General features: G+C 61.8%; 60 protein-coding genes and 1 tRNA gene (2 of these 61 cut by a window edge). 13 read left to right on the forward strand and 48 right to left on the reverse strand.

Going from position 1 to position 55,222, the window contains the following annotated elements; translation table 11 throughout:
* From D9M09_RS18100 to D9M09_RS18120, 5 genes are all read left to right on the forward strand, one after another.
* Nucleotides 1-187 carry the 3' end of a DoxX family protein gene (locus tag D9M09_RS18100; protein ID WP_070311373.1) on the forward strand. The gene continues 200 nt to the left of window position 1, outside the view, so 187 of the gene's 387 nt are visible here — the last part of the coding sequence; its start codon lies beyond the left edge, outside the window; it ends in the stop codon at nt 185-187.
* Nucleotides 188-351: 164 nt separating this feature from the next.
* The gene (locus tag D9M09_RS18105) at nt 352-2,595 is read left to right on the forward strand and encodes a PhoX family protein (protein ID WP_121670061.1); all 2,244 of its coding nucleotides are present in this window, start codon (nt 352-354) and stop codon (nt 2,593-2,595) included.
* 220 nt (nt 2,596-2,815) lie between these two features.
* On the forward strand, nt 2,816-3,469 hold the full coding sequence (ribA, locus tag D9M09_RS18110) for a GTP cyclohydrolase II (protein ID WP_070224093.1): 654 nt from the start codon (nt 2,816-2,818) through the stop codon (nt 3,467-3,469).
* Nucleotides 3,470-3,541: 72 nt separating this feature from the next.
* Nucleotides 3,542-4,939 (forward strand): S1 family peptidase, encoded by a 1,398-nt coding sequence (locus D9M09_RS18115; protein WP_121670062.1) that lies wholly within the window; start codon nt 3,542-3,544, stop codon nt 4,937-4,939.
* A complete protein-coding gene (locus tag D9M09_RS18120) occupies nt 4,936-5,916 on the forward strand; it encodes an FHA domain-containing protein (RefSeq protein WP_121670063.1) in 981 nt (326 codons plus the stop codon). Before D9M09_RS18115 ends, D9M09_RS18120 begins: the two co-directional genes overlap by 4 nt.
* A gap of 93 nt (nt 5,917-6,009) precedes the next feature.
* Here the strand turns inward: D9M09_RS18120 and D9M09_RS18125 are convergent, their stop codons facing one another.
* Nucleotides 6,010-6,666, reverse strand: coding sequence for a CCXG family PEP-CTERM protein (locus D9M09_RS18125; protein WP_070224184.1), 657 nt, complete (start codon nt 6,664-6,666; stop codon nt 6,010-6,012).
* 515 nt (nt 6,667-7,181) lie between these two features.
* Here D9M09_RS18125 and D9M09_RS18130 point away from each other — a divergent pair.
* Nucleotides 7,182-7,520 (forward strand): MmcQ/YjbR family DNA-binding protein, encoded by a 339-nt coding sequence (locus D9M09_RS18130; RefSeq protein WP_046683867.1) that lies wholly within the window; start codon nt 7,182-7,184, stop codon nt 7,518-7,520.
* Between the two features lie 173 nt (nt 7,521-7,693).
* On the opposite strand, the gene D9M09_RS18135 is transcribed toward D9M09_RS18130, so the two are convergent.
* A complete protein-coding gene (locus tag D9M09_RS18135; RefSeq protein ID WP_070224096.1) occupies nt 7,694-8,314 on the reverse strand; it encodes a TetR/AcrR family transcriptional regulator in 621 nt (206 codons plus the stop codon).
* Nucleotides 8,315-8,404: 90 nt separating this feature from the next.
* Between D9M09_RS18135 and D9M09_RS18140 the strand changes: the two genes are divergently transcribed.
* Nucleotides 8,405-9,619, forward strand: a complete 1,215-nt coding sequence (locus tag D9M09_RS18140; RefSeq protein WP_121670064.1) for an MFS transporter — start codon at nt 8,405-8,407, stop codon at nt 9,617-9,619.
* A gap of 10 nt (nt 9,620-9,629) precedes the next feature.
* Here D9M09_RS18140 and D9M09_RS18145 read toward each other — a convergent pair whose 3' ends face one another.
* From D9M09_RS18145 to rpsO, 33 genes are all read right to left on the reverse strand, one after another.
* On the reverse strand, nt 9,630-9,932 hold the full coding sequence (locus D9M09_RS18145) for a hypothetical protein (RefSeq protein WP_070288747.1): 303 nt from the start codon (nt 9,930-9,932) through the stop codon (nt 9,630-9,632).
* 57 nt (nt 9,933-9,989) lie between these two features.
* Nucleotides 9,990-11,153, reverse strand: coding sequence for a PQQ-dependent sugar dehydrogenase (locus D9M09_RS18150; RefSeq protein ID WP_070288748.1), 1,164 nt, complete (start codon nt 11,151-11,153; stop codon nt 9,990-9,992).
* Nucleotides 11,154-11,190: 37 nt separating this feature from the next.
* Nucleotides 11,191-11,691 carry a 2-C-methyl-D-erythritol 2,4-cyclodiphosphate synthase gene (gene ispF, locus D9M09_RS18155; protein WP_070224100.1) on the reverse strand — a complete coding sequence of 167 codons (501 nt, stop codon included), beginning with the start codon at nt 11,689-11,691 and terminating at the stop codon, nt 11,191-11,193.
* A 16-nt stretch (nt 11,692-11,707) separates the two neighbouring features.
* Nucleotides 11,708-12,421: a 2-C-methyl-D-erythritol 4-phosphate cytidylyltransferase gene (ispD, locus tag D9M09_RS18160; protein ID WP_121670065.1), complete on the reverse strand. Its 714-nt coding sequence runs from the start codon at nt 12,419-12,421 to the stop codon at nt 11,708-11,710.
* A gap of 12 nt (nt 12,422-12,433) precedes the next feature.
* On the reverse strand, nt 12,434-13,129 hold the full coding sequence (locus D9M09_RS18165) for a hypothetical protein (RefSeq protein WP_070311359.1): 696 nt from the start codon (nt 13,127-13,129) through the stop codon (nt 12,434-12,436).
* Between the two features lie 8 nt (nt 13,130-13,137).
* The gene (locus tag D9M09_RS18170; RefSeq protein ID WP_070311357.1) at nt 13,138-13,710 is read right to left on the reverse strand and encodes an NUDIX domain-containing protein; all 573 of its coding nucleotides are present in this window, start codon (nt 13,708-13,710) and stop codon (nt 13,138-13,140) included.
* 59 nt (nt 13,711-13,769) lie between these two features.
* A complete protein-coding gene (locus D9M09_RS18175; RefSeq protein ID WP_070311355.1) occupies nt 13,770-14,099 on the reverse strand; it encodes a DUF2818 family protein in 330 nt (109 codons plus the stop codon).
* Nucleotides 14,100-14,102: 3 nt separating this feature from the next.
* The gene (nuoN, locus tag D9M09_RS18180; RefSeq protein ID WP_070311353.1) at nt 14,103-15,605 is read right to left on the reverse strand and encodes an NADH-quinone oxidoreductase subunit NuoN; all 1,503 of its coding nucleotides are present in this window, start codon (nt 15,603-15,605) and stop codon (nt 14,103-14,105) included.
* Nucleotides 15,606-15,621: 16 nt separating this feature from the next.
* Entirely contained in the window at nt 15,622-17,121 is a 1,500-nt protein-coding gene (locus tag D9M09_RS18185) for an NADH-quinone oxidoreductase subunit M (protein ID WP_070288755.1), read from the reverse strand.
* Nucleotides 17,122-17,150: 29 nt separating this feature from the next.
* The gene (nuoL, locus tag D9M09_RS18190) at nt 17,151-19,250 is read right to left on the reverse strand and encodes an NADH-quinone oxidoreductase subunit L (RefSeq protein ID WP_121670066.1); all 2,100 of its coding nucleotides are present in this window, start codon (nt 19,248-19,250) and stop codon (nt 17,151-17,153) included.
* 46 nt (nt 19,251-19,296) lie between these two features.
* The gene (nuoK, locus tag D9M09_RS18195; RefSeq protein ID WP_010399724.1) at nt 19,297-19,605 is read right to left on the reverse strand and encodes an NADH-quinone oxidoreductase subunit NuoK; all 309 of its coding nucleotides are present in this window, start codon (nt 19,603-19,605) and stop codon (nt 19,297-19,299) included.
* Complete coding sequence (locus D9M09_RS18200; RefSeq protein ID WP_070224108.1) at nt 19,602-20,234, reverse strand: NADH-quinone oxidoreductase subunit J; 633 nt, start codon at nt 20,232-20,234, stop codon at nt 19,602-19,604. The genes nuoK and D9M09_RS18200 overlap by 4 nt, the downstream gene beginning before the upstream one ends.
* Nucleotides 20,235-20,300: 66 nt before the next feature.
* Entirely contained in the window at nt 20,301-20,789 is a 489-nt protein-coding gene (gene nuoI / locus D9M09_RS18205) for an NADH-quinone oxidoreductase subunit NuoI (protein WP_010399726.1), read from the reverse strand.
* Nucleotides 20,790-20,803: 14 nt separating this feature from the next.
* On the reverse strand, nt 20,804-21,886 hold the full coding sequence (gene nuoH, locus D9M09_RS18210; protein ID WP_070224109.1) for an NADH-quinone oxidoreductase subunit NuoH: 1,083 nt from the start codon (nt 21,884-21,886) through the stop codon (nt 20,804-20,806).
* On the reverse strand, nt 21,886-24,219 hold the full coding sequence (gene nuoG, locus D9M09_RS18215; protein WP_121670067.1) for an NADH-quinone oxidoreductase subunit NuoG: 2,334 nt from the start codon (nt 24,217-24,219) through the stop codon (nt 21,886-21,888). The genes nuoH and nuoG overlap by 1 nt, the downstream gene beginning before the upstream one ends.
* A gap of 22 nt (nt 24,220-24,241) precedes the next feature.
* Entirely contained in the window at nt 24,242-25,537 is a 1,296-nt protein-coding gene (gene nuoF, locus D9M09_RS18220; RefSeq protein WP_010399729.1) for an NADH-quinone oxidoreductase subunit NuoF, read from the reverse strand.
* Nucleotides 25,534-26,013 (reverse strand): NADH-quinone oxidoreductase subunit NuoE, encoded by a 480-nt coding sequence (nuoE, locus tag D9M09_RS18225; RefSeq protein ID WP_035820520.1) that lies wholly within the window; start codon nt 26,011-26,013, stop codon nt 25,534-25,536. Before nuoE ends, nuoF begins: the two co-directional genes overlap by 4 nt.
* A 12-nt stretch (nt 26,014-26,025) precedes the next feature.
* Nucleotides 26,026-27,279: an NADH-quinone oxidoreductase subunit D gene (locus D9M09_RS18230; RefSeq protein WP_034749992.1), complete on the reverse strand. Its 1,254-nt coding sequence runs from the start codon at nt 27,277-27,279 to the stop codon at nt 26,026-26,028.
* Nucleotides 27,279-27,872 (reverse strand): NADH-quinone oxidoreductase subunit C, encoded by a 594-nt coding sequence (locus D9M09_RS18235; protein WP_070224111.1) that lies wholly within the window; start codon nt 27,870-27,872, stop codon nt 27,279-27,281. Before D9M09_RS18235 ends, D9M09_RS18230 begins: the two co-directional genes overlap by 1 nt.
* A gap of 17 nt (nt 27,873-27,889) precedes the next feature.
* Nucleotides 27,890-28,366, reverse strand: coding sequence for a NuoB/complex I 20 kDa subunit family protein (locus tag D9M09_RS18240; protein WP_010399733.1), 477 nt, complete (start codon nt 28,364-28,366; stop codon nt 27,890-27,892).
* A gap of 3 nt (nt 28,367-28,369) precedes the next feature.
* Nucleotides 28,370-28,729, reverse strand: a complete 360-nt coding sequence (locus D9M09_RS18245) for an NADH-quinone oxidoreductase subunit A (protein WP_010399734.1) — start codon at nt 28,727-28,729, stop codon at nt 28,370-28,372.
* 177 nt (nt 28,730-28,906) lie between these two features.
* A tRNA-Leu gene (locus D9M09_RS18250) sits at nt 28,907-28,991 on the reverse strand.
* Nucleotides 28,992-29,182: 191 nt separating this feature from the next.
* Nucleotides 29,183-29,587 (reverse strand): preprotein translocase subunit SecG, encoded by a 405-nt coding sequence (gene secG, locus D9M09_RS18255; RefSeq protein WP_034749996.1) that lies wholly within the window; start codon nt 29,585-29,587, stop codon nt 29,183-29,185.
* A 28-nt stretch (nt 29,588-29,615) separates the two neighbouring features.
* Nucleotides 29,616-30,365 (reverse strand): triose-phosphate isomerase, encoded by a 750-nt coding sequence (gene tpiA, locus D9M09_RS18260; RefSeq protein WP_121670068.1) that lies wholly within the window; start codon nt 30,363-30,365, stop codon nt 29,616-29,618.
* 73 nt (nt 30,366-30,438) lie between these two features.
* On the reverse strand, nt 30,439-31,419 hold the full coding sequence (locus tag D9M09_RS18265) for an NAD(P)H-quinone oxidoreductase (protein ID WP_121670069.1): 981 nt from the start codon (nt 31,417-31,419) through the stop codon (nt 30,439-30,441).
* A 73-nt stretch (nt 31,420-31,492) separates the two neighbouring features.
* Nucleotides 31,493-32,101, reverse strand: coding sequence for a tetratricopeptide repeat protein (locus D9M09_RS18270; protein ID WP_070288760.1), 609 nt, complete (start codon nt 32,099-32,101; stop codon nt 31,493-31,495).
* A 62-nt stretch (nt 32,102-32,163) separates the two neighbouring features.
* On the reverse strand, nt 32,164-32,925 hold the full coding sequence (locus D9M09_RS18275; RefSeq protein WP_070224115.1) for a GIN domain-containing protein: 762 nt from the start codon (nt 32,923-32,925) through the stop codon (nt 32,164-32,166).
* A gap of 109 nt (nt 32,926-33,034) precedes the next feature.
* Complete coding sequence (locus D9M09_RS18280) at nt 33,035-33,244, reverse strand: hypothetical protein (RefSeq protein WP_099410964.1); 210 nt, start codon at nt 33,242-33,244, stop codon at nt 33,035-33,037.
* A gap of 154 nt (nt 33,245-33,398) precedes the next feature.
* Nucleotides 33,399-35,345 (reverse strand): methyl-accepting chemotaxis protein, encoded by a 1,947-nt coding sequence (locus tag D9M09_RS18285; RefSeq protein ID WP_162995747.1) that lies wholly within the window; start codon nt 35,343-35,345, stop codon nt 33,399-33,401.
* A 143-nt stretch (nt 35,346-35,488) separates the two neighbouring features.
* Complete coding sequence (locus D9M09_RS18290) at nt 35,489-35,785, reverse strand: hypothetical protein (protein ID WP_121670070.1); 297 nt, start codon at nt 35,783-35,785, stop codon at nt 35,489-35,491.
* Between the two features lie 9 nt (nt 35,786-35,794).
* Nucleotides 35,795-36,490 (reverse strand): hypothetical protein, encoded by a 696-nt coding sequence (locus D9M09_RS18295; protein ID WP_121670071.1) that lies wholly within the window; start codon nt 36,488-36,490, stop codon nt 35,795-35,797.
* Nucleotides 36,491-36,706: 216 nt separating this feature from the next.
* Nucleotides 36,707-38,824 (reverse strand): polyribonucleotide nucleotidyltransferase, encoded by a 2,118-nt coding sequence (gene pnp / locus D9M09_RS18300; protein WP_121670072.1) that lies wholly within the window; start codon nt 38,822-38,824, stop codon nt 36,707-36,709.
* A gap of 232 nt (nt 38,825-39,056) precedes the next feature.
* Complete coding sequence (gene rpsO / locus D9M09_RS18305; protein WP_010399743.1) at nt 39,057-39,326, reverse strand: 30S ribosomal protein S15; 270 nt, start codon at nt 39,324-39,326, stop codon at nt 39,057-39,059.
* A gap of 185 nt (nt 39,327-39,511) precedes the next feature.
* On the opposite strand from rpsO, the gene bamE reads away from it, so the two are divergent.
* Nucleotides 39,512-40,009, forward strand: coding sequence for an outer membrane protein assembly factor BamE domain-containing protein (gene bamE / locus D9M09_RS18310; RefSeq protein ID WP_121670073.1), 498 nt, complete (start codon nt 39,512-39,514; stop codon nt 40,007-40,009).
* A gap of 76 nt (nt 40,010-40,085) precedes the next feature.
* Here the strand turns inward: bamE and D9M09_RS18315 are convergent, their stop codons facing one another.
* The 9 genes from D9M09_RS18315 to D9M09_RS18355 all read right to left on the reverse strand — a co-directional run bounded on the left by D9M09_RS18315 (nt 40,086) and on the right by D9M09_RS18355 (nt 49,790).
* Nucleotides 40,086-41,630, reverse strand: coding sequence for a 2-isopropylmalate synthase (locus tag D9M09_RS18315; RefSeq protein WP_121670074.1), 1,545 nt, complete (start codon nt 41,628-41,630; stop codon nt 40,086-40,088).
* 48 nt (nt 41,631-41,678) lie between these two features.
* The gene (pssA, locus tag D9M09_RS18320; RefSeq protein ID WP_070288765.1) at nt 41,679-42,530 is read right to left on the reverse strand and encodes a CDP-diacylglycerol--serine O-phosphatidyltransferase; all 852 of its coding nucleotides are present in this window, start codon (nt 42,528-42,530) and stop codon (nt 41,679-41,681) included.
* 157 nt (nt 42,531-42,687) lie between these two features.
* Nucleotides 42,688-43,443, reverse strand: a complete 756-nt coding sequence (locus tag D9M09_RS18325) for an SIMPL domain-containing protein (protein WP_070288766.1) — start codon at nt 43,441-43,443, stop codon at nt 42,688-42,690.
* A 101-nt stretch (nt 43,444-43,544) separates the two neighbouring features.
* On the reverse strand, nt 43,545-44,303 hold the full coding sequence (locus D9M09_RS18330; RefSeq protein WP_121670075.1) for an SIMPL domain-containing protein: 759 nt from the start codon (nt 44,301-44,303) through the stop codon (nt 43,545-43,547).
* 208 nt (nt 44,304-44,511) lie between these two features.
* A complete protein-coding gene (locus D9M09_RS18335) occupies nt 44,512-45,738 on the reverse strand; it encodes an MFS transporter (protein WP_121670076.1) in 1,227 nt (408 codons plus the stop codon).
* A 177-nt stretch (nt 45,739-45,915) separates the two neighbouring features.
* Nucleotides 45,916-46,326: a hypothetical protein gene (locus tag D9M09_RS18340; RefSeq protein WP_121670077.1), complete on the reverse strand. Its 411-nt coding sequence runs from the start codon at nt 46,324-46,326 to the stop codon at nt 45,916-45,918.
* Between the two features lie 149 nt (nt 46,327-46,475).
* On the reverse strand, nt 46,476-47,492 hold the full coding sequence (gene ilvC, locus D9M09_RS18345) for a ketol-acid reductoisomerase (protein WP_034750044.1): 1,017 nt from the start codon (nt 47,490-47,492) through the stop codon (nt 46,476-46,478).
* A 74-nt stretch (nt 47,493-47,566) separates the two neighbouring features.
* A complete protein-coding gene (ilvN, locus tag D9M09_RS18350; protein WP_010399754.1) occupies nt 47,567-48,058 on the reverse strand; it encodes an acetolactate synthase small subunit in 492 nt (163 codons plus the stop codon).
* 1 nt (nt 48,059) lies between these two features.
* A complete protein-coding gene (locus tag D9M09_RS18355) occupies nt 48,060-49,790 on the reverse strand; it encodes an acetolactate synthase 3 catalytic subunit (RefSeq protein WP_071650268.1) in 1,731 nt (576 codons plus the stop codon).
* Nucleotides 49,791-50,286: 496 nt separating this feature from the next.
* Here D9M09_RS18355 and D9M09_RS18360 point away from each other — a divergent pair, with 496 nt between their 5' ends.
* From D9M09_RS18360 to D9M09_RS18380, 5 genes are read left to right on the forward strand one after another with little or no spacing between them, the layout of a single operon-like run.
* Nucleotides 50,287-50,856, forward strand: coding sequence for an RNA polymerase sigma factor (locus D9M09_RS18360; protein WP_034779551.1), 570 nt, complete (start codon nt 50,287-50,289; stop codon nt 50,854-50,856).
* Nucleotides 50,853-51,257: a DUF3619 family protein gene (locus D9M09_RS18365; RefSeq protein WP_070288770.1), complete on the forward strand. Its 405-nt coding sequence runs from the start codon at nt 50,853-50,855 to the stop codon at nt 51,255-51,257. The genes D9M09_RS18360 and D9M09_RS18365 overlap by 4 nt, the downstream gene beginning before the upstream one ends.
* Nucleotides 51,258-52,025, forward strand: a complete 768-nt coding sequence (locus D9M09_RS18370) for a DUF3106 domain-containing protein (protein ID WP_070288771.1) — start codon at nt 51,258-51,260, stop codon at nt 52,023-52,025.
* The gene (locus tag D9M09_RS18375) at nt 52,015-52,551 is read left to right on the forward strand and encodes an RDD family protein (RefSeq protein WP_121670078.1); all 537 of its coding nucleotides are present in this window, start codon (nt 52,015-52,017) and stop codon (nt 52,549-52,551) included. Before D9M09_RS18370 ends, D9M09_RS18375 begins: the two co-directional genes overlap by 11 nt.
* A 52-nt stretch (nt 52,552-52,603) precedes the next feature.
* Nucleotides 52,604-53,041, forward strand: a complete 438-nt coding sequence (locus D9M09_RS18380; protein WP_121670079.1) for a group III truncated hemoglobin — start codon at nt 52,604-52,606, stop codon at nt 53,039-53,041.
* On the opposite strand, the gene D9M09_RS18385 is transcribed toward D9M09_RS18380, so the two are convergent.
* The 4 genes from D9M09_RS18385 to fdx all read right to left on the reverse strand — a co-directional run.
* Nucleotides 53,038-53,796, reverse strand: a complete 759-nt coding sequence (locus D9M09_RS18385; RefSeq protein WP_121670080.1) for an rRNA pseudouridine synthase — start codon at nt 53,794-53,796, stop codon at nt 53,038-53,040. The genes D9M09_RS18380 and D9M09_RS18385 overlap by 4 nt on opposite strands.
* 209 nt (nt 53,797-54,005) lie before the next feature.
* The gene (locus tag D9M09_RS18390) at nt 54,006-54,923 is read right to left on the reverse strand and encodes a class I SAM-dependent methyltransferase (RefSeq protein WP_070311301.1); all 918 of its coding nucleotides are present in this window, start codon (nt 54,921-54,923) and stop codon (nt 54,006-54,008) included.
* Nucleotides 54,910-55,104, reverse strand: a complete 195-nt coding sequence (gene iscX, locus D9M09_RS18395; protein WP_070288776.1) for a Fe-S cluster assembly protein IscX — start codon at nt 55,102-55,104, stop codon at nt 54,910-54,912. Before iscX ends, D9M09_RS18390 begins: the two co-directional genes overlap by 14 nt.
* 1 nt (nt 55,105) lies before the next feature.
* Nucleotides 55,106-55,222: the end of an ISC system 2Fe-2S type ferredoxin gene (gene fdx, locus D9M09_RS18400; RefSeq protein ID WP_070311300.1), read on the reverse strand. Its footprint extends 225 nt past the window's final position; the window shows 117 of its 342 coding nt (coding positions 226-342); its start codon lies off the right edge, out of view; its stop codon occupies nt 55,106-55,108.

The following is a 55,222-nucleotide window of genomic DNA, read 5'->3' on the forward strand; positions in this document are numbered from 1 at the left end:
GTGGCAGGCGCGCTGGGCGGCGCTGGCCCTGGCGCTGTTCCTGATTCCGACCACCGTGATCTTCCACGCCTTCTGGAGCGCCGATGCGGCCCACTTCCAGGACCAGCTGACGAACTTCCTGAAGAACCTGTCCATCTTCGGCGGCATGCTCTTGCTGGTGGAGCGCGGCTTTCGCCAGACCAAGTGAGGCCAAGGCTGCCTGACCGGACGGACCCGTCATCGACGCGTCCCGTCCGGCCGTCCGGCCGGCAGCCTGTCATCGTTTTGTCATCAAGCTGACATGGCGCTGTCACATACGCTGACTATCATGCGGTTGCCTTTAAATCACGCAACCACAGGACATCGCAGCCCATGAACAAGCCCAACGATCTGGCCATCCGCGCCACCGATCTGAACGACATCGACAGCAACGCGTCCCACGACAACCATTTCAACAGCATCCTGAACGCCCGCCTGAGCCGCCGCAACTGGCTGCGCGGCAGCGCCGTCACGGCCGCTACCGCCGTCATGGGTTCGATGGGCCTGTCCGCCTGTGGCGGTGGCAGCGATGCGGTCGCCGTCACGCCGACGCCAACGCCGACACCCGAAAAACTGCTGGCCTTCACGGCCGTGCCGAAAAGCCTGGCCGACGTCGTGTCGGTGCCGGCCGGCTACACGGCCACCGCGCTGTATGCGCTGGGCGACTCGCTGCGCGCGGCCACGCCAGCCTACAAGAATGACGGCAGCGATACCGATTTCGACAACCGCGCCGGCGACCACCACGACGGCATGGAATACTACGGCCTGTCCGCCGCCGGCGCGCCGCTGGCCTCCGGCGCCGAACGGGGCTTGCTGGCGATGAACCACGAAGCGACCACGGACGAAAAACTGTCCTCGCACTTCCTGCACGTGAATGGCGGCACCACCACGCTGCCGCGCCCCGCCGCCGAAGTCGACAAGGAAGTGGCCGTCCACGGCCTGAGCGTGGTGGAAGTCAAAAAGACGGGCAGCACCTGGGCCACCGTCAACGATTCCGCCTTCAACCGCCGCGTCACGCCGCTGACGGACATCGAGCTTGCCGGCCCCGTGCGCGGCAACGCCCTCGTGGTGACCAAGTATTCGCCGACCGGCACCAAGACGCGCGGCACCATCAACAACTGCGGCACGGGCAAGTCGCCCTGGGGCAGCTACCTCTCCGGCGAAGAAAACTGGGCCGGCTACTTCACGCGCTCGGCCACCGACAACGCGGCGCGCGGCGACAAGTCCGTGGTGTCGCTGAACCGCTATGGCCGCAGCCAGGGCGGCGCCTCGCGCCACGGCTGGGAAACGGGCGGCAGCGATGACAAATACGCGCGCTGGAACCTGAGCAAGATCGGCGCATCGGCCGACGGCAGCGACGACTACCGCAATGAGCTCAACGGCATGGGCTACATCGTCGAAATGGACCCGTACGACAAGACCAAGGCGATCCGCAAGCGCACGGCGCTGGGCCGCTACGCGCACGAAAGCGCCGCCTTCAGCGTGCCAACCGTGGGCCAGCAGCTGGCCGTCTACATGGGCGACGATTCGCGCAACGAATACATCTACAAATTCGTCACGACGGCCGTCTGGGCCGCCGCGGATGCGACGCCTGCGGACCGTATCGCCACCGGCGACAAATACCTCGATTCGGGCAAGCTGTACGTGGCCAAGCTGGCCGCCGACGGCACGGGCCAGTGGATCGAGTTGTCCCTGTCGAACGCGCAGATCCAGACGTACGGCGCCTACAAGTTCGCCGACCTGGCCGACGTGCTGGTCAATGCCCGCCTGGCGGCCGACGCCGTGGGCGCGACGAAGATGGACCGTCCGGAATGGTGCTCGGTCAACCCGGCCAATGGCGAAATCTATTACACGCTGACCAACAACTCGAACCGCACCGTCAATCCGAGCGGCTCGTCGCAGCTGGCGCCCGACAGCGCCAACCCGCGCGCCTACACGGACATGAAGGGCAGCAGCGCGCAGAACGGCAATCCGAACGGCCATATCATCCGCTTCAAGGAAGGCACGGGCGCGGCGGCGGCCACCAGCTTTACGTGGGACGTCTACCTGTTTGGCGCCGAGAGCGGCGCCGACGCCAGCAAGATCAACCTGTCGAACCTGACGGCCGACCAGGATTTCTCGAGCCCGGACGGCCTGGCCTTCAGCCCCTACACGGGCATCTGCTGGATCCAGACGGACGATGGCGCGTACACGGACGTGACCAACTGCATGATGCTCGCGGCCATCCCCGGCAAGGTGGGCGACGGCGCCAAGTCCACCCTGAACTACGCCACGGCGGCCGGCGGCAACCTGGCGGTCGACACCTTCATCGGCAAGAAACCCACGGCCGACACGCTCAAGCGCTTCCTGGTGGGGCCGGTCGGCTCGGAAATCACGGGCATCAGCGAAACGCCCGACGGCAAGACCATGTTCATCAATATCCAGCATCCGGGCGAAAACACCGCGCTGGCCAACATCGGCGATCCGTCCAAGTACACGAGCCAATGGCCGGCCAACGCCGGTTACGGCGCCGGTAAGCGTCCCCGCTCGGCCACCATCGTGATCACCAAGAACGACGGCGGCCGCATCGGCAGTTGATGTGACGTGCCTGGCGGCGGCATCCGCCAGGCATAGCCCGCCATCGACCTTGTAAAAGGAGGAAGTGCCCCTAAGTAAGGTTCATCACCAGACATTGCAACGACCGAATGGCAGCCAGGGAAAACGTTTCCCTGCTTTTTGGTATGATGGCAAGGCGCGCCGGCACCGGAGTGGTGTCGCGCGCCTTTTATTTTTGACAATTACTTATATGAGCACAACCATGCAAAGCGGCGCAGACCTCCTGGCGACAGGCGAATTGGATTACACGACTTCCTGCGCACTGCCGACGCCGTGGGCCCAGTTCACCCTGCACGCCTTTGTCGAGCACGCCACGGGCAAGGAACACCTGGCCATGGTGCTGGGCGATATCGGCAACGGCGAACCGGTGCTGGCGCGCGTGCATTCCGAGTGCCTGACGGGCGACGTGCTGTTTTCCCAGCGCTGCGACTGCGGTGCCCAGCTCGAAGGCGCCTTGAAACGCATCGCCGAGGAAGGCCGCGGCATCTTGCTGTACCTGCGCCAGGAAGGGCGCGGCATTGGCCTGATCAATAAAATCCGCGCCTACCGCCTGCAAGAGGCGGGCGCCGACACGGTGCAGGCGAATGAACAGCTGGGCTTCAAGGCCGACGCGCGCAACTACACCTTGTGCAAACCCATGTTTGCGCAATTCGGCATCCACAGCCTGCGTTTGATGACGAACAACCCGCGCAAGATCGCGGCAATGGAAGCGCTGGGCATCACGGTGGCCGAACGGGTGCCGCTGCTGGTCAACCGCAATGCGTTCAACCAGCACTACCTGAATACCAAGCAAAGCAAACTGGGCCACATGATGACGCCGGAAACGGCGCCGGCGCTGGAAGACGGCGCCCTGTAATTGCCAAGCGGCTAGCCGCGCCGGCGCGGCAGCGCGCCCCCCGTTTCGCTCCTGCTCACGCACAAAGGATGCATGAAATTCTCTGACTACGCCTGCTTGCTGGCCAGCCTGTGCGCTGGCGCAGGCGCCCACGCGGCCCCGGCCCCGGCGCCGGCGCCAGCCGCGGCCACCGCCGCTTCGACTCCCCCCGCCAAGCCGCCGCCGGCCACCGCCGCGCCTGCCGCCACCGAACATGCGGCCCTGCCGCCGCCCTCGTCGGCCGCGCAAAAACTGTACACGGCCGCGCGCGCCGATATTTTGCAAGTGCGCGTGCTGCTGAAAAACGGCCGCACGCAGTCGTCCGTCGGTTCGGGCTTTTTGATCGGCACGGGCGACCTGGTGGTGAGCAACTATCACGTCGTGTCGCAATTCGCCCTCGACCCGGACACCTATGTGGGCGAATGGGTCGACACCAGCGGCCAGCGGGGCAATGTGGAATTGCTGGCCGTCGACGTGCTGCACGACCTGGCCGTGCTGCGCGTGAACCGCCATGGCACGGGCTTTTTCAAGATGCCGGAAGCGCTGGCACCGCTGACGCAGGGCCAGTACCTGTATTCGATGGGCAACCCGCTGGACCTGGGTTTCGCCATTTCGGAAGGTTCGTACAACGGCGTCGTCACGCGCAGCTTCTACGACCAGCTGATGTTTACGGGACCGATCAATTCCGGCATGAGCGGCGGCCCCAGCGTCACCGCGAATGGCGACGTCGCGGGCGTGAACGTGTCAAAACGCCTCGACGGCGAACTCGTCAGTTTTCTCGTGCCGGCCCGCTATGCCCAGCAATTGCTGGCCAAGGTGGCGCAGCAAGGCAAGCCGCCGAAAGACTTCAAGCCGCTGGTGACGGCGCAACTGCTGGCGCACCAGGACGTCATGCTGGCGCGCCTGCTCGACACGCCGTTGAGCCTGAAAGCCATGGGCCCGTACCGCGTGCCCGTGCGCGAGTCCGACCAGATGCGCTGCTGGGGGCGCTCCAACGTCAAGTCCGACAAGCCTTATTTGCTCGACAACACCAGTTGCGCCATGGAGTCGGCCATCTTCATTTCCGGCGCCCTGCAGACGGGGCAGGTGTCGATGCGCCACGAATTCCTGCGCAGCAGCGAACTGGGTCCGCTGCGCTTTTCCGAGCTGGCCAGCGCATCGTTCAAGAATGAAAGTTTCGGCAGCTACAAGAGCGCACACCTGACAGGCCCCCATTGCACGGAACAGTTCGTCAAGAACAAGACCCTGCCCCTGCGCGCCGTGCTGTGCGTGCGCGCCTACCGCAAGTTTACGGGCCTGTACGACTTTGCCCTGCTGGCCGCCAGCACCGATGAGCCACTGATGAGCCTGCAAAGCCGCATCGACGCGCGCGGCGTGTCCTACGCCAACGGCATGCGCGTCACGCGCACCTTCCTCGAAGCGCTGTCGCGGGAAAGCAGCCGCAAGCCATGAAGCCGCCCTATTACCTTGAAATCCTCGCCGAGAATGGCGAAGTGCAGCGGCGCCAGCGGATGGAGTCCCTGCCGATCCGCATCGGCCGCGGCTATGACAACGACTTCATCCTCGACGATCCGCATACGGCGGCCGAGCACGCCATTGTCGAGGACGATGGCGCAGGCGGCCTGCTGCTGCGCGACCTGGGCAGCTATAACGGCGTGATCCACCGGGGACAGCGGCAAGCGCAAGTGGCCCTGAACGGCAACAGCATCGTGCGCCTGGGCCACACGCGCCTGCGCGTGCGCGCCAGCGACCATCCGGTGGCGCCCGAACTGGGCGACACGACCAGGCACGACTGGGAAGGCTTGCGCCCGGCCGTCGCCGGCCTGGCCATGATCGGCGCTTCGGCCGCCTTCAGCAACTGGCTCAGCGATGCGGACGCCTTCGATCCGATTTCCTACCTGATGATCATCGCCACCGCGCTGGCCGGCGGCCTCGTGTGGTCGTCGATCTGGGCCGTGGCGAACCGTCTGTTCGGCCATGTGGCGCGCTTCGGCCGCCACCTGTTCATCATCGGTTGCGGCTTGGTGGCCATGGAAGTGTGGGAACTGGGCAGCAAGGTGGCGGCGTATGCGTTCTCGCTGGAAGCGCTGACGCGCTACGGACGGCATATGTTCATCGTCATCGTCTGCGCCATGATCTACTACCATTTGTGCACGATCAAGCCCCAGCATCCGCGCCGCTTCGGCCTCGTCGCCGTCGTGCTGGCCATCCTTGGCTCGAGCCTGATTTTGCTGAGCAACCTGCAGATCAGCGGCCGCCTGGCCGACGAGGCGTACATGGCGGCGATCTACCCGCCGGCCTTGCGCCTGAGCCCGGATCACACGACGGATGCCTTCTTCCGCGACGCGGCCAGCCTGCAGCGCGCCGTCGACGCCGAACGGGGCAAGGCGGCCAAGGGCGCCGACGAAGACGAAGACAGCGGCGATTGACGATGCAAGCGCCGCCATGCAAAAAGCCCGCCGTGTCCTGACAGACCGGCGGGCTTTTTTAAGTGCGCCGCGAGGCGCGCAGCGTATCGCTGTTTAGAACTTGGCTTCCTGCTTGCGGCGCGCCGTAAAGCCCAGCAAGCCCAGTCCGACCAGCAGCATGGCGTAGGTGGTTGGCTCAGGGACGGCCGAGATCAAGCCATCGTTGGCGCCGAAGCTGACGAAATTGTTGTTGCCCGCCTTGAACTGCGCTTGCTGGCCGCCATCGCAGCAACCTTCCAGGCCATAAATGCTCAGGGTATGGTTACCGGCCGACAAGGCGCTCGAACCGCTGAGGAACTGGCTGCCATTGTTGTAGTTGCCTGCCCACCACATGTCATTGCTCTTGAAGTCCAGCGCCACGCCGTCGAGGAACAGGGCGCCGCCCTTGCCGAAGTCGACGCCGCTGCGGAAGCTCCAGGCGCCCGCATCGGCCGCGCTGACGCCAAAGTTGATGACGGATTTGAAGGCAATGTTCGAGCCGCTGCCGAACAGGCCGCTGTTGTTGACGTTATCGTAGCTGGCAATCGTCGTCGAGCCATAGCCGGCGCCTGGCGTGGCCACGGCGGCGTTCACGGCGGATTCATAGGCGGCGGCGGAGCTTTGCGCGCCAGCGTTCGAATAGCCGGTGGACACGGTGATGGTGCTGGCGTTCGCGTGGGCAAACGCACCGACAACGATCAGGGACAGGGCGATTTTAGGCAAGTTTTTCATGATGGTATCCAGTAAGTAAGTATTCAGTGGGCGCAGCAAGGGGCGCTGGAGCTGAATACACGCTGCATTGAGGCGTGTCGGCATAGCGCCAGGAATTGCAAGGATGAGCGGTCGGGGGCGTGAACTTCCGCGTGACAATGCGGACTTGCGGCGTGCCATGGCGGCACTGCAAGCGTCCTGGAAAGGGTTCGGGTTCCCGGGACAAGGCCAGACAATTGACGGGTCAGGTAAGACGATGAAGCTATTCTAGCGTAAATTCCCCAGAAGAAAAGTATTTTTCTTTTGACCATGAAAGATATTTTTCTGGCAATCACCTGCCCGGCGGCAGAAAAGCGCCAGCTTCCACTCTGGCGCGACGGCCATCTGCGGCGCGCGGCATGTCGCGGCGGCACCACAGATCAGGCCGTCAGTGTCGCATCGCGCGCATTTCTTTTCGCATGCCGCTGCACCACGGGGCGAAACAGCATGGCAAAATGTAGTCACGCTGCTATCTGTCCGATGAGGGGGAAAGAGGAATGGTCGACCTGGAAGAACTACGCTATCTGGCACTGTCGTTTCCCGACACGAGCGAGGAAGAACACCACGACCGTCCAGCCTTCCGCGTGGGCGGGAAGATCTTTGCCACCCTGCCCGATGACGAGCACATCAACGTGCTGCTCGATGCGGAAGCGGCGCATATCGCCACCGTCATTACGCCATCGGGCTGCGAGAAACTCTGGTGGGGCGAACGGCTGGCCGGCATCACGGTGTGCCTGGCGGACGCGGAGCTGGACATGCTGGCCGCCGCCCTGACGGCCGCCTGGCGGCGCAAGGCGCCGAGCGACCTGGCCAAGACCATCGCCCCGACGGGCTAAGTAACCCCCAATAAATTATTGTGATTTCTGACTGCCATAATCGGCGCTCTGCAAGGTGGCCGACGAGGCTTGCTCACTGCTAGCAGTGCCCGCACTGCGTCGCAGCGAGCGCCTTGCATAGCATCCGGTTCTGTTCGTCATAAATTCACACTAATTTCCCGAGGATTACTTAGCTACATCGGCCAATTGCGCAGCAGCAAGCCCACCATTTGCTGCAATTGCTCACGCGAGACGCCGGCGGCCGCCTGGATGGCCATGCCCTGCGACAAGGTCACGACAAAGCGCGCCTGCTGCTCCGGGCAGGAATCGGGCGGCAAATCCCCCTCCTCCTTCGCGCGCCGCAAGCGGTCGCGCAACTTGATTTCACCGCGCAGGCGGCGCGCGAACAATTCATCGCGGATCGGCAAGGCGTCGTCGCTGCAGGCCAGCGCCGCATTGACGCCCATGCAGCCGTGCGGGCCGTCCGGCATGGTTTGCGCGTCGACATACTGCGTCAGCAGGGCTTCCACCACCTGGCGCGCCGTCGGCTGTTCCAGCGCCGCATCGAAAAACCGCATGCGCGTATCGCTGTAGCGCTCGAGCGCCTTGTGGAACAATTGCTCCTTGTTGCCGAAGACGGCATACAGGCTGGGCCGGTTCATGCCCATGGCCTTCGTCAATTCCGGCAGGGAACTGCCCTCATAGCCCTTTTCCCAGAACACTTTCATGGCGCAATCAAGCGCCTCGTCCGCGTCAAACGTGCGTGGCCGTCCCGTTTTCGCCTTGACGACTTCCTCTTTTTTATCTTGTTTCATACCGTTCGGTAAAAAATTATTGACAACACTGTCTGCCTGCCCTGATTATATACCGACCGGTTAAAAACCTCCCGGCTTTTCAGGAACCCTATGCACACACCTTCCAACACCTCTGCCGACGATACCACCGTGGCGCCGTGGCTGGCCGTCTTATCGGTCGGCATCGGCGCCTTCGCCCTCGTCACCTCCGAATTCCTGCCCGTCGGCCTGCTGCCCGCGATGGCCGCCGAACTGGCCATCAGCAAGGGCCAGGCGGGGCTGATGATCACCACGCCCGGCATCGTTGCCGCGTTCGCCGCCATCTTCGTCACCGTCGGCTCGGGCCGGCTGGACCGCCGCATCGTGCTGCTGGCGCTCACCGCCCTGCTCGTCGCTTCGAACCTGCTGGTGGCGCTGGCGCCCTCGTATGCGTGGATACTGCTGGGCCGCGCCATGCTGGGCGTGGGCGTGGGCGGCTTCTGGGCCATCGGCAGCGCCATCGGACCGCGCCTGGTGGCGCCGCAACATGCGTCGCGCGCCATGTCCATCATCTTCGCCGGCGTCTCGCTGGGCACGGTGGCGGGCGTGCCGGCCGGCGCGCTGGTGGGCGAACTGGTGGGCTGGCGCGTGGCTTTCGGCGCGGCCAGCGCCATCGCCGTGCTGGTCTTCATCGGCCAGCTCTTGCTGCTGCCCAAGCTGCCGCCGACGCAGGCCATCCGCCTGCGCCAGTTGCCGATGATTTTCGGCATCCGCAAGGCCAGGCTGGGCCTGATCGCCACGGCCATGCTGTTTACGGGCCAGTTCGCCGCTTACACGTATATCGCGCCCTTCCTCACGCAAATCTCGCACCTGGCGGCCGGCACGGTCAGCGCCATGCTGCTCGTCTACGGCGCTTCCGGCTTCATCGGCAACCTCGCGGGCGGCTGGGCGGCCGGGCGCTACGAACGGGCCGCGCTGATGGTCACGGGCGCCGTGCTGGGCCTGTCCACCCTCGCCCTGGCCGCGTTCGGCAGCCATTCCGTGACGGCCATGATGCTGGTGGCCGTCTGGGGCTTCGGTTTCGGCGCCATGCCGATCGCCGTGCAGACGTGGATGTTCAAGGCGGCGCCCCACTTGATGGAGGGCAGCAGCGCGCTGTTCGTTGCTATAGTGCAAGTGTCGCTGGCATCGGGCGCCTTGCTCGGCGGCATGGCCGTCGACCGGCTGGGCGTGTCGAGCGCGATGGTGGTGGGCGGCCTGTTCGCCCTCGGCTGCGCCTTGACGATCGCGCTGTTCGGCAAGCCGCAGGCCAGCGCCAAGGCCGGCGCGGCGTGCCCAGCGTCGTAGGGCCGTGGCTTCAGATGCGGCCGCGACGGAATTCGCCGAGGAATTTCGTCACTTCGGACGGCGTCATGGGCACGTCCGCATCGCCGTGATAGGCATACAGGAAGGGCGTGCCGCCCAGGCGGTCCGTCAGCTTGGCAAAGAGTAAAAAGCGGCTGCCCAGCGGATAGCGCTGCAGGTCAACCAGGCGGCGCGAGCACTGCACGGCCAGTTCGGGAGAGAAGGCCTGGCCCGGCACGGGGCGGATTTCCACGCGGCCATGAATCGCGCGCGATTCGACGGCAACATGCCGGTATGCATAAGTATCACGGGCCATGCCGCCACCTTGAATGAAATAAAGGCGCCATCTTAAGCGAAGACGGCGCCTGGCGTATTACCGCGGCACGATGCGCAGCAGTCGGCCATTGTCTTCGTCCGTCAGCGCATACAGGTAGCCATCCGGTCCCTGGCGCACGTCGCGCACGCGCGCGCCGATGTCCAGGCGGTCCTGGCCCGTCACCTTGCCGTTCGCATCGACGGCGATGCGGCGGATATCCTTGGCCGCCAGGCCGCCGCTGAAGATGCTGCCGCGCCAGGCGGCGATCTTGTCGCCCGTATAGACGGCCAGCCCGGACGGGGCCGGCGACGGCACCCAGGCCACGCTGGGATTGAGCATGCCGGGCACCTCATGCTTGCCGACGGGTTCATGCGTCTTGTAGTCGGCGCCGTAGCTTTGCAGGGGCCAGCCATAGTTGCCGCCCGCCACCACCAGGTTCAGCTCGTCGCCGCCGTACGGACCGTGTTCCGTGGCCCACACGCGGCCGGAAACAGGGTCGAGTGCCAGGCCCTGCACGTTGCGGTGGCCGTACGACCAGATTTCCGGCAAGGCCCCCTTGGCGGCCAAGGGATTGCCGGGCGCCGGTTTGCCGTCTTGCGTCAGGCGCAGGATGGAACCCTGGTGCGTGGCGAGGTTTTGCGCCTGCTCGCGCGCCAGGCGGTCACCGATGCGCAGCGGCGGATTGCCGCCGTCGGCCACGCTCATCAGCAAAGTGCCATCCGGCAGCCACAGCAGGCGCGAACCGAAATGCTGGCCGCCGCTCTTGTCGGTCGCCACCTTGAACAGGGTCTCGATGCCCGTCACCTTCTTGCCATCGAACACGCCGCGCACCAGGGTCGTGCGGTTGGCGTCATTCGTGCCTGTGGACACCGTCATGTAGACGCGCGGGTTCGGCTTGCCCGCATCCTGCGGATGCAGCACGATATCGAGCAAGCCGCCCTGCCCGCCCGTAAACACCGTGGGCATGCCTTCCAGCGCCACGTCCTCGAATGTCTTGCCAGTGAGCAGATGCAAGGTCCCCTGCTTGCTGGTGACGAGCGCGCGGCCCTCGCCCAGCCAGGCGATGCCCCACGGCTGGCGCACGCCCTGCGCGACGGTCTCGGCCTTCCAGCCTTGTCTGGCGGCGGGCGGCTCGCCCGTGGCTTGCAGTTCGGCCCAGGCCGCTGGCGCGGCAGTCAATGCCAGTGCAAGCGCGATACCGGTACGGCGTAACTGGAACATGGCGACTCCTGTCGTTAATCGATCAATGGTTGGCGTCTCAGGCGCGCAGCAGCAGGGCCACGGCTTCTGCCGCGATGCCCTCTTCCCGCCCAAGGTAGCCCAGTTTTTCATTTGTCTTGGCCTTGATATTGACCTGGCCCACGGTCACACCGAGGTCTTCGGCCACGTTCGCGCACATAGCGGCGATATGCGGCGCCATTTTCGGACGCTGGGCGATGATGGTGGCGTCGATATTGCCGATGATATAACCGGTCGCTTGCACGCGGCGCACGGCTTCGCGCAGCAGGGTGCGCGAATCGGCGCCCTTGAATTGCGCGTCCGTGTCGGGGAAGTGGCGGCCGATGTCGCCCAGCGCGGCGGCGCCGAAGATGGCGTCCGTAATCGCGTGCAGCAGCACGTCCGCGTCGGAGTGGCCGAGCAAACCGAGGTGATGGGGAATTTTCACGCCGCCGATGATCAGGTCACGGTGCTCCACCAGCGCGTGGCAGTCATAGCCCTGGCCGATGCGAAATGGGAGGTCGGGAGTCGTTGTGTGCATGCAGGTCTTTCTGGAGTCAAGAATGGGCCAAATACAGCTCGGCCGTGTGTATGTCGCGCGGCAAGGTCACCTTCAGGTTGCGCGGGTGGCCCTCGACCAGTTTCGGTGCCAGGCCCAGCGCTTCGACGGCGCTGGCGTCGTCCGTGATCGCCAGCGGATCGGGCGCCTCGGATAGTGCCCGGTGCAGCAAGGCATAGCTGAACATTTGCGGCGTCTGCGCCAGCCAAAGATGATCGCGCGGCACCGTCTGCGCCGACAGGCTGCCCAGCCCGGCCCGCTTGACGGTATCGACCACGGGCAAGGCCAGCAAGCCGCCGGCCGGGTGGTCGCCCACTTCCATGATCAGCTTTTCGATCAGCGCCGGCGTCAGGCCGGGCCGGGCCGCGTCGTGCACCAGCACCTGGTCGTCGGCATCGATGCTGCCGTGCAAGGCTTGCAGCCCGTTCAGGATGCTGTCCATGCGCGTGGCGCCGCCGCAGCGCAGCACGGTGACGCCATGCCCCGCGCCCTGCTCCGGCACGACGGCGTCGATCTGGCCATCCTCGGCGCTGACGACGACATAGGTGTGCGCGATCAGGGGGCTGGCGAGAAAGGCGTCGAGCGCGTGGCGCAGCATGGGCTTGCCGGCGATGGCCAAATATTGCTTGGGACTGCCCGCTTCCATGCGCGCACCCACGCCGGCGGCGGGGATCAGGGCAAAATAACGGACGGTGTTCGATGCTGCGGTCATGCCATTCCTTGTCTAGTTGGCGGGCGCTGTCTTGCCCGACAGGATGTTCTGGATTTCGCCCTTGCACGCCTTGCCCAGGCGCGCATATTCTTGCGGCGAATCGATGGCGGCCTGCAAGGTTTCCACCTTGCGCATTTCCGCCTTGATATACGGCAACCAGCCCGTATCGATTTCGCGCGCCAGCGCCGCCTTGGCCGTGCCGCTGGGCGCGTACAAGGGCCGCGCCTCGAAGCGTCTGGCCAGCGCGGCGCGCACGGTCTTTTCCACGCGCGGCAAGTGTTCCATATAGGTTTTCATGTGCCGCAGCTCGTGCGCGAGTATCTCATCATACGCGCACGTGCCGGGGGCAAATTCGCGGCCGATATAGATCACCACGGGCGCATATGTCAGGCTCACGGTAATCTGCGGCGCCACGCATTCATAGCCGCTGGCCGGGTCTTGCAGCATGGGACCGGCCAGCGCGATGGCCACGCGCGAATCCGTCTTCGTCAGGCCCAGCACCCAGGTGTTCGCGCGCGCCGTGCCCTTCATCACCGTCAGCGCCTTGTACGGCAGATGCGTGTCGATGCTGTAGCCGTTCTGCTGCGCCGTCAGCACGGACACCGTCTTGCTGATCGTGTCTTCGCAGCGCACCTGGAACGGCGTGCGCGCTGCCGCCTGCGCGTCCAGCGCGCCACCGGCCAGCAGCAGGAGGAGAGCCGCGCGCATGTGCGGAATCAGGCCGCTTGCCAGGCGCCGCTGGTAATCTTGTCGAGCCAGAAGATGCCGATGACGGTCTTCACGTCCGTGATCGTGCCATCCCTGACCCAGTCGAGCAGCTGCGGCACGGTGGCCGTAAAGGTTTCCAGGAATTCGCCTTCGTCGAGCTGGCGTTCGCCGGCCACGAGTCCCCGCGCCAGAAACAGTTCCAGGTGTTCGTCGGAATAGGCGATGGCGTTGTGGATGGTGGACACGAATTGCCAGTCGCTGGCCGTGTAGCCCGTCTCTTCCAGCAGTTCGCGCTGGGCGCAGGCCAGGTGCGACTCGCCCGCATCGATTTTACCAGCAGGAAATTCGATGAAGACCCGGTCCAGCGGATAGCGGTACTGGCGTTCCATCAGCACCGTGCCGTCGTCGAGCAGCGGCAGGATGACGACGGCGCCCGGATGCAGCACGAATTCGCGCGCCGTGATCTTGCCGTCCGGCAGTGCAACGCGGTCGCGCTGCACGCGCAGGAAGCCGCCCTGGTAGACGAGCTCGCCGTCGACCTTGGTTTCAATCAATTGCCTATCAGTGGCTTGGGTCTCCATACATTTCCTTATGTTCAATAAAAAACGGCGCCAGAGGCGCCGCTTTCGGAGGATGGTGCCTAGCGGCGTTTACGCAGATAACGAGTCACGAAACCTGGGAAAGCCAGCACCAGGAACAGGCATCCCGTGATGGCATAGAACTCCCACGTCTGCGGGAAACCGTTGCCGATGCGCGCTTCGAGGGCGAACGCCACGGCGCCGACGATGAAGTACAGAATCACCATCTCCAGCAGGCGCAGCGCCAGCGGCTTGCGCCAGCCTTTGCCGTCCTCCACTTGCGCCGCCCTTTTCAGGGGTACGGCGGCAAACAGTTTCTCGTTCAGGAAAGGCAGGTTGGCGCCCAGGATGCCCAGGGCGATCACCAGCCAGCTCGAAGCGGTGACATCCATCGGTCAGGACGCCAGGGTCTTGGTGATGGCGGTCGCGCAGGCAGCCAGGATGCTGTTAGGCATCACACCGAGGGCCAGAACGAACACGCCGTTCAGTGCCAGCACGACGCGCATGTCGCCATGCACGACCAGCGCATTGCTGTCGGTCGGCTCGTCGAACCACATCATTTTCACGACGCGCAGGTAGTAGAAGGCGCCGATCAGCGAGAACAGCACGGCGGCGATGGTCAGCCACAGCTGGCCCGTCGCCAATACCGAAGCGAGCACCGAGTACTTGGCCATGAAGCCCATCAGCGGCGGCACGCCGGCCAGCGAGAACATGAACAGGGTCATCACCAGCGCGAAGATCGGGCTGCGTTTGCCCAGGCCCTTGAAGTCGGCCAGTTCTTCTGCTTCGAAACCATTACGTGCCAACAACATGATCACGCCGAAGGTACCCAGGGTGGTAAACACGTAGGTGATGACGTAATACATCGAGGCGCCGTAGGCGGTGGCTGCGCCGGCCGCATTCAGCGTGTTGTTCGGCGCGTCGACGGTACCGGACAGCAAGCCCAGCAGGACGAAGCCCATTTGCGCGATGGTCGAGTACGCCAACATGCGCTTCAAATTCGTTTGCGCGATGGCGGTGAAGTTACCGATGGCCAGCGACATCACGGCCAGCACCAGCAGCATCTGCTGCCAGTCATGCGCCATCGGCAGCAAGCCTTCAGCCAGCAAGCGCAGGGTGATGGCGAAAGCGGCCAGTTTCGGCGCCGCGCCCAGCAGCAGGGTCACGGCCGTCGGCGAACCTTGATACACGTCAGGCACCCACATGTGGAATGGCACGACGCCCAGTTTGAAGGCCAGGCCCGCGACCAGGAACACCAGGCCGAAGACCATGATGGTGCCGTTGGTCTTGCTGTTTTCCAGCGCCACGCGCAATTCGCCCAGGTCCAGCGTGCCGGATGCGCCGTACAGCATCGAGATACCGTACAACATGAAACCGGAAGCCAGCGCGCCCAGGATGAAGTATTTCATGGCAGCTTCCGTGGCCTTGGCATTGTCACGGCGCAGCGCGATCAGCGCGTACAGCGACAGCGACATCAGTTCCAGACCCAGGTAGATGATCAGGAAGTTGTTGGCCGAGATCATGATCATCTGGCCCAGCAGTGCAAACAGGGCCAGCACGTAGAACTCGCCGCCCAGGTTACCCGACAGCATGCTGCGGTCGGTGGCATAGGCACGCGAGTAGATCAGGGTCAGCGCCACGGCGCCGTACGAGAACAGTTTCAGCAGCTGCGACATCGGGTCCGACACGAACATATTGTGGAACGTGTAGACGGTGGTGCCCGCGTTGAAGTCGCCCACGGTCAGCAAGGCGCAGCCGGCCAGGGTCAGCAAGGACAGCGCATAGGTGATCGAACGCTTCGCCGCAGGCAAGAACATATCGATCAGCAAGAGCGCCGACGTGGCGATCAGCAGAAAGATTTCCGCGTACAGCGGTACCAGATTAGGTGCATTAGTCATGTTATCGGTCTTCTATTTAAGGCAACTTGCTGATGGCGACATGCTGCAGCAGGTCGGCAACCGAAGTTTGCATCGTGTCGGTGAACGGGGCTGGGTACAGACCCATCACGAGCACGGCGATGGCCAGCACAGCAAGCATGAAGAATTCACGTTTGTTGATGTCGGTCAATTCGGCCACGTGCTTGTTCTTGATCTTGCCGAACACCACGCGCTTGGCCATCCACAGCGAGTACGCCGCGCCCCAGATCAATGCCGTTGCAGCCAGCAAACCGATCCAGAAGTTGTATTGCACCGCGCCCAGGATCACCATGAACTCGCCGACGAAGCCGGACGTCGCTGGCAGACCGCAGTTGGCCATCGAGAACAGCACGAAGAAGGCGGCAAATTTCGGCATGCGGTTCACGACGCCGCCGTAGTCGGCGATGTTGCGGGTATGCATGCGGTCATACAGCACGCCGATGCACAGGAACATCGCGCCGGAGATGAAGCCGTGCGAAACCATCTGCACGATACCGCCCTGCACCGAAATGTCGTTGAACATGAAGAAGCCCAGGGTGACGAAACCCATGTGCGCGATCGACGAATAGGCGACCAGTTTTTTCATGTCGGTTTGCACCAGGGCAACCAGACCGATGTAGATGACGGCGATCAGCGACAAGGCGATCATGAAGCCCGACAGGTAGTGGCTGGCGTCCGGCGTGATCGGCAGCGAAAAACGCAGGAAACCATACGCGCCCAGTTTCAGCATGATGGCGGCCAGCACGGCGGAACCGCCCGTCGGCGCTTCCACGTGGACGTCCGGCAACCACGTATGGACGGGGAACATCGGCACTTTCACGGCAAACGCCATCAGGAAGGCCAGGAAGATGAATATCTGTTCATTCATCGACAGCTTGAACGCATGCCAGGCCAGGATATCGAAGGTGCCCGACACATTGCGCAGGTAGATGATGGCAACCAGGGTCAGCAGCGAACCGAAGAAGGTGTACAGGAAGAACTTGAACGACGCGTACACGCGGTTCGAACCGCCCCAGATACCGATGATGATGAACATCGGGATCAGGGTTGCTTCAAAGAAGAAGTAGAACAGCAAGCCGTCCAGTGCGCAGAACACGCCGATCATCAGGCCCGACAGGATCAAAAACGAGCCCATGTACTGGGCGATGCGCTTCTCGATCACTTGCCAAGCCGAAATGACGACGATGACCGTGATGAAGGCCGTCAGCGGCACGAACCACAGCGACAGGCCGTCGATACCCAGCGAGTACCAGATATTGAAGGTTGCTATCCACGGCGCTTTTTCGACGAATTGCATGCCGTGCGCGGCGTTGTCGAAATGCTGGATCAGCGGCAAGGTGCACAGCATGCTGAGCACGGCGCCAGCCAGCGACAGCCAGCGGGTAAAGCCCGCTTTGCTGTCACGGCCAAGAGCCAGGATCAGGACGCCGCAAATGATCGGCACCCAGATCGACAGACTCAGGTAAGGAGGTAGTGTAGAAATCGTAGACTGCATCATGGTTCTCAGTATTCTTTTATCAGGTCAGCTTACTTAGCGGGCCAGAATGGCAGGAAATAGATCAGGAAGCCCAGCACGCCCAGGATCATCACGAATGCATAGTGATAGATGTAGCCGGTCTGCAACACTCGCGACAGCGAGGACAGCCAGGCGACAACCTTGGCGCTGCCATTGACGACGAAACCGTCGATCAGCTTCTTGTCACCGAAGTTCCACAGGCCATTACCCAGCAAGCGGGCACCGCCGGCGAACACGACTTCATTGAACTTGTCCATGTAGTACTTGTTGTCCAGCAGGGTGTGGATCGCGTGGAACTTGGCAAAGAACCAGGCCGGTACGCGCGGGTTGACCATGTAGCAGTAGTAGGCTGCCACCACGCCGGACAATGCCAGCCAGAACGGTGCCGTCGACAGGCCGTGGATCGCCATCGCCATCGCGCCGTGGAATTCATGCGACAACTCTTCCATTGCCGGATGGTTTTCGCCAACGAAGATCACGCCCTTGAAGAAATCGCCATGCAGCATCGGGCCGATCGTCAGGTAACCGATGATCAAGGAAGGGATCGCCAGCATCACCAGCGGGAACCACACGACGAACGGCGATTCATGCGGCTTCTGGCCAGGTTCCAGGCCGTGGTGCGCGTGGTCGTCTTCCTCTTCTTCATGGTGGTCGTCATGTGCATCGCCGTGCGCGCCATGGGCCGCTTTCGGTGCGTGGTGGTCGTCATGACCGTGCGCGTGTGGCTGGCCGAAACGTTCCTTGCCGTGGAAGACGAGGAAATACATGCGGAACGAGTAGAAGGCGGTGACGAACACGCCAGCCAGCACGGCGAACTGGGCAAAGCCAGCGCCCCAGATGTGCGTCGCTTCGACGGCTTCGATGATGCTGTCTTTCGAGTAGAAACCGGAGAACAGCGGCGTGCCGATCAGGGCCAGCGAACCGACCAGGGAAGTGATCCAGGTGATCGGCATGTACTTGCGCAGGCCGCCCATGTTGCGGATGTCCTGGTCATGGTGCATGCCGATGATGACGGAACCGGCGCCCAGGAACAGCAGTGCCTTGAAGAATGCGTGCGTCATCAGATGGAACACGGCCACGGAGTACGCGGACGAACCGAGCGCCACGGTCATGTAGCCGAGCTGCGACAGGGTCGAGTAAGCGACGACGCGCTTGATGTCGTTCTGGATGATGCCCAAAAAGCCCATGAACAGCGCCGTGATGGAGCCGATCACGAGGATGAAGGACAGTGCCGTGTCGGACAGTTCGAACAGCGGCGACATGCGCGAGACCATGAAGATACCGGCCGTCACCATCGTTGCGGCGTGGATCAGTGCCGAAATCGGGGTAGGACCTTCCATCGAGTCAGGCAGCCACACGTGCAGCGGGAACTGCGCCGACTTGCCCATCGCGCCGATGAACAGGCAGATGCAGGCAACGGTCAGCAAGGCCCAGTCGGTGCCCGGCATCGTCAGCAGCGCCAGTTCGTCTTTCTTGGCGAACACTTCCTGGTAGTTCATGGTGCCGGCGAATGCCAGCAGCAGGCCGATGCCCAGGATGAAGCCGAAGTCGCCCACGCGGTTGACGAGGAAAGCCTTCATGTTGGCCACGATGGCCGTCGGACGCTGGTACCAGAAACCGATCAAGAGGTAGGAGACCAGGCCCACGGCTTCCCAACCGAAGAACAGTTGCAGGAAGTTGTTGGCCATGACCAGCATCAGCATCGAGAACGTGAACAGCGAGATGTAGGCGAAGAAGCGGTTGTAGCCTTCGTCGTCCTTCATGTAGCCGATCGTGTAGATATGCACCATCAGGGAGACGAAGGTGACCACGCACATCATCATCGCCGACAGCGAATCGATCTGGAAGCCCACTTCCATCTTCAGGGTGCCGATCGTCATCCAGTTATAGATCGTGCCATTGAATGTCGCGCCATCCATCACTGCCAGCAGTGTCTGCACGGACAGGATGAACGCAATCAGTACGCCCAGGATCGTCGCGGTATGCGACGTCTTGCGTCCGACCAAATTACCCAGGAACTGGGTGCCAAGCAAGCCTGCAATCGCGGCACCGGCCAGCGGCGCCAGCGGTACGGCAAGAAGGAGGTTAGGGTTGAGGAGTTGCCCCGCCATGATGAACCTTAATCGTTATTATTCGAGAGATCGAGTCTGAAAAACATCAGCCTTTGAGGCTGTCCAGGTCTTCGACGTTGATGGTATCCAGATTACGGAACATCACCACCAGAATAGCCAGACCGATAGCCGACTCAGCGGCGGCAACCGTCAGGATGAAGAAAACGAAGATCTGACCGGCCGCGTCGCCCATGAAATGGGAAAACGCGATGAAATTCATATTCACCGCCAGCAGCATCAATTCGATTGCCATCAGCAATACGATGATGTTCTTGCGGTTCAGGAAAATACCGACGATCGAGATTGCGAACAGGATCGCGCCCAGGACCAGAAAATGTGTGAGCGATAATGTCATGGTGCCTCCTTAACTTCCGGCTCAGCCGCAGGACGCTCGACGACCGCGTCCATCTTGATGATCTTCAGGCGGTCGTTGCGCTTGACGCGTACCGCATCGCCTGGAGCAAAATGCTTGGTGTCCTTGCGTTTGCGCAGGGTCAGTGCGACCGCGGCAACGATGGCCACCAGCAGCACGACGGCGGCGATCTCGAAGGCGAACACGTATTTCGTGTAGATCAGCAGGCCCAGTTCCTTGGTGCCGCCCAGGTTGACGTTCACCGGTGCGACGCTAGGCGCAAAGTTGCGGAAACCGTGCCACAGGACGGCGGCCATTTCCAGCACGATGATCACGCCCACCGTCACCGACAGTGGCAAGTAGCCCCAGAAGCCTTCGCGCATGCGGTCGATATTGATATCGAGCATCATGACCACGAACAGGAACAGCACCATCACGGCGCCGACATACACCAACACCAGCACGATGGCCAGGAATTCAGCTTGCAGCAGCATCCAGATGCCCGCTGCCGAGAAGAAGGACAGTACCAGGAACAGTACTGCGTGGACCGGATTACGGGCCGTGATGACGCGCGTCGCTGCCAGAATCAAGATCAGCGCGAAGGCGTAAAACAAAATTGTTTTAAAGTCCATAAAAAACCCAATAGACGTACAGATGAACGAGGGGCGCGCCGCAGCTTTGGGGCTGCGGCGCATCCATCAGCGATAAGGTGCGTCGGCGGCGCGCGCAGCGGCAATGTCATTTTCATAACGATCACCTACGGCCAGCAACATCTCTTTCGTGTAATACAAATCCCCGCGTTTCTCGCCGTGGTATTCCAGGATTTGCGTCTCGACGATCGAATCGACCGGGCAGGACTCTTCGCAGAAACCGCAGAAGATGCACTTGGTCAAGTCGATATCGTAACGCGTGGTACGGCGCGAACCGTCGTCACGCTGTTCCGATTCGATCGTGATGGCCATCGCCGGGCAAACCGCTTCGCACAGTTTGCAGGCGATGCAACGTTCCTCGCCGTTCGGGTAGCGGCGCAGCGCGTGCAAACCACGGAAACGCGGCGAGATCGGTGTCTTCTCTTCCGGGAATTGCACCGTGATCTTGCGCGAAAACATGTACTTGCCTGTCAGCGCCATGCCCTTGATCAGCTCGCCTAACAAGAGGCTGCTGAAGAAATCTTTTACCTTATCCATTCGTATGCACTCTCTTACTTCCAAATATTCCAGGATGTCTGCATCCAGGCAGCGACGAAGACCAGGTAGACCAGCGTCAACGGGATAAACACTTTCCAGCCGAGGCGCATGATCTGGTCATAACGGTAGCGTGGGAACGTACCGCGTACCCAGATGAACACCGACACGATGAAGAAGGTCTTGGCGAACAGCCAGAAGAAGCCGCCGAAACCACCCCAGAACTCAAGGAAAGCAAATGGTGCAGACCAGCCACCGAGGAACATGATCGAAGCCAGGGCGCCGATCAGGATCATGTTGGCGTATTCGGCCAGCATGAACATGGCGTAGGCCATGCCCGAGTACTCGACCATGTGGCCGGCCACGATTTCCGACTCGCCTTCGACGACGTCGAACGGGTGACGGTTGGCTTCAGCCAGGCCAGACACCAGGTAGATGACGAACATCGGCAGCAGCGGCAGCCAGTTCCACGACATGAAATTGACGCCCTTGTCGGCGAAGAAGCCTATCTGCTGGCCGCCGACGATGTCGATGAAGTTCAGGCTGCCCGAGACCATCAGCACGATGACCATCACGAAGCCCATCGGGATTTCATACGAAATCATCTGTGCCGAAGCGCGCATGGCGCCCATGAACGAGTACTTCGAGTTCGAAGCCCAGCCGGCGATGATGATGCCGTAGACTTCCATCGAGGTAATCGCCAGCAGCATCAGCAAGCCGGCGTTGACGTTGGCCAGCACGGCTTGCGGGCCGAAGGGCACGACCGACCAGGCGGCCAGGGCCGGCATGATGGTCATGATCGGGCCGATCACGAACAGGCCTTTGGCGGCCTTGGACGGGATGATGATCTCTTTGAACAAGAGTTTCAGCGCATCGGCGATCGGCTGCAGCAAGCCCAAGGGGCCGACGCGGTTCGGGCCGACGCGGATCTGGATCCAGCCGATCAGCTTGCGTTCCCACAAGGTCAGGTAGGCAACCAGGCCCATCAGCGGCAACAGCACGCACAGGATCTTGATCAGGGTCCAGAAGAACGGCCACGAGCCGCCCAGCAGATCCTGGCCGCTGCTGTTGATGACGTTTACAAATTCAGGCAGAGCCATCAGATTTTCCCCTCTGCTGTTTCAACTGTGATGTCACCGAACATGCCGCCCAGGCTGGCCGTCGAGGCATGCGCCGCCGACACTTTGACCACATTGGCTGGCAGGCCGGCATGAAGTGCCGCCACCAGGATGGCGCTGCCGGAGCCTTGCGCCACTTTGACCTTGTCGCCCGCCTTGATGCCCAGCTTCTCGGCCAATGCCGGCGACAGATGGGCTTGCGGCGCGGCGCCGTCGACCGTGCGCAGCAGCGGTTCGGAACGGCGGACCAGCGCGTCGGCGAAGTAGATCGGCACGTCGGCGATGCGTTGCAGCGCTGGCGAAGCCGGTGCGTAGCTTGCCGCTTCCGGTGCGTTCTTGGCGATATTGTTCAGCTGTGCCGACAGATCGGTCACGCCGGCGCCGAACGCTTCGTCGCGGATCGCTTCGGAGGTGTCATAGTCGAAACCGGCCAGGCCCAGGATGTTGCCCAGGACGCGCAGCACTTTCCAGGCTGGACGGGTTTCCGCCAGCGGCTTGACGGTGCCGTTGAAGCTTTGCGCGCGGCCTTCGCAGTTGACGAAGGTGCCCGAGGTTTCAGCGAACGGGGAAATCGGCAGCAGCACGTCGGCGTAATCCATGCCGTGCTTGAAGGCAGACATCGCCACGACCATGTCGGCGCCATCGAGGGCGGCGCGGGCCGCTTGCGGATTGGCGGCATCGAGTTCCGGCTCGGCGTGCAGCAGCACGTAGGCTTTTTTCGGAGCAGCAAAGGCGGCTTGCACGTTGGCGCGCGGCTTGGCGACCAGGTGCGCGCCTACCGTGTTGGCCGCTTCCGTCAGGTAACCGAGCTTGGCGCCCGTCTGTTCGGCGATCCATTGCGCGGCAGCATGCAGTTGCGACGCTTGGGGGTGTTGCGTTGCCGCGTTACCCAGCAGCACGGCACCGTGGTCGCCGGCCATCAGGCTGGCGGCGATGGCGACGGCCACGTCCGAAGCAACAACTGCTTCAAAACCGGCTGGCGCGGTGATTTCTTTCGCTTTAGCAACAGCGACGACCACTTCCGACAAGGCCGCCAGCCAATCGCTTGGCGCGACGATCATCTTGTTGGCGATGGTGATCAGTTGATCATCGTCGGAGGCGTGCAGGATCGACAGCTTGGCGCCGCCCTTGACGGACGCGCGCAAACGCGTGGCCAGCAATGGGTGATCCTTGCGCAGGAACGAGCCGATGACGAAGGCGCGCTTGATCTGGCCAAATTCGTTGATCGGCATGCCCAGCCAAGGTTTCACGCCGGCGTCGAGCGCGAAGTCGGTCTGGCGCAGGCGGAAGTCGACGTGCTCGGAACCGAGGCCGTGGACGACTTTTTGCAGCAGGACCAGCTCTTCGACGGTCGAATGCGGGGTGGCCAGCGCGGCGATGGCGTCAGCGCCATGCTCGTGCTTGATATTTTTCAAACCGTGCGCCACGTATTCCAGCGCGGTCTGCCAATCGACTTCTTTCCACTCGTTGCCTTGTTTCAGCATCGGGGACGTCAGGCGTTCGGCGCTGTCCAGCGCTTCGTACGAGAAACGGTCCTTGTCCGAGATCCAGCACTCGTTGACGGCTTCGTTTTCCAGCGGCAGTACGCGCTTGACCTTGCCAGCTTTCACTTGCACGATCAGGTTCGAGCCGAGGCCGTCATGCGGGCTGACCGATTTGCGGCGCGACAGTTCCCACGTACGGGCGCTGTAGCGGAACGGCTTCGAGGTCAGTGCGCCGACCGGGCACAGGTCGATCATATTGCCCGACAGTTCGGAGTCGACCGTCTGGCCGACAAACGACACGATTTCCGAGTGCTCGCCGCGGCCGATCATGCCCAGCTCCATCACGCCGGCCACTTCCTGGCCAAAGCGTACGCAGCGGGTGCACTGGATGCAGCGCGACATCTCTTGCATGGAAACCAGCGGACCGGCTTCCTTCGGCGTGACGACGCGCTTGTCTTCCTTGTAGCGCGATTCGCTCTTGCCGTAACCGACGGCCAAGTCTTGCAACTGGCATTCGCCGCCCTGATCGCAGATAGGGCAATCGAGCGGGTGGTTAATCAGCAAGAATTCCATGACCGACTTTTGCGCCTGCACAGCTTTATCGCTGGCGGAGCGCACGATCATGCCGGCACTGACCGGGGTCGCACAAGCGGGCAAAGGCTTCGGCGCCTTTTCCACTTCGACCAGGCACATGCGGCAGTTCGCTGCGATCGACAATTTCTTGTGATAGCAGAAGTGCGGAATGTAGGTTCCCAATTTGTTGGCGGCGTCCATCACCATGCTACCAGCAGGGACTTCAACTTTTTTGCCGTCTATTTCGATTTCAACCATGGTGATCGTTACCTGACGCAGCTTAGATATATGCGGGCACTAAGCAATGCTTGTGCTCGATATGATATTCAAATTCTTCACGGAAATTCTTAATGAAGGCCCGTACCGGCATGGCAGCCGCATCGCCCAGCGCGCAAATGGTGCGGCCCTGGATGTTGTCGGCGATCGAGTTGAGCATGTCCAGGTCGTCTGGACGACCCTGCCCCTGCTCGATGCGGTGCACCATGCGGTACATCCAGCCTGTGCCTTCACGGCAAGGCGTACACTGGCCGCACGATTCTTCAAAGTAGAAGTAGGACAGGCGTTCCAGCGCCTTCACCATGCAGCGTGTTTCGTCCATCACGATGACGGCGCCCGAACCCAACATCGAACCGGCTTTCGCGATCGAGTCATAGTCCAGGTCGGTCTGCATCATGATGTCGCCGCGGATCACCGGCGCGGACGAGCCGCCAGGAATCACGGCCTTGATCTTTTTGCCACCGCGCATGCCGCCTGCCAGTTCCAGCAGGGTCGCAAACGGGGTGCCGAGCGGTACTTCGTAGTTGCCCGGTTTTTCCACGTCGCCCGAGATCGAGAAGATCTTCGAACCGCCATTGTTCGGCTTGCCCATGGCCAGGTATTTCTCTGGACCGATGTTCAGCACGAAAGGCACGGCCGCGAAGGTTTCCGTGTTGTTGATCGTCGTCGGCTTGCCGTACAGGCCGAACGAGGCGGGGAAAGGCGGCTTGAAGCGCGGCTGGCCTTTCTTGCCTTCCAGCGATTCGAGCAGGGCCGTTTCTTCGCCGCAGATGTAGGCGCCATAACCATGGTGCGCATGCAACTGGAACGAGAACTCGCTGCCCATGATCTTGTCACCGAGGAAACCGGCGGCGCGCGCCTCTTCCAGCGCTTCCTCGAAACGCAGGTATTCCTGGAAGATTTCACCGTGGATATAGTTGTAGCCAACGGTGATGCCCATCGCATAAGCGCCAATGGCCATGCCTTCGATCAGCGCATGGGGATTGTAACGAATGATGTCGCGGTCCTTGAAAGTGCCCGGTTCGCCTTCATCTGTATTGCAGACGAGGTATTTCTGGCCCGGGAACTGGCGCGGCATGAAGCTCCACTTCAAGCCGGTAGGGAAACCCGCGCCGCCACGGCCGCGCAAGGACGAGGCCTTGAGGTCGGCGATGATCTGTTCCGGCGTGATTTTCTCTTCCAGGATACGCCGCAGGGCCGAATAGCCGCCGCGGTTCACATAATCTTGCAAATGCCAGTTCTTGCCATCCAGATCCTTCAGGATCAATGGATCGATATGGCGGTTGTGGAGTGACGTCATTTCTTGAGTTCCTCCAGCATGGCGTCGATTTTCTCGTTCGACATCCAGCTGCACATGGTTTTATTACTGACCAGCAAGACCGGCGCATCGCCGCAAGCACCCATGCACTCGCCCTCAACCAGGGTGAACTGGCCGTCTGCGGTGGTTTCGCGGAAATCGATACCGAGTTTCTGCTTCAGGTACTCTGCAGCGCGCACGCCGCCCGACAGGGCGCATGGCAGGTTGGTGCACACGGTGATCTTGTGCTTGCCCACGGGCTTGACGTTGTACATATTGTAGAACGTGGCCACTTCCTGCACGGCAATCGCCGGCATGCCGATGTAGTCGGCCAGTTCCTTCATGGTTTCCGGCGCCAGCCAGCCCAGTTCATCCTGGGCATGGGCCAGCGCGGCCATGACGGCCGACTGACGCTGGTCGGCCGGGTACTTGGCCAGCTCGCGGTCAATTTTCTTATAGCATTGCTCTGATAACAACATACTTTTTGCCTCTTAGCGGTCAATACTGCCGAACACGATATCTTGCGTCCCGATGATGGTCACGGCGTCGGCAAGCATGTGCCCACGCGCCATCTCGTCGAGCGACTGCAAGTGGGCGTAGTCTGGCGCGCGCAGTTTCATGCGGTACGGCTTGTTGGCGCCATCGGACACCAGGTACACGCCGAACTCGCCCTTCGGATGTTCCACGGCGCTGTAGGCCTCGCCCGGCGGCACGTGGAAACCTTCCGTGAACAGCTTGAAGTGGTGAATCAGCGATTCCATGTTGGTCTTCATGTCGACGCGGCCCGGAGGCGCCACCTTGCGGTTGCTGGTCATGACAGGACCTTCATTGTTGCGCAGCCACTCCACGCATTGCTTGATGATGCGGTTCGACTGGCGCAGCTCTTCCACGCGGACCAGGTAGCGGTCGTAGCAATCGCCGTTGGTGCCGATAGGAATGTCGAAATCCATCAGGTCGTACACTTCGTACGGCTGTTTCTTGCGCAAATCCCACTGCACGCCCGAGCCGCGCAACATGGCGCCCGTAAAGCCCATGGCCAGCGCATCTTCCGGCGAGACCACGCCGATGCCGACGGTACGCTGTTTCCAGATACGGTTGTCGGTCAGCAGGGTTTCGTACTCGTCCACCGAGTTCGGGAAGCGGCGCGCGAAGTCTTCGATGAAGTCCAGCAGCGAACCCTGGCGGTTTTCGTTGAGCTTGCCGATGGCCTTGGCGTTGCGGATGATCGACGCCTTGTGCTGCGGCATCGCGTCCGGCAGGTCGCGGTACACGCCGCCCGGGCGGTAGTAGGCCGCGTGCATGCGCGCGCCCGAGACTGCCTCGTAGGCGTCGAACAAGTCTTCGCGGTCGCGGAAGCAATACAGGAACGGGCCCATGGCGCCAACGTCCAGCGCGTGGGTGCCGAGCCACATCAGGTGATTCAGGATGCGCGTCATCTCGTCGAACATGACGCGGATGTATTGCGCGCGCAGCGGCACTTCCAGACCCAGCATCTTTTCGATGGCCATCACGTACGCATGTTCATTGCACATCATCGACACATAGTCGAGACGGTCCATGTACGGCACGGATTGCAGATAGGTCTTCTGTTCGGCCAGCTTTTCGGTGGCGCGGTGCAGCAGGCCGATATGCGGGTCGGCGCGCTGGATGACTTCGCCATCCATCTCCAGCACCAGGCGCAGCACACCGTGCGCGGCCGGATGCTGCGGCCCAAAGTTCAGGGTGTAGTTCTTAATCTCAGCCATTATTTCATCCCGTAATGTTCTTCGCGGATCACGCGCGGCACGTTTTCCCGCGGCTCGATCGTCACGGGCTGGTAAATCACGCGCTTTTGTTCCGGATCGTAACGCATCTCGACATAGCCGGAGACGGGGAAATCCTTGCGGAACGGATGGCCGATGAAACCGTAGTCGGTCAGCAGGCGGCGCAAGTCGTTGTGGCCTTCGAAGAGGATGCCCAGCAGGTCGAACGCTTCGCGCTCGTACCAGTTGACGGCGCGCCAGATGCCGACCACGGAGGGCAGCAGCGGCATGTCGTCGTCGGGCGCGAACACGCGCACGCGCACGCGCCAGTTGTGCTTGACCGACAGCAAGTGCGAAACGGCCGCGAAACGCAGGCCGTCCCAGCTGCCGTCGCCATAGGTCGAGTAGTCGACGCCGCACAGGTCGAGCAATTGCTCGAAATGCAGGCTCGGATCATCGCGCAAGGTCTGCATCACGGCCAGGTAGTCCTCGGCCTTGACCTGCAAGGTGACTTCGCCCAGTGCAACCGTCGTGCTAACGCGATCGCCCAGGGCAGTGCCGAGGGCGTTTTGCAATACTTCTAAATGTGTTGTCATAATCTGAAGCGGCCCGGTTAGCGTGCGATCGTGCTGGTACGCTTGATCTTGTTCTGCAACTGCATGATGCCGTACAGCAAGGCTTCAGCGGTCGGAGGACAGCCAGGCACATACACGTCGACGGGCACGATGCGGTCGCAACCGCGCACCACGGAATAGGAGTAATGGTAGTACCCGCCGCCATTGGCGCAGGAACCCATCGAGATGACCCAGCGTGGCTCTGCCATCTGGTCGTAGACCTTGCGCAGGGCCGGCGCCATCTTGTTGCACAGGGTGCCGGCAACGATCATGACGTCGGACTGACGCGGCGACGGACGAAACACGACGCCGAAACGGTCCATATCGTAGCGGGCTGCGCCCACATGCATCATTTCGACCGCACAGCAGGCCAGACCGAACGTCATCGGGAACATAGACCCGGTGCGCGCCCAGTTGATCAGCTTGTCGGCCGAGGTGGTGATGAAACCTTCGCTTAATACGCCTTCAATAGCCATGGCTTATTCCCAGTCAAGGGCACCTTTCTTCCAAATGTACCAAAATCCGACCACGAATTCAGCGATGAACACCATCATCGTGACGAAACCGGCCCAGCCCAGGTCGCGCATTGCAACGCCCCATGGGAAAAAGAATGCCGTTTCCAGATCGAACAAAATAAACAGGATTGCGACCAGATAGTAGCGCACATCGAATTTCATGCGCGCGTCTTCGAATGCTTCAAAGCCACATTCGTACGGGGAGAGTTTTGCTGCGTCAGGCTTGTTAGGGCCTAACAGGCGCCCCAGGAGCTGGGGAGCGATACCGACACCGAGGCCGATAATAATGAACAGCAGGACGGGGAAGTAATTTTCGAGGTTCACGATTGATAAGCTTATATTGAACGATCGGTTAAATGAGGACGCTGCGATCATTTGCAGCGTATCTAACGCACGACCCCAATCAAAGCTAAGACCAGGATCGAACGACACATCCTCGTAAAAAAAGCCAGCAACTTTGTACGAGCCATGGCTCGTGCGCCGTTGCTGGCTTCTGATTTCTGGTGCCGACGACGAGACTCGAACTCGTACAGCTTGCGCCACTACCCCCTCAAGATAGCGTGTCTACCAATTTCACCACGTCGGCGGTAAGGCCCGTATTCTACTCTGCTTTGCCGCTAAAGTTAATGCACAAATGCATCAAAACACAGATAAAAACGATAAATTTTTACATCTTCCAGCGCGTCACGATTTTTTCCTGCCGCACTGCTAAAACATTGAGCAATAATCTGCCCGTAATGAGAATTACTCTCGATGAGGTATCGAGTTGCTACAGAATTACTTCGGAATCGCGCCTGCCGGGGTGCTGGCAACCGGTGCCGCCGCCGCTGGAGCGCTGGCCGCCGGGGCTGCCGCAGGTACCGTTGTCGGGATCGCGCCCGCGCCGGTGACCGGCACTGGCTTGACGACTTTGTCCATCACGCCGCCGCCCACCGTGGTGGCGCGCTGATTGGCCATCAGCGACAGGGCCAGCGTGGCGCCGAAAAAGATCGCGGCGGCAACGCCGGTCGATTTCGACATGAAGTTCGACGAACCCGTCGCACCGAACAGGCTGCCCGAGGCGCCCGAACCGAAGGCGGCACCCATGTCGGCGCCCTTGCCGTGCTGCAGCAACACCAGCGCGATAATCGACAATGCCGAAATAACCTGTACTACCACTACCAGATTGAACATCATGTTCATTGCAATTCCATTCTTAGTTTAAATTAATTCAATCGGCGGCGTGAATAATCGCCAGGAAATCCGCCGCCTTCAATGCTGCTCCACCGATCAGACCGCCATCGATATCCGGCATCGCCATCAATTCTTTTGCGTTCTCCGGCTTCATGCTGCCGCCGTACAGGATCTGCACGCCGGCGGCCGCTACCGCATTCTTTTCTGCCAGCTGGGCGCGCAATACCTGATGCACGTCCTGCGCCATCTGCGGCGTGGCCGTCTTTCCCGTGCCGATGGCCCAGACCGGCTCGTAGGCCAGCACCAGTTTCGCCACGTCGTCGGCGGAAATGGCCGCCAGCACGGCACCCAGCTGCTGCGCCACGACCGCGTCGGTCTGGCCCGCTTCGCGCTGCGCCAGCGTCTCGCCGATGCAGACGATAGGCGTGATGCCTGCCGCCAGCGCTGCAACCGTCTTGGCCGCCACTTGCGCATCGTTCTCGCCATGGTAGGCGCGACGCTCGGAATGCCCGATCACCACATAGCCGCAGCCGAAATCCTGCAGCATGGCGGCCGAGATTTCGCCAGTGTAGGCGCCGCTGGCGTGCGCGGACACATCCTGCGCGCCCCAGCCCAGCGCCGTGCCTGCCAATTGCGCCTGGCACTGCGCCAGATACGGCGCAGGCACACAGACGGCGCTGGCGGCGCCAGAAGCAGCCAGGCCAGCAACTATTTCAGACAATAACACCGCGTTCGAGGTGCGACTGCCGTTCATTTTCCAATTTCCGACGACGAGTTTGCGACGCATAGTAGCCTAAATTCTTAATAACCCGTCATTCTAACTCCGGCACCGATGCCGGTCAAACAGGCAGTGCCCCGTTTCAGGCAACTTGCAACATGATCTTGCCCACGTGCGTACTCGCTTCCATCAAGGCATGCGCCTCGTTGGCCTTTTCCAACGGGAAAGTTTGATAGATCACGGGCTTGATCTTGCCCGCCTCGATCAGCGGCCAGACGGTCGTGCGCAGGTGGTGCGCGATGGCCGCCTTGAAGACGACGGAACGGGGGCGCAAGGTGGAACCTGTCACTGTCAGGCGACGGCGCAGCAAGGCGCCCAGGTCCAGTTCCGCCTTGGTGCCGCCCTGCACGGCGATCAGGCCGATGCGGCCATCATCGGCCAGGCAGTCGATTTCGCGCGGCAGGTAGTCGCCGCCCACCATGTCGAGGATGACGTCGACGCCTTTGCCATCGGTCAATTCCTTGACGACGGCGACGAAATCCTCCGTGCGGTAATTGATACCGCGTTCGGCGCCCAGCGCCTCGCAGGCGCGCGCCTTCTCGTCGCTGCCCGCCGTGGCAAACACGCGGTGGCCGAGCGCGGCCGCCAACTGAATGGCCGCCACGCCGATGCCGGACGTGCCGCCCTGCACCAATAACGTTTCGCCATCGGCCAGCGCGCAGCGGTCGAACACATTGCTCCAGACGGTAAAGAAGTTTTCCGGCAGGGACGCGCCTTCCAGCGCCGTCAAGCCTTTCGGCAAGGGCAGGCACTGGCCGGCGGGTGCGGCGCAGTATTCGGCATAGCCGCCGCCCTGCACCAGCGCGCAGACGAGGTCGCCCTTCTTGAATGCCGTGTTGGTGAAATCGCCATCGACGACTTCGCCCGCCACTTCCAGGCCCGGCAAGTCGGAGGCGCCCGCAGGCGGCGCATACTTGCCCAGGCGCTGCAGCACGTCGGGGCGGTTGATGCCGGCCGCATGCACCTTGATCAACAGTTCGCCCGCCTTATATTGCGGCGTGGGACGTTCGGCGATCTGCAAAACGTCGGCGGGACCTGGCTGGCTGATGGCAACTGCACGCATGGCGGGACTCTTTCAAGGGAAAACGGCGATTGTACGCCAAGCCGTCCACCCTTGCAGGCCGCTACATGGCCTCTCAGCCACCGCCCGTTTTCGACTGGCGCGGCAAGGGCGTGCCCGGCTTCCATTGGGCCGACAGGGCCTGCCCTTCCTCGACCTGCTCATGCGTCATCTTGCGCACCACGGCGGCGCGCTGGTCGGCCGCATTCGCGTTGCCATTCGCGGCCGCCAGGTTCCACAGCATGTAGGCGATGACATTGTCCTGCTGCACGCCGCCCATGTGATAGCGGTACATCAGGCCCAGCACCTGCTGCGCCTCGGCATGGTTCTGCTCGGCCGCCTTGCGGAACCAGCCGACGGCCTGCTTGTGGTCCTGCAGCACGGCGTTGCCCGTGTAATACATGGCGCCCACCACGTACTGGGCGTCGGCCTTGCCCTGCTCGGCCGCCTTGCGGTGCCAGAACATGGCTTGCTTGTAATCCTGCGGCAAGCCCCGCCCCATGTAATACATCAAACCCAGCAAATGCTGGGCATCGGCATTGCCGGTCTTAGCAAGGGGCAATATTTCTTTGTAAGCCAGCGCGTAATTCTTGTTGTTGTAGGCGCTGGCGCCTTCGGCGAAGCCGGCCCGCGCGGGTAGCTGTATCGTCAACAGCATGAGTAATGTAATGATCAGTTTTTTCATCGGAATGGGATGTGGTCTGACAACTTATTCTTGTCCTGCAGAAGGCCTGCGGCAGGATGCTTTTACTTCCAGCTAACTTTGCCCAGGCCCTCGACGCTGACATCGCGATTGGCCGGCTTGCCGTACACCACCACCGAACCGAGTCCGCTCAGGTTCAGCTTGGCATTCGTATGGGCATTCACCGTAGCATTACCCAGGCCGCTCAATTCCAGGTTGACGGCATCGACTTCGAACTGCTGCGCGTTCAGGCTGCCCAGGCCGCCCAGGCTCGCTTTCAGCAGGCGTCCGCGTCCGCCCAGCACCACGGAACCGGCGCCCTGCAAGTCCAGCTCCGCGCGCTCATTGTTGCCGATCCACAGCTGCATGCTGCCCACGCCGCCCAGGCTGGCATTGAGCTTGCGGTAGTCGCCCACCAGCTTGATGCTGCCCGCCCCTTCCAGCGACAAGGTCAGCTCCTCGCCCTTGAAACCCGTGATGTCGGTGCTGCCGAAGCCTTCCGAGCTCAGTTCGCGCAGGTTCGGCAAGACCAGGTCGGCGCGGATCGACGAAGGGCCGAGCTTGAAGCCGCGCACTTCCGTTTCGATGTGCAGGGTGTCGCCGCTTTGCGCCGTGCTGACATCGGCGATGTAGCGCTTGTCGGCCGTGATGCTCAGAGAAGGCACGTTGCCCTGGCGGATGCGCACCTCCATCACGCCGTCGAGCTTGACCCGCACCACGCGGGCGTCGACGTTGCGCATTTCCAGCAAGCGGGTCTCTGCGGCCACGCCGCGCACCAGGCCCAGTGTCGCCAGGAACAGCAGCGCCAGTTGCAGTATCTTTTTCATGTAGTGCATCCTCGGTATCTTGTTTTTATGTCTTGCGGCGCCCGCGTCGGGCGGCCGGCATTGCATCGCGCCTTGCACTCTAGCAGCGCGGAAAATGACTGGCAATCAATTATGCGAAACGGGCTTTTTCGGCCGCGTTCAGGCGCTTGGCCTTGACGACCACCACTTGCATGGCAGCCTTGTTTGCTGGCGCAGCCACGGTGGCCGTGGAACTGGCCACTTGCAGGGCCGGGGCGGCCGGAGCGATGGCGTAGCAGCCGGCGCCGAGCACGATGGCGGCGGCAACGGCGATGATTTCCATGTTTTTAGCGACGTTCATGTTGTTCTCCTCGGGGGTCTGGCAGTGGGCTTGCGGTATGGTGTCACTATAGCCATACCGCCCCCGCCAGACACGCCGATTGCGACGAACTGCGCTTTTGGCAGGCTGGCCTGACAAAAACGCGGATGAACGCGCAGATCGCTACGCTTGCAGCTTAAAACTCTTCCCACTCGTCGGCGCCGGACTTGGCCGCCTTGACGGGCTTGGCCGGCGACAGCGCGCGGGCCGGAGCGCGCGGCGCTGGCGCGACCGGCTTCGCCTTGAGGCGCGCCACCGGTGCGGATGCCGCAGCAGGGCCAGCATCGCCCAGGCGGAACATACCGACGGCTTGCGCCAGGTCCACGGCCTGCTCCTGCAGGCTTTCCGCAGCGGCCGCCGCTTGCTCGACGAGGGCAGCGTTTTGCTGCGTCATGGTGTCCATGTGCGTGACGGCCGTATTGATCTCGCCGATGCCGGCGCTCTGTTCGCGGCTGGCCACCGTGATCTCGCTCATGATGGTCGTCAGTTGCTGCACCGAGGCCACCACCTGGTCCATGGTCTGGCCCGCTTCATTGACGAGGCGGCCGCCCGCATCGACCTTCTCCACCGAATCGCCGATCAATTCCTTGATTTCCTTCGCCGCGCCAGCGGAGCGTTGCGCCAGGTTGCGCACTTCGGACGCGACCACGGCAAAGCCCCTGCCCTGCTCGCCCGCGCGCGCCGCCTCGACGGCCGCGTTCAGGGCCAGGATATTCGTCTGGAAGGCGATGCCGTCGATCACGCCGATAATGTCGACGATCTTGCGCGAGCTTTCCTGGATGCCTGCCATGGTGCCCACCACCTGCTGCACCACGCGGCCGCCCTTGGCCGCCACTTCCGAAGCGGACACGGCCAGCTCGTTGGCCGCATGCGCGTTTTCCGCATTCTGCTTGACGGTCGAGGTCAGCTCATCCATCGAGCTGGCTGTTTCCTCCAGCGCGCCCGCCTGCGCTTCCGTGCGCGAGGACAGGTCGGCATTGCCGGCGGCAATATCGGCCGATTCGCTGCGCACCAGGGTGCTGATGCTGCGGATCTGTACCAGCACGGTGGCGATCTTTTCGACGAACAAATTAAAGGCCTTGGCGATCTGCGCCAGCTCGTCCGAACCTTCCGCGTCGAGGCGGCTGGTCAGGTCGCCGTCGCCCGTGGCGATCGCTTCCATCGCATCACGGACCAGACCGAGGCGGCGCAAGGCGCGCGCGACCAGCACGCTCAAGACGGTGGCGGCCAGGGCCAGCACCAGCAAGGCCGTCAGGACCGAGGCGCGCAGCATGGAAGTCAATGCCTGCGTCGCTTCCGCCCGGTCGAGCACGGTAGCCAGCAGCCAGTCGCTGCCTGGCACTTTACTCACATGCAAGATGCCGTTACGGTCGCCCAGGCGGATGGCGGCGCCGTCGCCGCTCTTTTCGATATCGGCCAGCGCCTGCGCGCTCAGGCCCGGGTCGAGCTCGGCCAGCGGCTTCAGGGTCAGCTTGCCGTCCGGGTGGGCGATGATCTTGCCGCCGCCGTCGACAAGGAAGGCGTAGCTGGATGCCGTCGGCTTGATCGAGGCGACGTTTTGCACGACAGCATCCATCATCACATCGGCCGCCATCACGCCCGTCACGCTGCCCTTGCCGCCCAGCGGCTCGGCAAACGTCACCACCAGCTTGCCCGTGCTGGCGCCGATATACGGCGCCGTGATGATGGGGCCGCCCACCTCGGACGCCAGCTTGTACCAGGGCCGTGCCGTGGGATCGTAGTCGGCGGCGCGCTTGCGCTCCTGCGAAAAGACGGCGTGCTTGTCGGCAAAGCCGATATACGCCATGTCGAACGTGCCTGCCTGCTCGGCCGCCTTCAGCGCCGGCAAGGGATCGGCCGCCGTGGCGCCCTGCTTGAGCGAGCCCACGACGGCTTGCTTGGAACGCAGCCATTCGGCGATGGCTTGCGCATGGCTGTGCGACAACTGCAGCATCTGCGTGTCGAGCGCGGCCAAGGTACTTGCGCGCGTCGTGAAGAAATTGGCGATGGCGACGGCCAGCATGGCCAGCACGACGATGGAAACGGCGATGGCGATCAGCCGCGCCTTAAGGGAGGACAACATGGTGCATCCAATAAAAAAGAGAAAATCGGGAGGGATGCGCCATGGTCAGGGAATAAGATTTTGTCGTCAAGCAATACCGACTCTCGATTACCCATAAACAACAATTGATACCTTATATTAAGCACACGATAATAAAATACCAACTATATCTCGTCGCGCAGCTTGCGCAGGGCCGGCGATTCGCCGCCCGTCGCTTCGATGCGGAAGCGGGCAAACGCCTGCTCCAGCTCGGGGTACCGGCGCAAGCCGCCCTCCGTAAAATAGCGCCCGCCGGGGATATCGCCCCATGGCAGCGGTGCGCTCAAGGCGCCGCTGCCCGCCAGGGCCAGCAGCGGCTCGAGCGCGCTGCGCAGGTCGGCCACCTCGCCGTCGGCGCTCGCCAGGCGCGCCAGCAACTGCTCCAGTTCGGCGGCATGGGCTTGCAAACGCTGCTGATCCATCTTCTCTCCTCAATTCTTGATCGTGCCGATCAGCACGGGGGCCGACCACAAGCTGCGGTTGGGGAGCAAATACTGCTGCGCCCCGCCCTTGCGCCGCACCAGCCCGCCCAACTCTTCCGTCGGCGCGACCTGGCTGACGAACACGTTGACGGTGCCCTTGGGCATGATCTGATACACATCATACAGCGGCGCCTCGCTCTTCAAGGGCAAGCCGAAGCAGTCGGCCAGGGTGGCGCAGCGGCCCGATGCCAGCTGCAACTGCGCGCTGGTGGTGAAATATGGCGAATACGGCGACACATTCTGGCCATGCGGCACGATTTTTACCAGCGCGGCAGCCATGGGCTGCAGGTCCGGCAAGGTGCTGCCGGACGCGAGCTGCTCGACGGCCCGCGCATAGAGGGTGTCGGCCGAGGCGGCAGGATCGGCGGCGCGCAGTTCGCGCAAAAATTGCTGCCCTGGTCCGCTATCGAGATAGGAGTCGATAGCGTCCCGCGGCAAGCCCGCCGTCCTGAAGGTGCTGAGGTCATTGATTTCGCGCGCATGCACGGCGCGCAAGGCGTCGAGGTCTTGCGCCGGCATGGCCCCAGACGCGGCGGCGATGGGGATGGGCAGCGGCACCGGCGTGGGTGCGTTGTCCAGCTGCGCCCAGGCGCCGGGCGCGACGGCAAGCAGAAAGGCGGCGGCCAGCCCGCAGAATGTGCGCATGCTGCATCTCCTTGGAAGACTCGTTCGAGGGAAAATCCCACTTCGAATCTACAAGTCGCGGCAGCGGCCGATACGCGCAGGATCAATGCCGGTGCACGCGTCGGCATACACCTTCGATACAGCGCAAACGCCGCGCATAAAAAAACCGCCAGGGCTTGCGCGCTGGCGGTTGTTGAGCATGCGGCCGAGGCCGCATTCAGGCGAACCCGAAGGAAATTAAGCGGCTGGCGCTTCGTTGCCTTCGGCAGCTTTCATCGACAGCTTCAGGCGGCCGCGGTCGTCCGTTTCCAGCACTTTGACGCGGACCAGCTGGCCTTCTTTCAGATAGTCGGCCACGGCGTTGACGCGCTCGTTGGCGATCTGGCTGATGTGCAGCAAGCCGTCCTTGCCTGGCATGACTTGCACGATGGCGCCGAAGTCCAGCAGTTTCAGCACGGTGCCTTCGTAGGTCTTGCCCACTTCGACGGAGGCCGTCAGTTCTTCGATGCGGCGCTTGGCTTCCTGGCCGGCGGCAGCATCGACGGAAGCGATGGTGACCACGCCTTCGTCGCTGATGTCGATCTGGGTGCCCGTCTCTTCGGTCAGCGCGCGGATCACGGCGCCGCCCTTGCCGATCACGTCACGGATTTTTTCCGGGTTGATCTTGATGGTGATCAGACGCGGTGCGAAATCGGACAGTTCGGTTTTGACGTGCGGCATGGCTTTTTGCATTTCACCCAGGATGTGCTCGCGGCCTTCCTTGGCTTGCGCCAGTGCCACTTGCATGATTTCCTTGGTGATGCCCATGATCTTGATGTCCATCTGCAGTGCCGTGATACCGTTGCGGGTACCGGCTACCTTGAAGTCCATGTCGCCCAAGTGATCTTCGTCGCCCAGGATGTCGGACAGCACGGCAAACTTGCCGCCTTCCTTGATCAGGCCCATGGCGATACCGGCCACGTGTTCTTTCATCGGCACGCCGGCGTCCATCAGTGCCAGGCAGCCGCCGCAGACCGATGCCATCGACGAGGAACCGTTCGATTCCGTGATTTCCGACACCAGGCGCACCGAGTAGCTGAACTCTTCGGCTGCTGGCAGGGCGGCGATCAGCGCGCGCTTGGCCAGGCGGCCGTGGCCGATTTCGCGGCGCTTCGGCGTACCGACACGGCCCGTTTCGCCGGTGGCGAACGGAGGCATGTTGTAATGCAGCATGAACGAATCGGTGAACTCGCCCATCAGCGCATCGATCTTCTGGCTGTCGCGGGCGGTGCCCAACGTTGCCACGACCAGCGCCTGCGTTTCGCCGCGCGTAAACAGAGCCGAACCGTGGGTGCGTGGCAGCACGCTGGTGCGGATCGAGATAGGACGCACGGTGCGCGTGTCGCGGCCGTCGATGCGTGGCTCGCCGTCGAGGATTTGCGTACGCACGATTTTCGCTTCGATGTCGAACAGGATGTTGTTCACTTCAGCGCTGTCGATCGACGCGCCGCCGGCAGCAGCCGCTTCAGCCGACAGGTCGGCCAGCACTTCCGACGTCGCTGCTTTCAGCTTGGCCGTACGCTCTTGCTTGTCCTTGGTTTGATACGCATCATTGATCTTGGCGTTGGCGAAATGCGCGACGCGGGCGATCAGTGCTTCGTTTTTCGGCGCAGGCGCCCATTCCACTTCCGGCTTGCCGCCGTCACGCACCAGGTCGTGAATCGCGTCGATGACGACTTTCATCTGGTCGTGGCCGAAGACCACGGCGCCCAGCATGATTTCTTCGGACAGCTGTTTCGCTTCCGATTCGACCATCAGCACGGCCGTTTCGGTACCGGCGACCACCAGGTCCATTTCCGACGTTTTCAGTTGCTGGACGGTCGGGTTCAGGATGTACTGGCCGTTGGCGTAACCGACGCGCGCGGCGCCGATAGGACCGTTGAAAGGCACGCCCGACACGCACAGGGCGGCGGAGGCGCCGATCATGGCGGCGATGTCCGGATCGATTTCAGGGTTGACCGACAACACGTGAATGATGACTTGCACTTCATTCAGGTAGCCTTCCGGGAACAGCGGACGGATAGGACGGTCGATCAGACGCGATGTCAGTGTTTCTTTTTCGGAAGGACGGCCTTCGCGCTTGAAAAAACCGCCCGGAATTTTACCGGCAGCATAGGTTTTTTCGACATAATCAACCGTCAAAGGGAAGAAATCCTGGCCTGGCTTGGCATCTTTGCGTGCCACCACCGTTGCCAGAACGACGGTATCTTCGATCGACACCAGCACTGCGCCGGATGCCTGACGCGCGATTTCGCCAGTTTCCAGGGTCACTTGATGTTGACCGTACTGGAAGGTTTTCGTAACTTTGTTAAACATGGGGTATCCCTTTTCTAATTGCCGACAGATTTTCAGGGGCTGTCGTTCACCTCACCACAGGCGGCGTAAAAATGCTGCCTTTACTTGTTACCACCTTTGCTACTTTACTTTTAAAACATGATATCGGTAGAGAATACTGTACTTCTCGACATAAATCCGGAATTCAAATGACAAAATGCCCGCGTCAGCGAACTGGCGCAGGCATTTCTGTATAAACCTTGTACGGCAAAAATTACTTGCGCAGACCAAGTTTAGCGATCAGGTCGCGATAACGGGTAGCGTCTTTAGCCTTCAGGTAGGACAACAGGCTCTTACGACGGTTGACCATCATGATCAGGCCGCGGCGGGAGTGGTGATCTTTCGAGTGGGCTTTGAAGTGGCCGTTCAGTTCGTTGATGCGAGCTGTCAGCAGTGCAACTTGCACTTCAGGGGAGCCGGTGTCGTTTTGACCACGTGCGTTGTCCGCGATGATAGCGGCTTTGTTGATGTTTTCTACTGTCATGATAAACCTTTCACATGCGGTGCACAGAGTCTGAACCCTATCCACCGTGAACTACGATTATTAAAATACTGGTCTATGCTTCCAACCAGACGCGCAAGTATATCGGAAAAATGCCCGCCTGTATCCTGCCGTGCGCGCTTTTCTCGGTGCATGATAGGGTTTTCCTGCATTTCAGGAGGTCCAACATGAAAAAACTGCACAAATTAGCAACGTCGCTGCTGTTTGCCGTGCTGGCCGGCTGCGCCAGCTGGAACGCCCCGCCACCGCAGCCGGGCGAGCCGCGCACCGCCGTGGAAGCACGCCTCGGCCGTCCGACGAATATCTACCAGTTGCCCACGGGGCCCGAACTCGAATACGCGACGGGGCCGTACGGCCAGTACACGTACATGGCCCGCTTCGGCCCCGACGACAAGTTGATTTCCTACGAGCAAGTGCTCGACACGCCGGGCTTTGCCCGCATCAAGGTGGGCGTGTCGACCCAGCAAGACGTGCTGCACATCCTGGGCCGCCCGACGGAAACATCGTATCTGCCGCTGCCCAAGCTCTACGTCTGGTCCTACCGCTACAAGGAATCCGGCGTGTGGGATTCCATGATGCACGTGCACTTCGACCACGACGGCATCGTGCGCATGATGATGAACGGGCCCGATCCGGCCAAGGAAGAGCGGCGGTTTTTCTGGTGACGAGCGTCTTGCACCAAGACTAGCGCCTATCCCAAATGCAAATTCTGGGGTCAGACCCGGCGGGTCTGACCCCGGCTTACGGCTGCGGGTCGATGCGCTCGTCTTTCGCGTGTAATTTATTCAGCGCCGACAAATACGCCTTGGCCGACGCGACGATGATGTCGGGGTCGGCGCCCACGCCGTTGACGATGCGCCCGTCGCGCGACAGGCGCATCGTGACCTCGCCCTGCGACTGCGTGCCCGTGCTGATGGCATTGACTGAGAACAAGACCAGTTCCGCGCCGCTGGCGGCCGCGCTTTCGATGGCGTTGACGGTCGCGTCGACGGGGCCGTCTCCCCGCCCTTCGCAGCTGCGCTGTTCGCCGCCGACGAGAAATTCCACGCGCGCATGGGGCACGGCGCCCGTCGTCGACTGCTGCGCCAGGGAGATGAAACGGTAGTGCTCACTCTCCTGCGCCTGCTGCTCCTCGCTGACGAGGGCCATGATGTCTTCGTCGAAAATCTCGGATTTGCGGTCGGCCAGCTCCTTGAAGCGCAGGAAGGCGGCGTTGACTTCCGCCTCGGATTCGAGCGCGATGCCCAGCTCGTGCAGCCGCTGCTTGAAGGCATTGCGGCCCGACAGTTTGCCGAGGACGATCTTGTTGGCCGTCCAGCCCACGTCTTCGGCGCGCATGATTTCATACGTCTCGCGCGCCTTTAAAATGCCGTCCTGGTGGATGCCGGACGCGTGCGCAAAGGCGTTCGCGCCGACGACGGCCTTGTTCGGCTGCACGGCAAAACCAGTGATCTGCGACACCATTTTCGAGGCGGCCACGATTTGCGTCGTATCGATACCCACCGTCAAGTTGTAATAGGCGGCGCGCGTGCGCAGCGCCATCACCACTTCTTCCAGCGCCGTGTTGCCGGCCCGCTCACCGAGGCCATTGACCGTGCATTCGATCTGCCGCGCGCCGCCGATCATGACGCCGGCCAGCGAATTGGCCACAGCCAGGCCCAGGTCGTTATGGCAATGGACGGACCAGATGGCTTTATCGGAGTTCGGTATGCGTTCGCGCAAGCGCTTGATGGTATTGCCGAAGATTTCAGGCACGGCGTAGCCGACCGTATCGGGGAAATTGATGGTGGTGGCGCCCTCGGCGATCACGGCTTCGAGCACGCGGCAGAGGAAATCCTCGTCCGAGCGGCTGCCGTCTTCGGGGCTGAATTCGATGTCGTCCGTGAACTGGCGCGCGTAGCGCACGGCGTTCTGCGCCTGCAGCAGGACTTCCTCGGGCGTCATGCGCAGCTTCATCTGCATGTGCAGGGGCGAGGTGGCGATAAACGTGTGGATGCGCTTGCGCTCGGCGGGCGCCAGCGCTTCGGCGGCGCGGGCGATGTCGCGGTCGTTGGCGCGCGACAGCGAACAGATGGTCGATTCGCGCACGGCGCCGGCAATCGCCCGTATCGACTCGAAGTCGCCCTGCGAGGCGGCGGCGAAGCCCGCTTCGATCACGTCGACCTTCATGCGCTCGAGCTGCTTGGCGATGCGCAGCTTTTCCTCGCGCGTCATGGAGGCGCCCGGCGATTGCTCGCCGTCGCGCAAGGTGGTGTCAAAAATGATGAGTCGGTTGCTGGTGTTCATGGCTGCTCCTGGCTGGCTGAAGACTGGCGACGCTACCGACTCGCCGTATTAATGCTCGGGGTCGGTCTGGATGATGCTGACGGGCTTGCCCTTCGCCATGCGCCAGAAAAACACGGCGTAGCCGGACAAGCCATAGACGACGAAAATCGGGAACAGCACTTTCGGCGGATCGATGGAAATGAGCGCGAAGAACAATGCCAGCAGGAATACCACGATGAAAGGCACGGACTTGCGGAAATTCACATCCTTGAAACTGTAGAACGGCACGTTGGTGACCATGGTCAGGCCCGAGAACAGGGCGATCGTCCACGACACCCAGGCCAGCTGGTTGCCGGCAAATTCCAGGTCGTTCATGAGCAGGATGAAACCGGCCACCATGGCCGCCGCCGCCGGGCTGGGCAAGCCCTGGAAGAAGCGCTTGTCGACCACGGCGATGTTCGTGTTGAAGCGGGCCAGACGCAGGGCGGCGCCGGCGCAATACACGAAGGCGGCCAGCCAGCCCAGTTTACCCATGCCGCGCAGCGACCATTCGTAGATCACCAGCGCCGGCGCGGCGCCGAACGACACCATGTCGGACAGGCTGTCGTACTGCGCGCCGAATTCGCTCTGCGTATTCGTCAGGCGTGCGATGCGTCCGTCGAGGCCGTCGAGGATCATGGCGATGAAGATGGCCCAGGCCGCGTGTTCGAATTTCTGATTCATGGCCATGACGATGGCGTAGAAGCCGCAAAACAGGGCTGCCGTCGTGAAGGCGTTCGGCAACAGATAGATGCCGCGGCGGCGCAAGGTTTTCTTGCCAGTGCCATCGGTCACCGGCTGGCGCACGAATTTGCTGAAGCGGGACGCTTTGGATACTGCGGGGGTGCCGTTCTTGCCTCTACGACGGGGGAAGTTTGCCATGTTGTTCCATATCTTGTGTACTGCGGGGGAATCGGTGCCAGATGGCAGGCGCATGACTGTCAGGGCATGCGCCTGCCGATGTTGTCATTATAGAGGAGCCGCCGCCAAAGAAAAGCGCGGCGGCGTCAAGCCGGCAATATTGACACCAATACTAGCCTTATTTGAACTTGACCTTGGCCACCAGGCCCATGTTGAGGGTCGTTTCGCCCGGTTCAAAGCTCGGTTCGGCCACCTGGCTGCCGCCGTAGCCCATGGAATCGGCGCTCATGGCGCGCGCGCCTGCCACGTTGGCGCGCTGCGTATAGTTGCCGGAACCTTCGAAATCGATGGTGTCGATCACGGCGTCATTGACGTTGCGGCCCATGGCGCCGGCGATGGCGGCCACGCGCTCGTTGAGGTTCTTGTAGGCGGCGGCGATGCGCTGGTCGTCGAGCTTGCGCACGGTGGCGGGCGCCAGGCCGAAGTTCAGGCGGTTCAGGGTCAACACACCTTGCGCTGCGGAAACGGTTTTCGGCAAGGCGGCCAGGTTGGTCGTCGTCACCTGCAGGTACTGGCCTACGCGCCAGCCGGTCGGCACTCTGGGCTTGGCAGCGACACCAGGCGGCAAGGGCGCCGTTTCCGGGTACACGGCATACGTGTAATAGCCTTGGGTCTTCAGCACGGCTTGCGGATCGGCTTTCTTGACGATGGCCGTGCCCTGGTTCATCTTCTGGTTGACGCGCGAGGCGGCGGCGGCCTTGTCCTTGTCCTGCTCTTCGATGGCCAGGGTGACGGTCACCTGGTCGTTCGCGTGCACCACTTCGCCATTGGCGGGCACCACCACGAGGGTGCCGGAAGTGGGCATGGCCTGGGCTTGGGCGCCCAGGGCAACGGTAGCGGCGGCTGCTGCCAGCAGCGATTTCATGACGGTCATGGTGTTCTCCTGGAAAATAATGGGGCAAAAACGACCATGGGGCCAACAGCCCCATGATTTTTAAAACAGTCTAACGCGAAAATATTTCCGCGCTAACGCGCTTACTTGAACTTGACCTTGCCGACGACGCGCATGTCGAGCGTCGTTTCGCCCGGCTCGAAGCTCGGTTCGGCGACGACGCTGCTGTCTTCGACCATCTTGGCGCTGCGCATCATCATCGGCGCGGCGGCAGGACGGCTTTCCGTGGCGTAGTTGCCCGAACCTTCGAAGTCGACCGTATCGAGCACGGCGTCCGAGACGTTGCGGCCCATGGCCTTGGCGATGGCAGCCACGCGCTCGTTCAGGTTTTTATAGGTGGCGGCGATGCGCTGGTCGTCCAGCAAGCGGATGGTTTCCGGCTTCAGGCCGAAATTCAAGCCATTCAGGGTCAGCACGCCTTGCGCCGCCGACACGGTTTTTGGCAGGGATGCCAGATTGGCCGTCGTCACTTCCAGGTACTGACCGACACGCCAGGCCGTTGGCAAACGCGGCTTGGCCACGGCGCCAGCCGGCAATGGACGCTCTTCCGGATACACAGGGTAGGTGTAGTAGCCGTACGATTTCAGTGCCGCCGACGGGTCGGCCTGCTTGACGATGGCGATACCCTTGTTCATTTTCTGGTTGACTCGCGACGCAGCGGCAGCCTTGTCCTTGTCCTGTTCTTCGACGGCCAGGGTAGCGACCACCTGGTCATTGACATGCTTGACTTCGCCAAACGCGGGTACGACCACCAGGGTGCCGGAAGTCGGCAAAGATTGGGCTTGCGCGCTCAGGGCAACGGTGGCTGCGGCGGCAACAAGGACGGATTTCATCACGGTCATGGGGGTACTCCTAGGTAGTTAATGTGGCTGACAAGGAGCGATGGGGCGCGCTCTGCACTACCCCATTTCTCTTGAGAAACTTGTCAAACTGTGTAGATTCTAACGCCTCATTCATTCCTGTGGCGCAAATTAACAAATCGTCACAAAATGCGTCTGCCAGTCACATCTGCTCACATTTCAACACACTGTTATTCAAAATAACAATGTGTTAGTGACCCAGCACCGCGCCGCCGCTGCGCCGGCCCGGCTTGAAACTGTGGCGGTGCGCGCACCAGGCGATGGTCAAGGCCACCAGCAGCAAGGCCAGCATGGCCCACGGGAACGATGCCGCGCCATAGCCGTCGAGCAGCATGCCGCCCGCCAGGCCGCCGCCCGCGATGGCCACGTTCCAGATGGTCGCCACCATCGCTTGCGCCACATCCATGCCGTCGCCGGCCGCGTCCGCCGACGCCGTCTGCAGCAGGGTGCCGGCGCCGCCAAAGGTGATGCCCCAGATCGCCATGCTGACATAGATCACGGCGGGCGAGTCCATCGCCAGCCCCAGCGCCACCATCACGAGGGCAAAGGCGGCGATGCAGCCCAGCACGAGCGGGCGCAGCCAGCGGTCGATCAGCTGGCTGACCAGCCAGATGCCGGCCAAGGAGCCCACGCCATACACGAGCAGCACCAGGTCGACGCGGGGGCGCAAGCCGGACGGCGCCAGGAACGGCGCGATATAGGTATAGAGAATGTTATGCGCCAGCATCCAGGCGACGATCACCGCCAGAATCGGCCGCACGCCCGGCGTCATGAACACCTGGCGGATCGACAGACGTTCGCCATTCTTTTGCCCCGGATAATCGGGCACGACCAGCAGCACCCACGCGACCAGCACCACGGCCAGGCCGGACATGATGCCGAAGATGCTGCGCCAGCCCAGCACGCCACCCATCAGGGTGCCCAGCGGCACGCCCAGCGACAGGGCCAGCGGCGTGCCGATCATGGCGATGGCCATCGCCCTGCCCTGCTGCTCGACGCTCACCATGCGGCGCGCGTAGCCGGCCATCAAGCCCCAGGCCAGGCCGGCGGCCATGCCCGTGACGAAGCGCGCGATCAGGGCGACGATATAGTTGGGCGCCAGGGCCGTCGCCGTATTGAAGATCAGGAAGCCGATGATGGCCAGCAACAGGACATTGCGCCGGCGCCAGGTGCTGGTGAGCGCCGTCAGGGGAATCGCCGTCAGGATGGAACCGATGGCGTAGACGGTGACCAGCTGGCCCGTCATGACTTCGGAAATATTCAGGTCGCGGGCAATCTGCGGCAGCAAGCCGGCCGGCAAGGTTTCCGACAGGAGGGCGAGAAACGCCGTCATGGCCAGGGCCAGCAAGGCCAGGATGGGAATGGAAGAGTCAACAGCAGCCTGCGAGGGCCCCGTGGCGGTGATACGGTCAGTCATGGAGGTCTTTCTGGTTGCGCAAGCGGCTAAAAAACTAGCGCCTGGCGTGCTACAAAAGCGGTGATGCGCGTTGCGGTCGGCAGATACCGAAACAGATGCAGTCCATGTGAAACTGCAAAGGAAGGGCGGGATTGTAAAGCAAACGCGCCAACAGCGTGTGCACGAAATCAACCGTGCTCAGGCTGGCGTCATGCAGGCATCATTGGCCGCCTTGCGTGGCGAAAACCAGGCATTCGATTTCGGACTGTACAGGAAGGCGCAGATGACGGCGAACGTGAGCGCGCCAGGCAAGACGTTCATCTTCAGCGGCAAGGTCGCCAGACAGAACGCAATGTCGATCACGCCCCACACCAGATACACGGTGCGCGCGCCACGCTGCCTTTGCAGCATGGCCAGCGCTGTCACCAGGGTAAGGCCCAAGCTGAAGAGCATCATCGCGTATTGCACCTCGGCGGGAATCACGCCGTGCCCCATGCCGGCCAGCATGGAGGGATCGTTGCGGCCGAGGTAAGCCGACACCAGCGCTGACAGCGAGCTGAGGACCAGAAACCAGCAACTGATGGCAACCGAGACGGGGCGTTTGACCACGTGAAGATTCCCGACAAAAACTTTAGAAAAAACGAGCATGGTGCTGACGCTATGGTTGATTGGGCCTGATTGTAACGGATGTTGGCGGCCAAACGCCCGCGCAAAAAAAAGCCGGCTTGCGCCGGCTTCGTGTGAGGAACGATTGCTGCTTAGTTCTTCGACTGGTCAACCATCTTGTTCTTGGCGATCCAAGGCATCATGGCGCGCAGTTTCGCGCCCACTTCTTCGATCTGGTGCTCGGACGTCAGGCGGCGGCGCGAGATCAGGGTCGGTGCGCCTGCCTTGTTTTCCAGGATGAAGCTCTTCGCGTATTCGCCCGTTTGAATATCTTTCAGGCATTGACGCATCGCATCCTTGGTGGCCGAGGTGACGACTTTAGGGCCGGTCACGTATTCGCCGTATTCGGCGTTATTCGAGATCGAGTAATTCATGTTGGCGATGCCGCCTTCATAGATCAGGTCGACGATCAGCTTCAGTTCGTGCAAGCACTCGAAGTACGCCATTTCAGGCGCGTAGCCCGCTTCCGTCAGGGTTTCGAAACCGGCCTTGATCAGTTCCACGGCGCCGCCGCACAGCACGGCTTGTTCGCCGAACAGATCCGTTTCGGTTTCTTCGCGGAAATTCGTTTCGATGATGCCGGCACGGCCGCCGCCGTTGGCCGAAGCGTACGACAGGGCGATATCGCGGGCGATGCCCGATTTGTCCTGGTACACGGCGATCAGGTGGGGCACGCCGCCACCCTGGGTGTACGTGGCGCGCACGGTGTGGCCCGGGGCTTTCGGCGCGACCATGATCACGTCCAGGTCGGCGCGTGGCACGACTTGGCCGTAATGCACGTTGAAGCCGTGGGCGAAGGCCAGTACGGCGCCTTGCTTGGCGAATGGCGCGATGTTTTCGTTGTAGACCTGGGCGATGTTTTCATCTGGCAACAGGATCATGATGACGTCGGCCGCTTTCACGGCGTCGTTGACTTCCGCTACTTTCAAGCCAGCTTGTTCGACCTTGGTCCACGAAGCGCCGCCCTTGCGCAGGCCGACGGTGACGTTGACGCCCGAATCGTTCAGATTTTGCGCGTGCGCGTGGCCTTGCGAACCGTAGCCGATGATGGCGACGTTTTTGCCTTTGATCAAGGAGAGGTCAGCGTCTTTGTCGTAAAAAACTTTCATGGTATTTCCTATCATTTGATGATGCGTTGTTGTTTTAAATGCGGCCCCAGGGCCGCGTAGTGCTGCTTATATTTTTATACTTTGAGGATGCGTTCGCCGCGGCCGATGCCGGAACCACCCGTACGGACGGTTTCCAGAATGGCGGCGCGGTCGATCGAATCGATGAACGCGTCGAGCTTGACCTTGTTGCCGGTCAGTTCGATCGTGTACGTCTTTTCGGTGACATCGATGATGCGGCCACGGAAGATATCGGCGGTGCGCTTCATTTCCTCGCGCTCCTTGCCCACGGCACGAACCTTGATCAGCATCAGCTCGCGTTCGATATGCTGGCCTTCGGTCAGGTCCACCACCTTCACCACTTCAATCAGACGGTTCAGGTGCTTGGTGATCTGCTCGATGATGTCGTCCGAACCGCTGGTGACGATGGTCATGCGCGACAGGGTCGAGTCTTCCGTCGGCGCCACGGTCAGTGTTTCGATGTTGTAGCCGCGTGCCGAGAACAGGCCCACCACACGCGACAGGGCGCCCGCTTCGTTTTCCAGCAAGACAGAAATAATATGGCGCATATTAGAGATCCTCCGAACCGAGCATCATTTCGGACAGGCCTTTGCCGGCTTTCACCATGGGCCACACGTTTTCGGACTGGTCGGTAATGAAGTTCATGAATACCAGCCTGTCTTTCATGCCAAACGCCTCTTTCAGCGCGCCATCGACGTCGCCCGGTTTTTCAATTTTCATGCCCACGTGGCCGTATGCTTCGGCCAGCCTTTCGAAGTCGGGCAGCGAATCCATGTACGACTCGGAATAGCGCGAACCGTAATCGATTTCCTGCCACTGGCGCACCATGCCGAGGAAACGGTTGTTGAGCATGATGATCTTCGGCGTCAGGTGATACTGCTTGCACGTGGCAAGTTCCTGGATGCACATCTGGATCGAACCTTCGCCGGTAATACAAGCAACGGTGGCGTCCGGATTGGCCATCTGCACGCCCATGGCGTACGGCAAGCCGACACCCATGGTGCCCAGGCCGCCGGAATTGATCCAGCGGCGCGGCTTGTCGAAGCCATAGTATTGCGCGGCCCACATCTGGTGCTGGCCCACGTCGGACGTGATGAAGGCGTCGCCCTTGGTGATCTGGAACACTTTTTCCACCACCGATTGCGGCTTGATGACCAGGTCGGAAGTCGGGTATTTCAGGCATTCGCGGCCACGCCATTCGGCGATCTGCTTCCACCAGTTGCTCAAGGCATTGACGTTCGGCTTGGCTTCGGCCGCGTCGAGTTGCGCGAGGAACTCGATCAGCACGTCCTTGACGTTGCCGACGATGGGGATATCGACCTTGACGCGCTTGGAAATCGACGATGGATCGATGTCCACGTGGATGATCTTGCGCGGATGCGAGGCGAAATGTTTCGGGTTGCCGATCACGCGGTCATCGAAACGGGCGCCGATGGCGATCAGCACGTCGCAGTTCTGCATCGCCATGTTCGCTTCATAGGTGCCGTGCATGCCGGGCATGCCGACATACTGCTCGCTCGAGGCGCGGTAGCCGCCCAGGCCCATCAAGGTGTTGGTGCACGGGAAACCCAGGCGGTCGACCAGCTTGTTCAGCTCGGCCGAGGCATTTGCCAGGATGACGCCGCCGCCCGTGTAGATCATCGGGCGTTCGGCTTGCAGCAACAGCTGCACGGCCTTGCGGATCTGACCCGAATGGCCCTTGTCGACGGGACGGTAGGAACGCATCTCGACTTCCTTCGGATAATCGAAATGGCATTTGTGCATGCTGATATCCTTGGGGATATCGACCAGCACGGGTCCCGGACGGCCGGTACGGGCGATAAAGAACGCTTTCTTGATCGTCGCTGCCAGGTCCTTGACGTCCTTGACGAGGAAGTTATGCTTGACGACGGGGCGCGTGATGCCGACCGTGTCGCATTCCTGGAACGCATCCTGGCCGATGGCGTGGCTCGGCACCTGGCCGGAGATCACCACCATGGGAATCGAGTCCATGTACGCGGTCGACAGGCCCGTGACGGCATTCGTGACGCCCGGACCGGACGTGACGATGGCGACACCGACTTTGTTCGAGCTGCGCGAATAGGCATCGGCGGCGTGGATCGCGGCCTGCTCGTGGCGTACCAGGATATGCTGGAATTTGTTTTGCTGGAAGATGGCGTCGTAGATGTAGAGTACGGCTCCGCCCGGATATCCAAAGACGTGCTCGACGCCCTCTTCAGCCAGACAGCGCACGACAATTTCTGCGCCCGTAATTGGTCCTGCTGCTGCTTCGGTATTCATGAAACATTCCTTTCAAGGTCCATTGGAGATTGATCGGATGTTCTTTCCTGACGAGGTACGCCTAACGCAACAGTGCTCCTGCTTCCCTTTTCATGCGGTCACGCAATTTCTTTGGGCACCCATAGATACCTTACAAAACAACGCTTAACGCAACTCGTTTGGCCGGAGTTTCTGTGGCGCCTGTACGAACCGCTCGCGCTTGTGGCGCGGGTTAGAACAAACTGCCTACAAATGAAAGCGCGTCTTGCCGCTGCTGGCCTTGTGTGCCGGTCGCGACCTGACCATAGGGCTTTGGGGTGTTCAAAGCGTCCCATACGTTATCGCGTTGCACCATTATGGTCAAGGAAAATGTCGGCCTCGCTGCATTTTTGCTCGCACAACGTGCAAAAACCCTGCGGAAACGCACATTTTTTGCTAGCATGCACGGGGTTGCAAAAAGCATACCCGCCCCCATTTCGCCCACCGCATCCCGCAGCCGCTAAGATCCCCATACCGCATGGCAACAGACAAAGAATTATCCGACTTTCTAGAAAATGTCGAGCGGCGCGCTTTCAAGCAGGCCGCCTACGCGGTCCGCAAGGAAGAATCGGCCCTCGACATCGTGCAGGACGCCATGATCAAGCTGGCCGAGAAATACGGCGACAAGCCGGCCGCCGAGCTGCCGATGCTGTTCCAGCGCATCTTGCAGAACACCATCCTTGATTATTTCCGCCGTGAAAAAGTTCGCAACACCTGGGTCAGCCTGTTTTCCGGCATGAAGCCCTCGGGCGACGAACATGAAGATTTTGATATACTTGACACGTATGAATCGGAACAGGGCTCCAGCGCCGCCGAATCGTCGGCCGACCAGGTCGAACGCGCGCAAATCCTTGATTTGATTGATGCCGAGGTACAAAAACTGCCCTCACGTCAACGCGAAGCCTTCCTCATGCGTTATTGGCAGGACATGGATGTGGCTGAAACAGCGGAAGCGATGGGTTGCTCCGAAGGTAGCGTGAAAACACATTGCTCTAGAGCTACCCACACGCTCGCCGAATCGCTGAAAGCCAAGGGAATTAAATTATGAACACCGACGATCTCAATTTCGCTTACAAAGTGCGCCATGCACTGAACGAAAAACTCGACGACCTGCCCGCATCGACCGCCGATCGCCTGGCAGCGGCACGCAAGCTGGCCCTGTCGCGCAAGAAGGCGGACGCGCCCGCCGCTGTCGCCGTGCGCCAGAACGTGTTCGCCGGCGTCGCCAGCAGCCTGTTCGTCGAGCCGCTGTCGTGGCTGGGCCGCATGAGCGTCATCATCCCCCTGCTGCTGCTCGTCGGCGGCCTGGTGGGCATCTATCAGTTTGAGCAGGAACAACATATTGCCGAACTGGCAGAAATCGATGCCGCCGTTCTGTCGGACGAATTGCCGCTGTCTGCGTACATGGACCATGGCTTCAACGCCTACCTGACGAAACGCGAGCAATAAATGGCAGGCACGAGCGTACGCAAAGGCTGGCTGGCCGGCGGCATCGGCCTGGGCGCCTGCGCCTTGGCGGGCGCCGCCTGGGTAGGCGCGCAGCAACATCCCGCGCCCGCCGCGCCTCCCGTGGCGGCAGCGCCCGTGGTGGCGCCGGCGCCGGCCTCAGCCGTCAAGCCCGGTTCGCCCCGCACAGCCGGCAAGGGCGGCACGCCGCCCAAGGCCAGCGAGAATCCATCGTGGAACAAGCTGTCGCGCGCGCAGCAGGAAGCCCTGCAGCCGCTGGCGGGCGAATGGAACAAGCTGGAACCGCTGCGCAAGCAGAAATGGCTCGATATCGCCAGCCGTTTTGCCTCGATGACGGCGGACGAGCAAATCCGCGTGCATGAACGCATGCGCGAATGGATCAAGCTGACGCCGGAACAGCGCCGCCTCGTGCGCGAAAACTACACGCGCACGAAGAAGATTGATCCGGGTCAAAAAACCGCGCAATGGGAGCAATACCAGCAATTGCCGGAAGATCAAAAGAAAAAGCTGGCGACGGAACTCGTGCCGAAAAAACCGCTGGGCAAGGTGCCTGCGATCAATTCGACCACGAGCAAGCCGCCCGTGATCGTGCCGCCCGCCACGCCGGCAGCGCCTGCCGCCGCGCCCGTCCTGCCGCCAGCCGCTGCGCCAGCGGCGGTCGTGCCGCTGACGGATCCTGCCGCGCCCCCCGCCGCCGTGCCTGTCACGCCACCTGTTACGCCTGCCCCACTGCCGACCAATGTCAAATAGCACGCCCGCCGCCAGCATCACTTCCCATCCCACGATCAAGCGCCGCCTGATTTCCATGGTGTACGAGTCGCTGCTGGCCCTGGCCGTGCTGTTTCTGCCCTTCCTGCTGTTTGAACTGGCCGTGCAGGGCGCGCATACGCCCATGACGGAACACATGCGCCAATGCCTGGCCTTCCTCGTCATGGGCGCGTATTTCATCCATCAATGGAGCCGCGAAGGGCAAACCCTGGCCATGAAGACGTGGCACCTGAAAGTCGTGCTACCGGGCCACGCCCACGTGCCGCTGCGCGTGGCCGCGTACCGCTACATCCTGTCATGGATGTGGCTGCTGCCAGCCTTGCTGGTGTCGTATGTATTCGGTTTGCAGCACTGGACAGCCTTGGGCGCCATCGGCGTGGGCATCCTGGCCTGGTCGGCCACGGCCCTGTTCACCGGCAACGGGCAATTCCTGCACGACAAGCTGGCGGGCACGCAGATCGTGCAATTGCCGGCCCCGGCGAAGAAGGCGAAGAAAGTCGCCGCCTGAGTTTTATGCGGCTTGACCTGGGTCATTGAAGCGCCACGGGGGCTCTGCGATCATGGCATGCCATGAAGAATACCGCCCCCTCCCCCACACACGCTTCGCCGCCTATCGCGAGGAAGTCTGCAGCGAAGACGACGTCAAGCATCTCGTCCACACCTTTTATGCGGCCGCGCGCGACGACGCCATGCTGGGCCCCATCTTTGCCGCCGAGGTCAAGGATTGGGATGCCCACTTGGCAACATTGGTCGATTTCTGGTCAGGCTTGCTGCGCGGCACCATGCGCTACCACGGCAAGCCGCTGGCCCAGCACGCGAATATGGAAAACCTAACGCCGTGCATGTTCCGCCGCTGGCTGACCCTGTTCTTCGCCACGACCGAAAGCATGGGCAACCCGGCCCTGCAGGAGAAAGCCGATACCATCGCCTTGAATATTGCCGAACGGCTATGGAAAAGCTTTGCGGAAAACCACTCCATCGGAGCGCCGCAGCTTTAGAACCTCTCGTAACCTTGAAGGTAACGCCATTGCCCCACGGGCATGGCGCCCATCGGGATGCGGCCGATGCGCAAGCGCTTCATGGCAACGACGTCCAGTCCCACCATCTTGCACATATGGGCGATCTGGCCCGGCTGCACGTTTTTCAGGGCGAAGCGCAGGCGCGTCTCGTTCTGCCAGCTGACCTTGATCGGCGGCAAAGGCTTGCCATTGAAGGGCAAGCCGTAATTGAGCAGCGCAAGGCCATTCTCAGCGATAGTGCCCGACACTTCCACGATAAATTCCTGCTCCACCGTTTTCGCTTCATCGACCAGCTTGCGGGCGACGCGGAAATCCTGCGTGAACACCAGCAGGCCGGACGCCATGGTGTCGAGCGGATTGGTGATGGTCAGGCCGATCAAATGGCGCTTGAGGAAGCGCGTGATGGAGCTGGGCGCCACGTTCTCCGGCGTAAAAATCTCTTCGGGACGCAAACAGCTCAGGGCCGGCTTGCCTTCCGCGCCCACGCCGCCGTTGATGCCGGCCGGCTTGTGCAGCAAAATCGTCACGGGCGGCATTTCATCGAGGGTGGCGTTCGGCAACAGCACCACTTCCTGATTATCCGCCACGCGCGCGCCCGACTCCTCCACCAGCACGCCATCGACCGTGACCCAGCCGCCCTCGATATACAGCTCGGCCTCGCGGCGCGAACAGGGCACGTCTTCAGACAGGCGCTTGGCCAGGCGGACGGTGGGCATTTCAATAGGTGTGGTCATGGGGAGGCGCAAAAAGCAAGAGGAGGAGAAAGCCGGTATTGTAACCGACCCGCTCCTCCCCCTTTTTGCTGATTGCGCTGGTGATTGTCGGATTACGCTGCTGACTGTCGGATTACGCTGCGCTAATCCGACCTACCCGACCTACCCGGGCTGCGCGGCCGTGACTGATTTGGTAGGTTGGCTTAGCGGCTTGCCGCGTAAGCCAACAATCAGGCCTGCGCCTTGGCCAATTCCTCGGCAAAGAAGCGGTGGCCCATCTCTTCCAGGCCCAGGGTCTGCAGCACTTCCTGCAGGCGCTCGGTGGGGCGCTGGCGCGGCAGGTTTTTGTAGCTGGCGATGATCAGTTCATTCTTCATCGAATGCTCCCAGCCCACCAGTTCCGTCACGCTGACCTGGTAGCCATGGGCTTCCAGCTGCAGACAGCGCAGCACGTTGGTGATCTGGCTGCCGAACTCGCGCGTGTGCAGCGGGTGGCGCCACAATTCCGTCAAGACGTTCTTGCCCAGGCTCTTGCCCTTGTTCTTCTTCAGGACGGAAGCGACTTCGGCCTGGCAGCACGGCACCAGCACCATGAACTTCGCCTTTTTCTTCAGGGCGAAGTGGATGGCGTCATCGGTGGCCGTGTTGCACGCGTGCAAGGCCGTGACGATGTCGATCTGCTGCGGCAGCAGGTTCGACTCCGTCGATTCGGCCACGGACAGGGGCAGGAACGACATGCCGGGAAACTTGAATTTCTTCGCCAGCTCCTGCGAACGCTGCACCAGCTCTTCGCGCGTCTCGATGCCGTAGATATGCGAACCGTCGTTGCCGTTCTTGAAGAACAGATCGTACAGGATGAAACCCAGATACGACTTGCCGGCGCCGTGGTCGACCAAGGACACGCCGGGGTGGTCGAGCTGCACTTCGCGCAGCAGCGGCTCGATGAACTGCGTCAGGTGGTACACCTGCTTGAGCTTGCGGCGGCTGTCCTGGTTCATCTTGCCGTCGCGCGTCAGGATGTGCAATTCCTGCAGCAGGGCGACCGACTGGCCATCCTTGATCTCGGGCATGTTGCTGGCGGCCGTGATGACGTCTTTCGGCGCAGCGGCTGCGGTGGCGGCGGGTGCCGCGCCCTTAGCGCGCTTCATCGATCCACGCCATCTGTATCGCTTCGAGCACTTTTTCGCCGCCGCGCGTGTGGTCATCGTCGAAGCCGTCCAGCTCCACCACCCAGTTGTGCAGGTCGGTGAAACGCACGGTCAGCGGATCGATGTCCGGATGCGCGTCGAACAAAGCCTCGGCGATCGCGTGTATGTCGGACCATTTCATCTTAGTGACTGCCTTCGCTGACCTGGTTGATCGTGTATTTCGGGATTTCGACGACGAGGTCGGCCTCGGCCACGATGGACTGGCACGACAGGCGCGACACGGCTTCCAGGCCCCAGGC

This window comes from Janthinobacterium agaricidamnosum, assembly GCF_003667705.1.
Taxonomy (GTDB): Bacteria; Pseudomonadota; Gammaproteobacteria; order Burkholderiales; family Burkholderiaceae_D; genus Janthinobacterium.

Bases quoted from the DNA above. Each gene is read 5' to 3' on its own strand.
- D9M09_RS18335 (WP_121670076.1), bottom strand. From the start codon at position 45,738: ATGACTGACCGTATCACCGCCACGGGGCCCTCGCAGGCTGCTGTTGAC.
- D9M09_RS18200 (WP_070224108.1), bottom strand. From the start codon at position 20,234: ATGGACTTTAAAACAATTTTGTTTTACGCCTTCGCGCTGATCTTGATT.
- D9M09_RS18380 (WP_121670079.1), top strand. From the start codon at position 52,604: ATGGCATGCCATGAAGAATACCGCCCCCTCCCCCACACACGCTTCGCC.
- D9M09_RS18175 (WP_070311355.1), bottom strand. From the start codon at position 14,099: ATGGATGTCACCGCTTCGAGCTGGCTGGTGATCGCCCTGGGCATCCTG.
- D9M09_RS18140 (WP_121670064.1), top strand. From the start codon at position 8,405: ATGCACACACCTTCCAACACCTCTGCCGACGATACCACCGTGGCGCCG.
- D9M09_RS18295 (WP_121670071.1), bottom strand. From the start codon at position 36,490: ATGCGCACATTCTGCGGGCTGGCCGCCGCCTTTCTGCTTGCCGTCGCG.
- D9M09_RS18270 (WP_070288760.1), bottom strand. From the start codon at position 32,101: ATGAAAAAACTGATCATTACATTACTCATGCTGTTGACGATACAGCTA.
- D9M09_RS18125 (WP_070224184.1), bottom strand. From the start codon at position 6,666: ATGAAAAACTTGCCTAAAATCGCCCTGTCCCTGATCGTTGTCGGTGCG.
- nuoL (WP_121670066.1), bottom strand. From the start codon at position 19,250: ATGGCGGGGCAACTCCTCAACCCTAACCTCCTTCTTGCCGTACCGCTG.
- D9M09_RS18165 (WP_070311359.1), bottom strand. From the start codon at position 13,129: ATGCGCGCGGCTCTCCTCCTGCTGCTGGCCGGTGGCGCGCTGGACGCG.
- ilvC (WP_034750044.1), bottom strand. From the start codon at position 47,492: ATGAAAGTTTTTTACGACAAAGACGCTGACCTCTCCTTGATCAAAGGC.
- D9M09_RS18185 (WP_070288755.1), bottom strand. From the start codon at position 17,121: ATGATGCAGTCTACGATTTCTACACTACCTCCTTACCTGAGTCTGTCG.
- D9M09_RS18355 (WP_071650268.1), bottom strand. From the start codon at position 49,790: ATGAATACCGAAGCAGCAGCAGGACCAATTACGGGCGCAGAAATTGTC.
- nuoG (WP_121670067.1), bottom strand. From the start codon at position 24,219: ATGGTTGAAATCGAAATAGACGGCAAAAAAGTTGAAGTCCCTGCTGGT.
- D9M09_RS18280 (WP_099410964.1), bottom strand. From the start codon at position 33,244: ATGAACGTCGCTAAAAACATGGAAATCATCGCCGTTGCCGCCGCCATC.
- D9M09_RS18145 (WP_070288747.1), bottom strand. From the start codon at position 9,932: ATGGCCCGTGATACTTATGCATACCGGCATGTTGCCGTCGAATCGCGC.
- nuoK (WP_010399724.1), bottom strand. From the start codon at position 19,605: ATGACATTATCGCTCACACATTTTCTGGTCCTGGGCGCGATCCTGTTC.
- D9M09_RS18105 (WP_121670061.1), top strand. From the start codon at position 352: ATGAACAAGCCCAACGATCTGGCCATCCGCGCCACCGATCTGAACGAC.
- D9M09_RS18290 (WP_121670070.1), bottom strand. From the start codon at position 35,785: ATGGATCAGCAGCGTTTGCAAGCCCATGCCGCCGAACTGGAGCAGTTG.
- D9M09_RS18370 (WP_070288771.1), top strand. From the start codon at position 51,258: ATGGCAGGCACGAGCGTACGCAAAGGCTGGCTGGCCGGCGGCATCGGC.
- secG (WP_034749996.1), bottom strand. From the start codon at position 29,587: ATGAACATGATGTTCAATCTGGTAGTGGTAGTACAGGTTATTTCGGCA.
- bamE (WP_121670073.1), top strand. From the start codon at position 39,512: ATGAAAAAACTGCACAAATTAGCAACGTCGCTGCTGTTTGCCGTGCTG.
- D9M09_RS18135 (WP_070224096.1), bottom strand. From the start codon at position 8,314: ATGAAACAAGATAAAAAAGAGGAAGTCGTCAAGGCGAAAACGGGACGG.
- D9M09_RS18150 (WP_070288748.1), bottom strand. From the start codon at position 11,153: ATGTTCCAGTTACGCCGTACCGGTATCGCGCTTGCACTGGCATTGACT.
- ispF (WP_070224100.1), bottom strand. From the start codon at position 11,691: ATGCACACAACGACTCCCGACCTCCCATTTCGCATCGGCCAGGGCTAT.
- nuoE (WP_035820520.1), bottom strand. From the start codon at position 26,013: ATGTTGTTATCAGAGCAATGCTATAAGAAAATTGACCGCGAGCTGGCC.
- D9M09_RS18360 (WP_034779551.1), top strand. From the start codon at position 50,287: ATGGCAACAGACAAAGAATTATCCGACTTTCTAGAAAATGTCGAGCGG.
- D9M09_RS18240 (WP_010399733.1), bottom strand. From the start codon at position 28,366: ATGGCTATTGAAGGCGTATTAAGCGAAGGTTTCATCACCACCTCGGCC.
- D9M09_RS18285 (WP_162995747.1), bottom strand. From the start codon at position 35,345: ATGTTGTCCTCCCTTAAGGCGCGGCTGATCGCCATCGCCGTTTCCATC.
- D9M09_RS18325 (WP_070288766.1), bottom strand. From the start codon at position 43,443: ATGACCGTCATGAAATCGCTGCTGGCAGCAGCCGCCGCTACCGTTGCC.
- ispD (WP_121670065.1), bottom strand. From the start codon at position 12,421: ATGACCGCAGCATCGAACACCGTCCGTTATTTTGCCCTGATCCCCGCC.
- nuoF (WP_010399729.1), bottom strand. From the start codon at position 25,537: ATGACGTCACTCCACAACCGCCATATCGATCCATTGATCCTGAAGGAT.
- pnp (WP_121670072.1), bottom strand. From the start codon at position 38,824: ATGTTTAACAAAGTTACGAAAACCTTCCAGTACGGTCAACATCAAGTG.
- D9M09_RS18315 (WP_121670074.1), bottom strand. From the start codon at position 41,630: ATGAACACCAGCAACCGACTCATCATTTTTGACACCACCTTGCGCGAC.
- rpsO (WP_010399743.1), bottom strand. From the start codon at position 39,326: ATGACAGTAGAAAACATCAACAAAGCCGCTATCATCGCGGACAACGCA.
- D9M09_RS18265 (WP_121670069.1), bottom strand. From the start codon at position 31,419: ATGCGTGCAGTTGCCATCAGCCAGCCAGGTCCCGCCGACGTTTTGCAG.
- D9M09_RS18115 (WP_121670062.1), top strand. From the start codon at position 3,542: ATGAAATTCTCTGACTACGCCTGCTTGCTGGCCAGCCTGTGCGCTGGC.
- ribA (WP_070224093.1), top strand. From the start codon at position 2,816: ATGCAAAGCGGCGCAGACCTCCTGGCGACAGGCGAATTGGATTACACG.
- D9M09_RS18330 (WP_121670075.1), bottom strand. From the start codon at position 44,303: ATGACCGTGATGAAATCCGTCCTTGTTGCCGCCGCAGCCACCGTTGCC.
- iscX (WP_070288776.1), bottom strand. From the start codon at position 55,104: ATGAAATGGTCCGACATACACGCGATCGCCGAGGCTTTGTTCGACGCG.
- D9M09_RS18375 (WP_121670078.1), top strand. From the start codon at position 52,015: ATGTCAAATAGCACGCCCGCCGCCAGCATCACTTCCCATCCCACGATC.
- tpiA (WP_121670068.1), bottom strand. From the start codon at position 30,365: ATGCGTCGCAAACTCGTCGTCGGAAATTGGAAAATGAACGGCAGTCGC.
- nuoI (WP_010399726.1), bottom strand. From the start codon at position 20,789: ATGGATAAGGTAAAAGATTTCTTCAGCAGCCTCTTGTTAGGCGAGCTG.
- D9M09_RS18230 (WP_034749992.1), bottom strand. From the start codon at position 27,279: ATGGCTGAGATTAAGAACTACACCCTGAACTTTGGGCCGCAGCATCCG.
- D9M09_RS18390 (WP_070311301.1), bottom strand. From the start codon at position 54,923: ATGAAGCGCGCTAAGGGCGCGGCACCCGCCGCCACCGCAGCCGCTGCG.
- D9M09_RS18365 (WP_070288770.1), top strand. From the start codon at position 50,853: ATGAACACCGACGATCTCAATTTCGCTTACAAAGTGCGCCATGCACTG.
- D9M09_RS18385 (WP_121670080.1), bottom strand. From the start codon at position 53,796: ATGACCACACCTATTGAAATGCCCACCGTCCGCCTGGCCAAGCGCCTG.
- D9M09_RS18235 (WP_070224111.1), bottom strand. From the start codon at position 27,872: ATGACAACACATTTAGAAGTATTGCAAAACGCCCTCGGCACTGCCCTG.
- D9M09_RS18120 (WP_121670063.1), top strand. From the start codon at position 4,936: ATGAAGCCGCCCTATTACCTTGAAATCCTCGCCGAGAATGGCGAAGTG.
- nuoN (WP_070311353.1), bottom strand. From the start codon at position 15,605: ATGACTAATGCACCTAATCTGGTACCGCTGTACGCGGAAATCTTTCTG.
- nuoH (WP_070224109.1), bottom strand. From the start codon at position 21,886: ATGGCTCTGCCTGAATTTGTAAACGTCATCAACAGCAGCGGCCAGGAT.
- D9M09_RS18130 (WP_046683867.1), top strand. From the start codon at position 7,182: ATGGTCGACCTGGAAGAACTACGCTATCTGGCACTGTCGTTTCCCGAC.
- D9M09_RS18275 (WP_070224115.1), bottom strand. From the start codon at position 32,925: ATGAAAAAGATACTGCAACTGGCGCTGCTGTTCCTGGCGACACTGGGC.
- pssA (WP_070288765.1), bottom strand. From the start codon at position 42,530: ATGGCAAACTTCCCCCGTCGTAGAGGCAAGAACGGCACCCCCGCAGTA.
- D9M09_RS18170 (WP_070311357.1), bottom strand. From the start codon at position 13,710: ATGGAGACCCAAGCCACTGATAGGCAATTGATTGAAACCAAGGTCGAC.
- ilvN (WP_010399754.1), bottom strand. From the start codon at position 48,058: ATGCGCCATATTATTTCTGTCTTGCTGGAAAACGAAGCGGGCGCCCTG.